The organism is Streptomyces sp. NPDC051740 (assembly GCF_044453165.1).
In the GTDB taxonomy this organism is placed as follows: Bacteria; Actinomycetota; Actinomycetes; order Streptomycetales; family Streptomycetaceae; genus Streptomyces; species Streptomyces atrovirens.
Window position 1 is genome coordinate 59,804 of the sequence record NZ_JBITCL010000021.1, and the last position, 55,204, is coordinate 115,007.

At 73.0% G+C, this 55,204-nt stretch carries 52 protein-coding genes and 2 pseudogenes (1 of these 54 only partly in view); 19 read left to right on the plus strand and 35 right to left on the minus strand.

Going from position 1 to position 55,204, the window contains the following annotated elements; all coding sequences use genetic code 11:
* A protein-coding gene (gene cmdF / locus ACIA6T_RS28455) for a tyrosine 2,3-aminomutase (RefSeq protein ID WP_399449339.1) crosses the window boundary here: on the plus strand, positions 1-276 show its 3' portion. 1,335 nt of this gene lie to the left of the window's left edge; 276 of the gene's 1,611 nt are visible here — the last part of the coding sequence; the start codon falls outside the window, past its left edge; its stop codon occupies positions 274-276.
* A 132-nt stretch (positions 277-408) separates the two neighbouring features.
* Positions 409-1,398, plus strand: coding sequence for a hypothetical protein (locus ACIA6T_RS28460; protein ID WP_399449340.1), 990 nt, complete (start codon positions 409-411; stop codon positions 1,396-1,398).
* Between the two features lie 104 nt (positions 1,399-1,502).
* Here the strand turns inward: ACIA6T_RS28460 and ACIA6T_RS28465 are convergent, their stop codons facing one another.
* Complete coding sequence (locus tag ACIA6T_RS28465) at positions 1,503-1,784, minus strand: hypothetical protein (RefSeq protein WP_399449341.1); 282 nt, start codon at positions 1,782-1,784, stop codon at positions 1,503-1,505.
* 74 nt (positions 1,785-1,858) lie between these two features.
* A complete protein-coding gene (locus tag ACIA6T_RS28470; RefSeq protein WP_399449342.1) occupies positions 1,859-2,260 on the minus strand; it encodes a RidA family protein in 402 nt (133 codons plus the stop codon).
* A gap of 101 nt (positions 2,261-2,361) precedes the next feature.
* Here ACIA6T_RS28470 and ACIA6T_RS28475 point away from each other — a divergent pair, with 101 nt between their 5' ends.
* Positions 2,362-2,745, plus strand: a complete 384-nt coding sequence (locus tag ACIA6T_RS28475; protein ID WP_399449343.1) for a winged helix-turn-helix transcriptional regulator — start codon at positions 2,362-2,364, stop codon at positions 2,743-2,745.
* Positions 2,746-2,877: 132 nt separating this feature from the next.
* Here ACIA6T_RS28475 and ACIA6T_RS28480 read toward each other — a convergent pair whose 3' ends face one another.
* The 3 genes from ACIA6T_RS28480 to ACIA6T_RS28490 form a co-directional block, all read right to left on the minus strand.
* On the minus strand, positions 2,878-4,509 hold the full coding sequence (locus tag ACIA6T_RS28480; protein ID WP_399449344.1) for an MFS transporter: 1,632 nt from the start codon (positions 4,507-4,509) through the stop codon (positions 2,878-2,880).
* A 1,054-nt stretch (positions 4,510-5,563) separates the two neighbouring features.
* Positions 5,564-6,514: an oxidoreductase gene (locus tag ACIA6T_RS28485; RefSeq protein WP_399449345.1), complete on the minus strand. Its 951-nt coding sequence runs from the start codon at positions 6,512-6,514 to the stop codon at positions 5,564-5,566.
* Between the two features lie 37 nt (positions 6,515-6,551).
* Positions 6,552-7,094, minus strand: coding sequence for a carboxymuconolactone decarboxylase family protein (locus ACIA6T_RS28490; protein WP_399449346.1), 543 nt, complete (start codon positions 7,092-7,094; stop codon positions 6,552-6,554).
* A gap of 247 nt (positions 7,095-7,341) precedes the next feature.
* On the opposite strand from ACIA6T_RS28490, the gene ACIA6T_RS28495 reads away from it, so the two are divergent.
* Positions 7,342-8,655 carry an MFS transporter gene (locus ACIA6T_RS28495; protein WP_399449347.1) on the plus strand — a complete coding sequence of 438 codons (1,314 nt, stop codon included), beginning with the start codon at positions 7,342-7,344 and terminating at the stop codon, positions 8,653-8,655.
* A 15-nt stretch (positions 8,656-8,670) separates the two neighbouring features.
* On the opposite strand, the gene ACIA6T_RS28500 is transcribed toward ACIA6T_RS28495, so the two are convergent.
* The 3 genes from ACIA6T_RS28500 to ACIA6T_RS28510 all read right to left on the minus strand — a co-directional run bounded on the left by ACIA6T_RS28500 (position 8,671) and on the right by ACIA6T_RS28510 (position 13,341).
* Complete coding sequence (locus ACIA6T_RS28500; RefSeq protein WP_399449348.1) at positions 8,671-9,597, minus strand: GNAT family N-acetyltransferase; 927 nt, start codon at positions 9,595-9,597, stop codon at positions 8,671-8,673.
* Positions 9,598-10,348: 751 nt separating this feature from the next.
* Complete coding sequence (locus tag ACIA6T_RS28505; protein WP_399449349.1) at positions 10,349-11,749, minus strand: FAD-binding protein; 1,401 nt, start codon at positions 11,747-11,749, stop codon at positions 10,349-10,351.
* A gap of 59 nt (positions 11,750-11,808) precedes the next feature.
* Positions 11,809-13,341 carry a methyltransferase domain-containing protein gene (locus ACIA6T_RS28510; protein WP_399449350.1) on the minus strand — a complete coding sequence of 511 codons (1,533 nt, stop codon included), beginning with the start codon at positions 13,339-13,341 and terminating at the stop codon, positions 11,809-11,811.
* A gap of 548 nt (positions 13,342-13,889) precedes the next feature.
* Between ACIA6T_RS28510 and ACIA6T_RS28515 the strand changes: the two genes are divergently transcribed.
* Complete coding sequence (locus ACIA6T_RS28515; protein ID WP_399449351.1) at positions 13,890-15,071, plus strand: epoxide hydrolase family protein; 1,182 nt, start codon at positions 13,890-13,892, stop codon at positions 15,069-15,071.
* Between the two features lie 34 nt (positions 15,072-15,105).
* The gene (locus ACIA6T_RS28520; RefSeq protein ID WP_399449352.1) at positions 15,106-16,509 is read left to right on the plus strand and encodes an extracellular solute-binding protein; all 1,404 of its coding nucleotides are present in this window, start codon (positions 15,106-15,108) and stop codon (positions 16,507-16,509) included.
* Positions 16,510-16,563: 54 nt separating this feature from the next.
* On the opposite strand, the gene ACIA6T_RS28525 is transcribed toward ACIA6T_RS28520, so the two are convergent.
* From ACIA6T_RS28525 to ACIA6T_RS28565, 9 genes are all read right to left on the minus strand, one after another.
* On the minus strand, positions 16,564-16,773 hold the full coding sequence (locus ACIA6T_RS28525) for a DUF6052 family protein (protein ID WP_399449353.1): 210 nt from the start codon (positions 16,771-16,773) through the stop codon (positions 16,564-16,566).
* Entirely contained in the window at positions 16,742-18,052 is a 1,311-nt protein-coding gene (locus tag ACIA6T_RS28530) for a phenylacetate--CoA ligase family protein (protein ID WP_399449354.1), read from the minus strand. The genes ACIA6T_RS28525 and ACIA6T_RS28530 overlap by 32 nt, the downstream gene beginning before the upstream one ends.
* A 148-nt stretch (positions 18,053-18,200) precedes the next feature.
* On the minus strand, positions 18,201-18,842 hold the full coding sequence (locus ACIA6T_RS28535) for an anthranilate synthase component II (RefSeq protein ID WP_399449409.1): 642 nt from the start codon (positions 18,840-18,842) through the stop codon (positions 18,201-18,203).
* 5 nt (positions 18,843-18,847) lie between these two features.
* Entirely contained in the window at positions 18,848-20,350 is a 1,503-nt protein-coding gene (locus ACIA6T_RS28540; RefSeq protein WP_399449355.1) for an anthranilate synthase component I family protein, read from the minus strand.
* Positions 20,351-20,366: 16 nt separating this feature from the next.
* A complete protein-coding gene (locus tag ACIA6T_RS28545; RefSeq protein WP_399449356.1) occupies positions 20,367-21,776 on the minus strand; it encodes a phenylacetate--CoA ligase family protein in 1,410 nt (469 codons plus the stop codon).
* The gene (locus ACIA6T_RS28550; protein ID WP_399449358.1) at positions 21,773-22,504 is read right to left on the minus strand and encodes a flavodoxin family protein; all 732 of its coding nucleotides are present in this window, start codon (positions 22,502-22,504) and stop codon (positions 21,773-21,775) included. The genes ACIA6T_RS28545 and ACIA6T_RS28550 overlap by 4 nt, the downstream gene beginning before the upstream one ends.
* Positions 22,505-22,728: 224 nt before the next feature.
* Positions 22,729-23,970: a cytochrome P450 gene (locus ACIA6T_RS28555; protein ID WP_399449359.1), complete on the minus strand. Its 1,242-nt coding sequence runs from the start codon at positions 23,968-23,970 to the stop codon at positions 22,729-22,731.
* Positions 23,971-24,174: 204 nt separating this feature from the next.
* On the minus strand, positions 24,175-25,188 hold the full coding sequence (locus ACIA6T_RS28560; RefSeq protein WP_399449360.1) for a methyltransferase: 1,014 nt from the start codon (positions 25,186-25,188) through the stop codon (positions 24,175-24,177).
* 354 nt (positions 25,189-25,542) lie between these two features.
* The gene (locus ACIA6T_RS28565; protein ID WP_399449361.1) at positions 25,543-26,391 is read right to left on the minus strand and encodes a LysR family transcriptional regulator; all 849 of its coding nucleotides are present in this window, start codon (positions 26,389-26,391) and stop codon (positions 25,543-25,545) included.
* A gap of 148 nt (positions 26,392-26,539) precedes the next feature.
* On the opposite strand from ACIA6T_RS28565, the gene ACIA6T_RS28570 reads away from it, so the two are divergent.
* Both ACIA6T_RS28570 and ACIA6T_RS28575 read left to right on the plus strand, forming a co-directional pair.
* Positions 26,540-27,277 (plus strand): NADPH-dependent F420 reductase, encoded by a 738-nt coding sequence (locus ACIA6T_RS28570; RefSeq protein ID WP_399449362.1) that lies wholly within the window; start codon positions 26,540-26,542, stop codon positions 27,275-27,277.
* A 2-nt stretch (positions 27,278-27,279) separates the two neighbouring features.
* Positions 27,280-27,927, plus strand: coding sequence for a DUF1707 domain-containing protein (locus ACIA6T_RS28575; protein WP_399449363.1), 648 nt, complete (start codon positions 27,280-27,282; stop codon positions 27,925-27,927).
* Here ACIA6T_RS28575 and ACIA6T_RS28580 read toward each other — a convergent pair.
* Together ACIA6T_RS28580 and ACIA6T_RS28585 are read right to left on the minus strand one after the other, a co-directional pair.
* A pseudogene (locus ACIA6T_RS28580) lies at positions 27,921-28,159 on the minus strand (IS481 family transposase); the annotation flags it as partial. The gene ACIA6T_RS28575 and the pseudogene ACIA6T_RS28580 sit on opposite strands and share 7 nt — an antisense overlap.
* A gap of 102 nt (positions 28,160-28,261) precedes the next feature.
* Complete coding sequence (locus tag ACIA6T_RS28585) at positions 28,262-29,155, minus strand: SDR family NAD(P)-dependent oxidoreductase (RefSeq protein ID WP_399449364.1); 894 nt, start codon at positions 29,153-29,155, stop codon at positions 28,262-28,264.
* Positions 29,156-29,260: 105 nt separating this feature from the next.
* On the opposite strand from ACIA6T_RS28585, the gene ACIA6T_RS28590 reads away from it, so the two are divergent.
* Positions 29,261-29,881: a TetR/AcrR family transcriptional regulator gene (locus ACIA6T_RS28590; RefSeq protein ID WP_399449365.1), complete on the plus strand. Its 621-nt coding sequence runs from the start codon at positions 29,261-29,263 to the stop codon at positions 29,879-29,881.
* Positions 29,882-30,060: 179 nt separating this feature from the next.
* Positions 30,061-30,402, plus strand: a pseudogene (locus ACIA6T_RS28595) (GNAT family N-acetyltransferase); the annotation flags it as partial.
* Between the two features lie 703 nt (positions 30,403-31,105).
* Here the strand turns inward: ACIA6T_RS28595 and ACIA6T_RS28600 are convergent.
* On the minus strand, positions 31,106-31,234 hold the full coding sequence (locus ACIA6T_RS28600; RefSeq protein WP_399449366.1) for a hypothetical protein: 129 nt from the start codon (positions 31,232-31,234) through the stop codon (positions 31,106-31,108).
* Positions 31,235-31,303: 69 nt separating this feature from the next.
* Here ACIA6T_RS28600 and ACIA6T_RS28605 point away from each other — a divergent pair, with 69 nt between their 5' ends.
* Both ACIA6T_RS28605 and ACIA6T_RS28610 read left to right on the plus strand, forming a co-directional pair.
* Positions 31,304-31,852, plus strand: coding sequence for a hypothetical protein (locus ACIA6T_RS28605; protein WP_399449367.1), 549 nt, complete (start codon positions 31,304-31,306; stop codon positions 31,850-31,852).
* 582 nt (positions 31,853-32,434) lie between these two features.
* Positions 32,435-32,872 (plus strand): enediyne antibiotic chromoprotein, encoded by a 438-nt coding sequence (locus ACIA6T_RS28610; protein ID WP_399449369.1) that lies wholly within the window; start codon positions 32,435-32,437, stop codon positions 32,870-32,872.
* Positions 32,873-32,994: 122 nt separating this feature from the next.
* On the opposite strand, the gene ACIA6T_RS28615 is transcribed toward ACIA6T_RS28610, so the two are convergent.
* Positions 32,995-33,141 carry a DUF6052 family protein gene (locus ACIA6T_RS28615; RefSeq protein ID WP_399449410.1) on the minus strand — a complete coding sequence of 49 codons (147 nt, stop codon included), beginning with the start codon at positions 33,139-33,141 and terminating at the stop codon, positions 32,995-32,997.
* A gap of 101 nt (positions 33,142-33,242) precedes the next feature.
* Between ACIA6T_RS28615 and ACIA6T_RS28620 the strand changes: the two genes are divergently transcribed.
* On the plus strand, positions 33,243-33,995 hold the full coding sequence (locus ACIA6T_RS28620) for a Tn3 family transposase (protein WP_399449371.1): 753 nt from the start codon (positions 33,243-33,245) through the stop codon (positions 33,993-33,995).
* Positions 33,996-34,130: 135 nt separating this feature from the next.
* Here the strand turns inward: ACIA6T_RS28620 and ACIA6T_RS28625 are convergent, their stop codons facing one another.
* Complete coding sequence (locus tag ACIA6T_RS28625; protein WP_399449372.1) at positions 34,131-34,343, minus strand: DUF4287 domain-containing protein; 213 nt, start codon at positions 34,341-34,343, stop codon at positions 34,131-34,133.
* A gap of 54 nt (positions 34,344-34,397) precedes the next feature.
* Entirely contained in the window at positions 34,398-35,069 is a 672-nt protein-coding gene (locus ACIA6T_RS28630) for a DUF998 domain-containing protein (RefSeq protein ID WP_399449373.1), read from the minus strand.
* A gap of 121 nt (positions 35,070-35,190) precedes the next feature.
* Here ACIA6T_RS28630 and ACIA6T_RS28635 point away from each other — a divergent pair, with 121 nt between their 5' ends.
* The 3 genes from ACIA6T_RS28635 (at position 35,191) to ACIA6T_RS28645 (ending at position 38,249) form a co-directional block, all read left to right on the plus strand.
* Positions 35,191-35,859 (plus strand): TetR/AcrR family transcriptional regulator, encoded by a 669-nt coding sequence (locus ACIA6T_RS28635; protein ID WP_399449374.1) that lies wholly within the window; start codon positions 35,191-35,193, stop codon positions 35,857-35,859.
* Between the two features lie 545 nt (positions 35,860-36,404).
* Complete coding sequence (locus ACIA6T_RS28640; protein ID WP_399449375.1) at positions 36,405-36,827, plus strand: SRPBCC domain-containing protein; 423 nt, start codon at positions 36,405-36,407, stop codon at positions 36,825-36,827.
* 111 nt (positions 36,828-36,938) lie between these two features.
* The gene (locus tag ACIA6T_RS28645; RefSeq protein ID WP_399449376.1) at positions 36,939-38,249 is read left to right on the plus strand and encodes an acyltransferase family protein; all 1,311 of its coding nucleotides are present in this window, start codon (positions 36,939-36,941) and stop codon (positions 38,247-38,249) included.
* Between the two features lie 338 nt (positions 38,250-38,587).
* Here ACIA6T_RS28645 and ACIA6T_RS28650 read toward each other — a convergent pair whose 3' ends face one another.
* The 3 genes from ACIA6T_RS28650 to ACIA6T_RS28660 all read right to left on the minus strand — a co-directional run bounded on the left by ACIA6T_RS28650 (position 38,588) and on the right by ACIA6T_RS28660 (position 41,525).
* Positions 38,588-39,187 carry a dihydrofolate reductase family protein gene (locus ACIA6T_RS28650; RefSeq protein ID WP_399449377.1) on the minus strand — a complete coding sequence of 200 codons (600 nt, stop codon included), beginning with the start codon at positions 39,185-39,187 and terminating at the stop codon, positions 38,588-38,590.
* A complete protein-coding gene (locus ACIA6T_RS28655) occupies positions 39,184-40,038 on the minus strand; it encodes a metalloregulator ArsR/SmtB family transcription factor (RefSeq protein ID WP_399449378.1) in 855 nt (284 codons plus the stop codon). Before ACIA6T_RS28655 ends, ACIA6T_RS28650 begins: the two co-directional genes overlap by 4 nt.
* A gap of 644 nt (positions 40,039-40,682) precedes the next feature.
* Entirely contained in the window at positions 40,683-41,525 is an 843-nt protein-coding gene (locus ACIA6T_RS28660) for an alpha/beta fold hydrolase (protein ID WP_399449379.1), read from the minus strand.
* A gap of 185 nt (positions 41,526-41,710) precedes the next feature.
* On the opposite strand from ACIA6T_RS28660, the gene ACIA6T_RS28665 reads away from it, so the two are divergent.
* Complete coding sequence (locus ACIA6T_RS28665; protein WP_399449380.1) at positions 41,711-42,055, plus strand: ArsR/SmtB family transcription factor; 345 nt, start codon at positions 41,711-41,713, stop codon at positions 42,053-42,055.
* Entirely contained in the window at positions 42,052-42,504 is a 453-nt protein-coding gene (locus tag ACIA6T_RS28670) for an SRPBCC domain-containing protein (protein WP_399449381.1), read from the plus strand. Before ACIA6T_RS28665 ends, ACIA6T_RS28670 begins: the two co-directional genes overlap by 4 nt.
* Before the next feature lie 226 nt (positions 42,505-42,730).
* Here the strand turns inward: ACIA6T_RS28670 and ACIA6T_RS28675 are convergent, their stop codons facing one another.
* The 9 genes from ACIA6T_RS28675 to ACIA6T_RS28715 form a co-directional block, all read right to left on the minus strand.
* On the minus strand, positions 42,731-43,078 hold the full coding sequence (locus ACIA6T_RS28675; protein ID WP_399449382.1) for a hypothetical protein: 348 nt from the start codon (positions 43,076-43,078) through the stop codon (positions 42,731-42,733).
* Between the two features lie 428 nt (positions 43,079-43,506).
* Positions 43,507-45,318 carry an NAD(P)H-dependent oxidoreductase gene (locus tag ACIA6T_RS28680; protein WP_399449383.1) on the minus strand — a complete coding sequence of 604 codons (1,812 nt, stop codon included), beginning with the start codon at positions 45,316-45,318 and terminating at the stop codon, positions 43,507-43,509.
* Complete coding sequence (locus ACIA6T_RS28685) at positions 45,315-46,736, minus strand: dihydroorotase family protein (RefSeq protein ID WP_399449384.1); 1,422 nt, start codon at positions 46,734-46,736, stop codon at positions 45,315-45,317. The genes ACIA6T_RS28680 and ACIA6T_RS28685 overlap by 4 nt, the downstream gene beginning before the upstream one ends.
* Positions 46,724-47,827 carry an acyl-CoA dehydrogenase family protein gene (locus tag ACIA6T_RS28690; RefSeq protein WP_399449385.1) on the minus strand — a complete coding sequence of 368 codons (1,104 nt, stop codon included), beginning with the start codon at positions 47,825-47,827 and terminating at the stop codon, positions 46,724-46,726. The genes ACIA6T_RS28685 and ACIA6T_RS28690 overlap by 13 nt, the downstream gene beginning before the upstream one ends.
* On the minus strand, positions 47,824-48,882 hold the full coding sequence (locus ACIA6T_RS28695) for a PrpF domain-containing protein (RefSeq protein WP_399449387.1): 1,059 nt from the start codon (positions 48,880-48,882) through the stop codon (positions 47,824-47,826). Before ACIA6T_RS28695 ends, ACIA6T_RS28690 begins: the two co-directional genes overlap by 4 nt.
* On the minus strand, positions 48,879-50,690 hold the full coding sequence (gene asnB / locus ACIA6T_RS28700; RefSeq protein ID WP_399449388.1) for an asparagine synthase (glutamine-hydrolyzing): 1,812 nt from the start codon (positions 50,688-50,690) through the stop codon (positions 48,879-48,881). The genes ACIA6T_RS28695 and asnB overlap by 4 nt, the downstream gene beginning before the upstream one ends.
* Before the next feature lie 32 nt (positions 50,691-50,722).
* Positions 50,723-51,676 carry a PLP-dependent cysteine synthase family protein gene (locus tag ACIA6T_RS28705; RefSeq protein ID WP_399449389.1) on the minus strand — a complete coding sequence of 318 codons (954 nt, stop codon included), beginning with the start codon at positions 51,674-51,676 and terminating at the stop codon, positions 50,723-50,725.
* A 33-nt stretch (positions 51,677-51,709) separates the two neighbouring features.
* Positions 51,710-52,504, minus strand: a complete 795-nt coding sequence (locus ACIA6T_RS28710) for an HpcH/HpaI aldolase/citrate lyase family protein (protein ID WP_399449390.1) — start codon at positions 52,502-52,504, stop codon at positions 51,710-51,712.
* Positions 52,501-53,361 (minus strand): TauD/TfdA dioxygenase family protein, encoded by an 861-nt coding sequence (locus tag ACIA6T_RS28715; RefSeq protein ID WP_399449391.1) that lies wholly within the window; start codon positions 53,359-53,361, stop codon positions 52,501-52,503. Before ACIA6T_RS28715 ends, ACIA6T_RS28710 begins: the two co-directional genes overlap by 4 nt.
* Before the next feature lie 392 nt (positions 53,362-53,753).
* Here ACIA6T_RS28715 and ACIA6T_RS28720 point away from each other — a divergent pair, with 392 nt between their 5' ends.
* Complete coding sequence (locus ACIA6T_RS28720; RefSeq protein ID WP_399449392.1) at positions 53,754-55,025, plus strand: MFS transporter; 1,272 nt, start codon at positions 53,754-53,756, stop codon at positions 55,023-55,025.
* Positions 55,026-55,204 lie beyond the last annotated feature (179 nt).

A 55,204-nucleotide genomic window follows, 5' to 3' on the forward strand; every position in this document is an offset into this window, starting at 1 on the left:
GGCCTGATCGCGGCCCGCAACGCCCGGCGGGTGCTGCAGAACAACAACCGCATCCTCGCGGTGGAGTTCCTCGCCGCCGCCCAGGCCGTGGATGTCTCCCGGCGGTACGACGACCTGAGTCCGGCGAGCCGGGTCACGTACGACGCGGTGCGGTCCCTGGTGCCCACCCTGGGCGTGGACCGCTACATGGCCGACGACATCGAGCTGATCGCCGCGGCGCTGTCGCGGGGCGAGTTCCTGCGGTCCCTGAGCCGGGAGGGAATCGCGCTGCGCTGATCCGGCGTACGGCGGTGTGGGGGACGGTGCACGACCGGTGCGCCGTCCCCCACACCGCGTTCGGGGGCCCTTCCCGGGGCCCGGAAACACCGCACGTCCCCTGTTCCGTCCTCTTCGGTGAAAGGCGTTTCCATGACCCAAGTGACACAGCGTCCCACCCTGGACGCCCCGGCCCCGCCGCGGGCCGGCACCTCGCGGACGCCCTCGTTCTTCTTCAACGGCCACGCGCCGCGACGGCGGCTGCTGGTCGCCGTGGTCAGCGCGCTGTTCGGCTTCGCCCTGACGGTGGTGTGGTCGGCGGAGTTCGTCGACAGCACCATCGGCGACAACGTCGCCGACACCCTGCTCGGACACCACGCCAAGGACAGCCCCATCGCCGGCGCCCTGGCCGGTCTGGCCTTCGCCGTGGCGACCGGGGTGGCGGGCACGTTCACCGCGTGCAACGTCGCCGTGTTCAGCGCGCTGGCCCCGCTGGCCGGCGGCCCCTCCTCACCGCGCCGGCGGCTGACCGCCGCGCTGCAGCCGCTGAGCAGACTCGCCCTGGGCGCGATCGTCGTGTCGGCGCTGTACGGGGTGCTCGTCGCGCTGGTCGGCACCGGGATGCCGCAGTTCGACGAGACCCCGTCGGGCGGCGGGCTGTCCGGCCGTCTGATCCAGGCGATGGTGGTGTACGGGCTCATCGGCCTGTGCATGCTGGTGCTCGGGCTCTCCGCGCTGGGGGTGGTGCGGGACCCGCTCGCGCGGCTGTCGCACCGCTTCCCCGGTGCGCCGATGCTGTTCATGGGCGCCCTGATCGGGGCGTTCCTCATCGGGCGTCCGTTCCCGCTGTTCCGGCAGTTGTTCCGGGACGCGGCCGAGAGCGGCAACCCGCTCTACGGGGCGGCGGTGTTCGTGCTCCAGACGCTCGGCAACCTCGCCGTCGTGGCGGTGCTGTTCCTCCTGGTCACCGTCGCCTTCGGGGACCGGTTGAGCCGCTGGCTGACGGCCCGGCCGAGCCGCGCCTCGGCGCTGATGGCGGCGGCGTTCATCGCCGCCGGCGTCTTCATGCTCCTGTACTGGGACCTGCGGATCCTGGCCCGTCGCGACCTGATCTGGTACCCGATGGCCCCCTGGGCGCACTGAGGTCCCGGCGGCACGCGCATGGGCCGGGTGCGCTGGGTGCGCGCCCGGCCCATGCGCACACCCACGACGTCGTCCGGCTCCTGCCGCTGACCGGCGGGCCGGGCTCAGGATGCGGCGACGGCGTCGCCGGAGCCGGCCGTCTCCTCCCGCGCCATGCCGAGGAAACGCCGGATCGCCTCGACCGGCATGTCGAGCCCCTCGGACGCGGACTGCTCGTCGCCGAACACCTGCACGGCCTCGGCGACGGCGCCGGCCAGTTCCACCTCCGCCTTGCGGACCTTCGCCTCGGCCTTGTCCACGGTGTCGACCACCGCCAACTGGCGGCGCTGCTTCTCCTGGAGCCGCTGCTTACGGGAAAGGGTCTTGTCAAAGCTCTGCACGGACATGACCAAGATCATAATCAGTTCACGTGCGCACCCGGCGCCCCCTCGCCCCCGCCCCCGGTTCCGCCGGCGGCTCCTCAGGCGGGCAGCCTCGTGTCGATGACGAAGCCGATCTCGACGACCTGGCCGGGCAGGGTCAGTTCGGTGACGCCCACGACGGTACTGGCCGGGCGGTGGCCGCCGAAGTACGCCAGGTTGCCCTCCGCCGCCGCCGTGGCGTTCCGCCGCAGGTCCACCACGTACAGGGTCTGCGAGACGATCTGGTCGCGGGTGGCGCCGTAGTGGGCCAGGACCTTGTCCATGTTGGCGTGGGTCCGCTCGAGCTGGGCGGCGAAGTCGCCCGCGTGGAGGAACTCGCCCGCGTCGTCGAACGCGAGCTGTCCGGAGACGTGGACCAGCTCGCCGGACCTGATCGCCTGCGCGTAGCCGAAGTCGCTCTCGGCCGGCACGCCGTAGCTGAAGACATCAAGGGTGGTCATGAAGCTCGCCCTTCCCAAACGCTCTCTTGTGGTTACTCGGGAACTGTAGGAGAGTGAGGGCTGACCTGGAAGAACGCACTTTTAAGTGACTGAGGAACCTCATGGTGACCAAGCATCTGCTCGAAGGCCTGCCCGAGGACTCCGACCTGCGGCGCGCGGACTCCCTGGCGCGGGAGATCTTCTCGGACGTCGCCAACAAGTGGGCGCTCCTGATCATCGAGGCGCTCGGCGAGCGCACCCTGCGCTTCAGCGAGCTGCGGGACGAGGTCGAGGGCGTCAGCCACAAGATGCTCACCCAGAACCTGCGCATGCTGGAGCGCAACGGCCTGGTCGACCGGAAGGTGCACCCCACCGTGCCGCCGCGGGTCGAGTACACCCTCACCGAGCCGGGCCGGGCCCTGCGCATCGCGGTCGACGTCATATGCGGCTGGACCCAACAGCACCTCGGTCACATCGAGAGCGCGCGCGGCCGTTTCGACGCCTGACGAGCACTCGGCGGCACCCTCGACGGAGCCGGCCGGGCCTCCTGGGCCCGGTCAACGGCGTCTGCCCCACCCCGGGACGTCCGGGGTGGGGCAGACGCGTGTGCGAGCCCGGTGCTTCGGCGCCGGGAAGGTTCAGACCGCCGCCACCTTCGGCGCCGGCTCCTCCGCGGCCTCGGTCTTGTTCGCGGTCTCGCTCTCGCTCTCGGTCTCGGTCCCGGCTTCGGGCTCCGGCGGGGCCTCCTCCTGGCCGACCGGCGGGATGTGCCGCATCAGGACGACGAAGAAGGCGCCGGCGACGGCGATGAGGGCCGCGCTGACCCCGGCCACCGTGTGCAGGCCGCTGGTGAAGGCCACGCGCACGGGCTCCATCAGGGTCTCGGCGAGCGGTCCGGACAGCCCGTCACTGGCGGCCGCGGCACCGGCGACGCTGTCGCGGGCGGCGTCGGCGGCGCCCGCGGGCACGCCCGCCGGGACGGTGTCGGCGATCTCGTTCCGGTAGACGGCCAGGCCCGCGGTGCCCAGGGTCGCCACCCCGAGGGCGGCTCCGAACTCGTTGCTCATCTGGGACAGGGCCCCGGCCGAACCGGCCTTCTCCACGGGGACGGTGCCCACGACCATGCTCGTGCCCAGCGCCACGATCGGGGCGCCGCAGAAGGAGAACACGGCGAACCCGGCGATCAGCACGGCCGTGCCGGAACCGGCGTCGAGCTGGGTGAAGGTGAGCAGGACGGCGGTCACGCCCGTGATGCCCGCGCCGATGACGTACGCGGGACGGACCTTGCGGGCGATGATCGGGCACACCGCGAAGGAGACGGTGGCCGCGGCCATGCCGGGCAGCATGCCCAAGCCCGCCTCGAACGGGGACATGCCCTGGGCTGCCTGGAAGTACTGGGTCATGAAGAGCATGACCGTACCGCCGATGAGGCTGTAGGCGAGCAGGCTGAGCAGCGCGGCGGTGAACCGGCCGTGGGCGAACAGGGTGACGTCGAGGAGCGGGCTGCTCAGCCGGCGCTGGCGCTGGACGAACAGCACGCCGATGACGAGCCCGGCGGCCAGCACGGCGACGGGCAGGGCCTCCCAGCCGTCGCGGGCGAGTTCCTTGACGCCGTAGATGACCGGAACGGTGCCGCCCAGGCTCAGCAGGACGCTCGCCGGGTCCAGACGGCCGGCCTCGGGGTTCTTGAACTCGGGCAGGACGCGCGGGCCGACGACCAGGGTGAGCACCATCACCGGGACGCCGATCAGGAACAGCGAACCCCACCAGAAGTACTCCAGCATCACGCCGCCGAGCAGCGGGCCGACGATCGCGCCGATGGTGAAGCAGCTCGCCCACAGGCTGATGGCGACCGTGCGCTGTTTGGCGTCCTGGAACATGGTGGTGATGAGGGCCAGGGTGGACGGCGTCAGGCTGGCGCCGGCGATGCCCAGGAGCACGCGCGCGGCGATGAGCATGCCCGGACTGGTGGCGAAGGCCGCCATCAGGGACGCGGCACCGAACGCGGCCGAGCCGATCAGCAGCAGCTTGCGGCGGCCGATGCGGTCACCGAGGGTGCCCATGGTGACCAGGAAACCGGCGACCATGAAGCCGTAGATGTCCATGATCCACAGCTGCTGGTTGGAGTCGGCGCCGAGATCCGCGCTCAGATGCGGCAGCGCCAGGAGCAGTACGAAGACGTCGAGGGCCACGAGGAGGGTCGGCAGAGCGAGGATGCCCAGCCCGATCCACTCCTTCCGCCCGGCTTTGGGAGCACCGCCTGCAGTCATGTGCCTGTTACTTCCCCTCGTCATGGGCCGTGCGCGTGTGGGTGTGGGTATGGATGCGGTGGCGCCCGTGTGCCGCGTGTACCGCGTGCCGTCGGGCCCACCCGCCACCGTCCTCCGGGGCCTGCCACGCCCGCATCTCCCTGTGTGCTGAATCCGGATGCGGAATCCGCGGGTCGCGTGAGGCGACTTGGAAGACGCCCAGGCCGAAGCGGGCCCCGTGACTTCATGGACACAGCAGCCGGAACGCCCGGCTCGCCACGATCCGCAGGGAGTCGAGGTCACCGCCTGCCAGGTGGGCCCGGGCCGCGGCAAGGGGGAGGGCGGTGGCCGGCTGATCTCCTTCTCCTGGCACCGGGACCCGCGTCGACCGCCTTCCGAGGCGCGGTCGGCCCACCCACGTCGGCCCGCTCCCGGTCCCCGATCCGCCACGGCCCTCCCCGTCCGGGCCGCGGTGGCGGGGGCGGGGAGCCGCTTCAGCTCCGCGGGTCGGTACCGAGACGGTGGCCGTGCCGGCGCCGGGCGGGACGGGGTCTGCGCCGTACGGGGCAGGGCTGGACCTCCGGCGCGGGCGCGGCTGCGACAGGAGGTACGGAGGTGGGGGCGGGGGCGGGGGCGGGAGACGCGGGGGTGTCCGGGGAAGCGGGCCGCGGGGCGGCAGACGCCTCCGGCGGACTCCCGGTCCCCGGCAACCCCCCGCTCCCCGGCAGCCCTTCGGCCCCCGGCAGCCCTTCGGCCCCCGGCGGGCCTTTCACACCCGGCAGGCCTTCACCCCCCGGCAACCCCCCGCTCCCCGGCAGCCCTTCGGTCCCCGGCAGACCTTTCACACCCGGTAGCCCCTCGGCCCCCGGCAACCCCCCGCTCCCCGGCAGCCCTTCGGCCCCCGGCGGGCCTTTCACACCCGGCAGGCCTTCACCCCCCGGCAACCCCCCGCTCCCCGGCGGGTCTTCGGCGTCCGGCAGGCCGATGTCGAAGTCGCGCCAGGCCCAGGCCCAGGCGGCGGCCCGCCGGAAGGGCCCGTCGGGGCCGTCGTCGAGGCGGGCGCCGGCCGGGGTGCTCATCGTCCGGCCGTCGTCGGGGAGCCGCCCGCCGCGGTGCGCGTCGGCGCGAGGCCGTAGCGGACGCCGGTCAGCGCCTCCGACAGCTCCCACAGGCGGAGCCGCGCCGAGGCGTCACGTGACGCGCGGCTGGAGGACGCGGGAGCCGGCGCGCCCCGGCTCTCGAACCGTTCGCCGGGGCCGAGGTAGGCCCCTCCCGGCAGGTGGGGGTCGGTGGCGGCGCGCAGCACCGGCAGCATCGCCCGCTCGGGCGGCTGTGCCAGCAGCCGCAGCGCGACCCCGCTCACCGGACGCAGCCACGCGGGCGCCTCCCCCTGCCACAGGGCGGTCGCCGACAGGCCCGGATGCGCGGCGACGGAGAGGGTCTCGGCTCCGCCGCCGGCCAGCCGGTGCTGCAGTTCCCGGGCGAACAGCAGATTCGCCAGCTTCGACCGGCCGTAGGCGCTCAGTGAGCGGTGGCCGGCGCCGTCACGGGCCCCCGGCCCGTCCAGGGCGCCCCGGCCGGCCCGGTGGGCGAGGCTGGCCACCGTCACCACGCGGGAGCCGGGAACCGGGCGCATCAGGTCCAGCAGCAGTCCGGTCAGGGCGAAGTGCCCCAGGTGGTTGACGCCGAAGTGGGGCTCGAAGCCGTCCTCGGTGCGCGGGCGGGCGGGGAACATCACCCCCGCGTTGTTCACCAGCAGGTCGAGCCGCCGGTGCCGGTGCCGCACCTCGTCCGCGGCCCGGCGTACCGAGTCCAGGGAGGCGAGGTCGAGACGGACGACCTCGGTGCTCCCTCCGATGCGGGCCGCGGCCGCCCGGCCGCGTGCGGTGCTGCGGCAGGCCAGGACGACGTGCGCACCGCGTTCGGCGAGTGCCCGGGCCACCTCGAGTCCGAGGCCACCGCTGCCGCCGGTGACCAGTGCCGTTCTGCCGTACTGGCCGGGGACACCGGCCGGGGACCAGTCCATGGGAGCCTCCTCGGGTGGCGGCGCGCGCCGCGGAAGGTCAGGCCGCGGCTCCGTAGCCGTGCCGGACGATGAAGTCCGCCGTGACGTCGTAGTAGGCCGGGTCGGAGGGCGCGTCGGTGGCCAGGCCGCTGACGTAGCGGTTGTACATGCAGAAGGCCGCCGCGATCAGCACCGTGTCGTGCAGGTGGGCGTCGGTGGCGCCCTCGGCGCGGGCGGCGCGGACCGCCTCGTCGGAGACGGGACGGGCGTGTGCCCGCACCTCGGCGGCGACGCGCAGCAGGCTCTTCAGCAGTGCGGAGACCGGGGCGTCCTCCGGGTCGGCGAGGACCGCCCGGACCAGGTCGGCGCCGCCGTCCAGCTGGGCGGCGGCGAACGCGCTGTGGGAACCGGCGCAGAACGGCGTGCTGTTGAGGTGCGAGACGTAGGCGGCGATCAGTTCGCGTTCGCCGCGGGTCAGGGGCGAGTCGCCGCTGCGCAGCAGCGTCTCCGCGAGCTGGTTCAGCGGGGCACCGGTGTCGGGACGCTGGGCCATCAGGCCGCTGATGCCGGGCAGGTCGTTGTCGAGCGTGATGTGCGCCATCGGGACACCCTTCGCTGGGGCGGGCTCGGTCGGTGCCATCGTCGTCAGCGGCCGGGAGGGCGGCCAACTCCGAGGATGCGCAGCCCCGGGGCCCGCGGCGGACGGCCGTCGAAGGTGCGCACGCTCGGAGTTGGCCGGAACCCGTCCCGCTTTCCACGATGGGCACCGGCCGGCCGCCCCGGACAGCGGCGGCCGGACGCCCCTCCCGCAGCGCCCTCCCGGGCCGCCCGACAACTTACGGAGCACCATGCCCGCTTCCACGCCCGCCTCCGTGCCCGCGCACGGGAAGGCCCACCGGCGCTCGGTCGCCGCGACGGTCGTCGGCAATTTCATCGAGTCCTTCGACTGGCTGGCGTACGGGCTGTTCGCGCCGCTGTTCGCCGCCCGGTTCTTCCCCTCCGACAACACCCTGACCTCCGTACTGGGGGTGTTCGCGGTCCTCGGCGCCGGTGTCCTGATGCGGCCGCTCGGCGGTCTGCTGCTGGGCCGGTTCGCCGACCGGCGCGGCAGGAGGCCGGCGCTGATGCTGGCCATCTCCCTCATGGCGGGCGGCTCGTTCCTCATCGGGATCACCCCGACGTACGAGCGGATCGGACTGCTCGCGCCGCTCGTGCTGCTCCTGGCGCGGGCCGCCCAGGGCATCTCGCACGGCGGCGAGTGGCCGGCCGCGGCCACCTACCTGATGGAGGTCGCTCCGGAGCGGCGCAAGTGCACGTACGGCAGCCTGTTCTCGCTGACCACCTGCGCCGGCGCGTTCACCGCCTCCCTGCTGGGCGGCGTGCTGACCGCCGCGATCGGTTCCGAGGCCATGGCGGCGTGGGGGTGGCGGGTGCCGTTCCTGGTCGGCGGCGTCCTCGGCCTGGTGCTGCTGGTGCTGCGCGCCCGGCTGGCCGAGACCGACGTGTTCCGCCGCGAGGTGAGCAGCCGGGCGGGCCGCGGCTCGGTGCGCCGGGTCCTGGGCGCCCACCGGCGCCAGGTCCTGCTCGCCGTGCTGTTCGTGGCCGGTACGGGCACCGTCGGCGGTACCTGGACCGCGGTCGTCCCCGCGCTGGGCGGGCGGATGGCCGAGCCCGGCACGATGATGTGGGTCGCCGTGACCGTCACCGCGTTCCTCATGGTGGTCAACGTCCCGCTCGGTCTGCTCGCGGACCGGATCGGGGCCGCCCGCTTCCTCGCCGCGGCGAGCGTGGTGTTCGCGGTGGCGGGTTCCTGGTCGTACCTGACCATGCGGGGCACCTTCACCAGTCTGCTGCTCGCCTACGGCTCCGGCGTGCTCTACCTGACGTGCGCGACCACGGTGCTGCCCAAGCTCCTGACGGAGATCTTCCCGCCGCAGGTGCGCGCCCTGGGGATCGGGCTGCCCAACGCCGTGACCAGTGCGGTGCTCGGTGCCGTCATGCCGGTGTCGGCCACGTTCGCAGCCGAGCGGGACGCCTCCGGCTGGTTCATCGCCGCGGTGATGGCGGCCGTGCTGCTGTCGCTGCCGGCGGCGGTGCTCTCCCGCCGCCCGGACGCCGCCCGCCCCGTGCTGGACCGGGCCGGGCTCACGCTCACCAGGTGAAGTGAAGAGAGGGGATCAGAGCTCGGGTTCGCGGTGGAAGTAGGTCACCGCCCGTTCACCGCGGACCCCGAGGTCCCGGCGCAGGGCGTCGGGGTCGAGGAGCTGGGCCGTGTCGACGGCGACGAGGGCCTGTGCGCACCCGCGCCGGCGCAGTTCCGTGAGGGCCGCCGCCACCAGGGCGAGACCCACGCCGATCCCGCGCAGGGCGGGGGCGACGGTGGCCTCCAGGACGCGGCCCCGGTCGCTCCCCGCGTGCGCCAGGACGTGCCCGGCGGGGTGGCCGCCCACCTCCAGGAGCAGCGCGAACCCGGAGAACTCGCCCAGCCGCCGGATCCGGGCCCGGAAGAGGGCGGGGTCGTACGTCTTGGGGACCCGGGAACGGCTGCGCAGGTGCAGGCCGTGCAGCACCTCGGCGTCCTGGTCCGGCACGGCCGGCCGGATGTGCCCGGCCGGGGGCAGGTCCGCCGACGGCGCCCCGTGCGACAGGTCGACGTCGTACTGGGTGAGCGTGGCACCGCGTACGAAGCCGGTCTCCTCCAGGACGCGGGGCAGCACCGGGTCGCCTTCGAGGATCCCGCCGACGTCCAGGCCCAGCGGGGTGCCCCCGGCCAGTCCGAGCGCGTCCGTGCGGTCCAGCAGGTGCAGGATCAGGAAGCGGGCCGCCGGGGCGCTGCGCGGGCCGGGCGGGACCGTGAGGGCCGCCTCGGCGGCGGTGCCGCCGCCGAGAGCCAGTGACGCCCAGGCCAGCAGTTCGTCGCCGGGGCCGGTCAGGCACCAGCTGTTGTCCGCGTAGTGGGGGTGCGAGAGCGCCAGCCGGATGTCCTCGTGGGTGCACGCGGCCGTGCCCGTACTTCCTTCCTCGTACGCCCTGACCAGTCGCACCAGCGTGTCCACGGAGACGTCCGCGGAGCGCCTGAGGACGAATTCTCCCGGCACGGTCATGGAAATTCGTGCCCCTTCCTGGGGGGTCGGTCGTGGGTCGGCGAGTCATCGCCCGGGGCGGTCGGCGACGGGTGGGCGGCGCGGACGGGAGGGCCGGGGGCGCGGCGGCGCCCCTTCCCGGTCGCGGAGCCGGCGGAAACGGGGTCGCCGGACACACCGGGGGCCATGCGGAGTCGTCAGCGTCTGCGTCGTCCGGTCCGGGCGGGCAGCGATCCGATGGAGAGCCGGACCGTGCCGGGCGCTCGGCCGGGTAAGAAGCCGGGGCGGCGGCGCGGACGCCGCGCGGCGCGGGGCCGCGCGGAGGCCGTCACGGGACGGGGCCGCGCGGAAGCCGTCACGGGACAGGACCGCGCGGAAGCCGTCACGGGACAGGACCGCGCGGAAGCCCTCACGGGACAGGACCGCGCGGAAGCCCTCACGGGACAGGACCGCGCGGAAGCCCTCACGGGACAGGACCGCGCGGGGGTCGCCGCGGGGCGGCGCGGGGCGCCGGCACGGCGTCCGTCGAACGCCATGGCACCTCACCGCCCTTCGCTCCGGCCAACTCCCTTCGGCGTAGTCGGATGCTACTTGGCGAAGTGGTTCCGGATGTTCTTCCAGATTGCTCTCTGCCTCCGTGACGTGCGGGAATTCTCCCCGTCTGCCGGGCGGACGCCGTTCGGGGGCACCGTGTCCGCCGTGGCGGGGGCGCCCGCCGGGTGAAGAAACGATTTGCTCGGACACCCCCACGGGCACCGGGCCGCCGGCCCGCCTACCGCGGTTCACGCCGGACCGGACCGGCCGCGCCGGGGGCGACGTCCCCGGCGAACACACCGTGCGGGTCGACGCGGGCCCGCACCCGGCCGACGGCGGCCGCGCGGTCCCGGTCGAGGTGGCGCTGCGGACGCCCGTACCCCTCGACCAGGGACGGCACGGTGCTCCCCGTGTCCCAGGGTGCGAGCGCCTCCCGCACGGTGGCGCAGTGGTCGTGCAGGGCCTGGACGGTGACCGGCCCGAAGGGCGGGCCGGACCCCATGTACGCGTAGGCCGCGTCCACCCCGGACAGCGCGCCGCCCTCCGGGTGGGCCTCGGCGAACGCCCCGCCGAGCTGGCGCAGCGTGGCCACGGCCAGCGGGGAGCCCGACCCTTCGCCGACGGCGTCCAGGAAGGCCGCGGCGCCGGCGTCGTCCAGCTCGCGCAGCAGCAGGTGGTCGCCGATGAAGGGGACCGGTTCCGCGGGGTCCATGTGGGCGTCCAGCACCCCGGCGGGTCCGGTCGGCGCCCAGGTGTCCAGCAGCGGCTCGGCGATGTCGCGCAGCGGGCCGAGGAGCCCCGCCGCCGTCTCGTGGGCCGTCGCGGTGTCCTCCGCGCGGCGCGCGAGGACGGCGCCGTCGACGCAGAGCACCGGGCCGGCGGCGAGCTGCGGCGGGACGCCGGGGACCGGGGGCAGGTTCATGATGCGCAGGGAGGTGGTGGCCTCGCGCGGCGCGTGGCGTGACCAGGTGCGCCAGCGGTCCAGCAGCGGGCGGGCGTGGGCGGCGGACCAGTAGCTCGCGCCGGTGACCACCCCGGCGAGGGGGAACAGCTCGATCTCGACGCCGGTGACGACGCCGAACCCGCCGCCTCCGCCGCGCAGCGCCCAGAACAGCTCGGGTTCGTTCCCGGCGTCGGCGCGCACCGACTCCCCGTCGGCGGTGACCAGTTCGACGGCGCGGACGGTGTTGACGGCGAGTCCTGTACTGCGGCCGTAGAAGCTGACGCCGCCGCCGAGCAGGTAGCCGACGACGCCGACGCCCTCGGCCGAGCCGTGCGCGGCGGCGAGCCCGTACGGGGCCGCCGCGCGGACGACCTCGCCCCAGGTGGTGCCGGCCGGGACGCGGGCGGTGCGGCGGACGGGGTCGATCTCGACGCCGCCCTCGAGTTCGGTGCGGATGAGCAGGGCGCCGTCGGCGGGCCGTACGGCGCCGGAGGCGTGCCCGGTGCTGTGCACGCGCACCGGCAGGGCGGCCCGGACCGCGGTGCGCACGGCGGCCCGTACCTGGCCGGGGGTGCGCGCGGTGACGGCGGCGGCCGGGCGGGGCGGGGCGGCGAGGTTGAACGCGGCGGTGGCCCGCTCGTACTCCGGGCTCCCGGGCCGGGCGAGGGCCGCCTCCCGGACGTCGGAGAGGGACATGGACGGATTCCTTCCGTAGCGGGCTTCCGTATCGGCGGCCGGGCGGGGCCGACCGGTCGTCAGGCCTCTTTGACGGCGGTGAGGAACACGAAGGTGCCCGGCCCGCTCTCCTCGCGGACCGTCAGGCCCGCCTCGGCCAGCCAGCGCCTGAGGTCCTCCGGGTCGAACAGCCGCAGTCCGCCCTCGTGCTGCGGGAAGCGGTGGGCCGACTGGAAGTAGCGGTAGACGGGGTCCTCGGAACGGCGGAACGTCATCGCGGTGAAGGTGCCGCCGGGCCGCAGGATCCGGCCGGCCTCGGCGATGGCGGCCGGCGCCTCGTCGTAGAAGGCCTGCAGGGCGTTCCAGCACACGACCGCGCCGACGGAGGCGTCGGCGAAGGGCAGGTCGGCGGCGCCGGCCAGCACGGCGGGCACGTCGGGCAGCCGGCCGCGCAGCACGTTGAGCATGGGCAGCGAGCTGTCGACCGCGACGAGGCGGTCGGCGCCGACGGCCTCGGCGATCACGGTGGTCCACCGGCCGGCGCCGGCGGCGAGGTCGACGACGGGACCGTCGACGGGGATCACGTGCTCGGCGATGTAGCGGTCCTCGTCGGCGGGGGTGACGGCACCGCCCCAGTTGGAGCCGGCGACCCGGAGGAACGAGGGGCGGGCCACGGCCTCGTAGAACAGGCCCATGCTGGGCACCTGGGACAGCTTCTCCAGGAAGTCGTCCACGCCCGCCTCCTCGCCGACGGGGGCGGTCAGGTCGAGGATGCCGCCCGCGGCCGGATAGTCCGCGGCGCAGCCGGTGCAGGTGAAGCGCCCGTCGCCCGGCTCGAGTTCCTTGTGGCAGGCGGGGCAGCGCAGCACGGCGGTGTGCGCGGCGATCAGTTCGGGTCCCGCGGCGGGGGCGGTGGCACGGGCCCGGTCGGGGACGGCGGCGGCCGGGGCGTCGGCCGGGTCGCCGTGACACACCGCCCAGTAGGCGCGGGCCCCGGTGCAGCCGAGGACCGTGCGGGTGTCGTTGTCCCAGGCGGCCAGGAGCTGCTGCGGGCTCAGGGCCTTCACCCAGCTCTGGTCGAAGGCGACCTCGTCCTCGTTGAGGGTCCACACGGACGGGGAGGGCCACACCCGGCCCAGTCCGGGCCGGCCGGGGTCGAGTTCGCTCAGGGCGCGGTCGAGGCGGGAGAGGTCGGCAGGGTCCAGTTCCAGGCCGGAGACGGCGGCGAGGATCTCGTCCCGGTCGGCCGGGAAGTGCGACAGCAGGTAGAGCAGGGCGAGGGTCGGCGGGGTGCCGAGGCCCTCGGTGCGCAGCAGCTCCAGGTACGTGTCCAGGTGGACGCGGACCGCGCGGGCCACCGGCCCGGCGACGGTGGGGTGTTCGGACTCGGCGAGCAGACCGAGCAGGATCGCCAGGTGCCCGAGGCGCCCGTCGTCGGCCCGCTCGAGCGCGGCGGCCAGGGCGGGTACGGCGTCGAGGGCCGACGCGGTGGGTTCGCCGTCGTCCCACACCGCCTCGACCAGCGTGCGGTAGCGGTGCTCCGCCTGTTCCGGCGCGGCGTTCACGAAGGCGTCGATCAGGGCGTCGGTGGCGTGGGTGGTGGCTGCGTTCACGGGGCGTCCTTCCTGCATCGGTGCGGCGTCACCGGCATCACCCGGCTCCCTGCGTGACCGGCGCGCTGACCTGCGGCGAAAGGGGCCGGTCGTGGGGATGCTGCCAGCGCCGCCCGCGCCGCCGCATCTTCTGGACTGCCCTCCTTCCGACACCCACGGGCCCCCCGGACCGCACCCACGGAACGAACGCCGCCGACGCATCCCCCGAGGAACAGCCAGGGCACTCCGCGATGGCAGCGACGGAGAGCGAGAGGAGAGCGAGAGAAGAACGATGGGAGCGAATCTCCAGGCAGAACAGCCACAAGTGGCGTTGTCGCCTGGAGATTCGCTCCCATCAACACCCTGTGACGGGATGGCGGGGTACGCCGACAGGGCCCGCGGGGCGTCGGGGGTCACGGAGCAATCGACAAGATGCGGGGCCGTTCCGGGGCGGCGCACGATACGGCTGGACGCACGTGTTTCGGGATCCGTCCCGCCGGGCGAGCCCTGTGACCTCCTTCAGCGAGCCGCGGCCTTCACGCGCGGACCGACTCTCCTCGGAGCGCTTCATGCATCCCTTCCGTATCGACATCCCGCAGGACCAGCTCGACGACCTGCGCCGACGGCTGGAGGCGACCCGCTGGCCCGACGAACTGCCCGAGGTCGGCTGGAGCCGCGGGGTGCCGCTCGGTTATCTGAAGGAGCTCGCCGAGTACTGGCGCACGTCGTTCGACTGGCGTGCGGCCGAGGCCCGCCTGAACGCGCACCCGCAGTTCGTCACCGAGATCGACGGCGCCCCCGTGCACTTCCTGCACATCACCTCGCCCGAGCCGGACGCGACGCCGCTGCTGCTCACGCACGGCTGGCCGGGTTCCGTCGCCGAGTTCCTCGACGTGATCGGCCCGCTGTCCGACCCGAGGTCCCACGGCGGCGATCCGGCGCAGGCGTTCCACCTGGTCATCCCGTCGATCCCGGGCTACGGGTTCTCCCGTCCGCTGCCGGAGAAGGGCTGGGACACGGGCCGTATCGCCCGCGCCTGGGCCACGCTGATGGAGCGCCTGGGATACGACCGGTACCTGGCGCAGGGCGGTGACGCCGGCGCGGTGATCTCCCTGGAGCTCGGGCGGATCGACCCCGAGCACGTCATCGGCGTTCACGTGAACATGCTGATGACCTTCCCCTCGGGCGATCCGGCCGAGCTCGCCGGGCTCGGCCCGGCCGACCAGGCCCGCCTGGGCAAGCTGGCCCGCTTCGACGCGGAGCTGTCGGGCTACATGAAGGTCCAGCAGACCCGCCCGCAGACGCTGGCCTACGCGCTGACCGACTCGCCGGTGGGCCAGCTGGCCTGGATCGTGGAGAGGTTCCTGGACTGGACCTCGGCCGAGCAGCGGCCCGAGGAGGCGGTCGACCGCGACCTGCTGCTGACCGTCGTCTCCATCTACTGGCTGACGGCCACGGCCGGTTCGTCGGCCCAGTTCTACTTCGAGGGCGCCGAGGGGGTGCGGGCCGCCGCCTCCGGCGCGGTCCCGCCGCCGCTGACGGTGCCGGTGGGCGTCGCCGTCTTCCCCGACGACATCTTCGTGCCCATCCGGAGCCTCGCCGAGCGCGATCTGCCCCACCTCACGCACTGGACCGAGTTCGAACACGGCGGGCACTTCGCCGCGATGGAACAGCCGGCCGCCCTGACCGGCGACATCCGCGCCTTCGCCCGTTCCCTCACCTCCGCCACCACCACTGCCACCGCCGCCTGAGCCGACACCCGTTCAGACAGAGAAGAGGCCGTACATGACCACCCCGACCGTGATCGACGTCTGGCTGGGCGACCTGACCTTCCCCGGCTACATGGACCGGCTGCACCGGCTGGGCGCCGAGTTCGAGAAGGCCCACCCCGAGTACCGGATCAACATCGAGGGCCGGGACTTCCGCAACCTGTCGAAGGAGATCGCCGAGGCCGCCGACGCGGGCCGCCCGCCGGCGATCGGCGAGTTCTACTTCGCCGTCACCCAGGCCGCGTACGACATGCGGACGAAGGACGGCGAGCCGCTGTTCACCTCGGTGCAGCGGGCGATCGCCGGCCGCACCGAGATCCTCGGCGAGCCGGTCGTCGTCGACGACCTCCTGCCGGCCGTGCGCGAGCACTACTCCCGCGACGGCGACCTGGTCTCGATGCCCGCCGTGGTGACGGCGATGCTGATCTACGGCAACCAGGACCTGCTGCGCGCCGCCGGCGTCGAGCGGCTGCCCACCACCTGGGAGGAGCTGGAGGCGGCCTGCGAGGCGGTCGCGGCGCTCCCGGACGGCCCGAGCCACGCGGTGACCTGGGCCAACCACGGCCTGTTCTTCCAGCAGGCGCTCGCCGTCCAGGGCGGCCACCTGGCCGACCACGACAACGGCCGCTCGGGCCGGGCCTCCCGCCTGGACCTGTCGTCCAAGGAGATGCTCACCTTCGTCGAGTACTGGCAGCGGCTGCACCAGGAGGGCCACTACCTGTACACCGGCAAGATCCCGGACTGGGAGGGCAACCTCAAGGCCTTCGCCGACCAGGACGTGGCGCTGCGCATCACCTCGTCCAACGACCTCAACTACATGGCCCAGGCGGCCGAGCACGCCGGGTTCGGCATGACGGTCGGCCGCTTCCCCGGCCGGGCGGGCGAGCCGTACGGCGGGAACATCATCGCCGGCACCTCGCTGTGGCTGACCGCCGGTCTCGACGAGGTGACGCAGGACGGCGCGCTGGCGTTCATGCAGTTCCTGAACAACCCGCGCAACGCGGCGGACCGCCACATCGCGAGCAGCTTCGTGCCGGTGACCCGCTCCTCGTACCGGCTGCTGGAGGACGAGGGCTGGTTCGAGGCGAACCCCTTCCACCGGCTGGCCAGCGCCCAGCTCGGCAGCTACACCGAGGGCGAGGGCGTGCCGCCGTGCCGGGGCGCGCTGTTCGGTGACTTCGCCGGCGCGCAGGACGTGATGACCCGCGCGATGGGCGACGTCCTGCTGCAGGGCGCGGACCCGGCGTCCCGGTTCGCCGAGGCGACCGCGGAGGCGCAGGAGCTGCTCGACGCCTACGAGCGTGACCGCGCCGACAACGGCGTGCGCAGCCCCGAGAGCCTCCGCGTGGAGTACTTCACCGGCGCCGAGGCCTATACGGGCGCCCAGCTGGAGAACGCGGTGCGCGGCAGCAACGGCTGACGCCGGACACGTCGAAGGGGCGCCCCCACTCGGGGGCGCCCCTTCGGTGTGCCGTCAGGCCACCAGGGTGCGGGCGGGCTCGCGGTAGTAGTCGAAGTCGACGGCCTGGCCGTCGAGGGCCAGGCGCAGTTCGGCCAGGCAGGCCCGTACCGAGGCGAGGACCGCGGGCACCTGGACGGTGTCCGCGAGGTGGGTCAGGGTGCGGTAGCTCTCGATGAGGTGGAGCTCCTGCTCAGCCGTGAGGGGTGAGGACGCGTTCGTCATGGAGTCGTGCCGCCTTCCATTGTGATCGGGGCAGGCTGCCTGCGGGGGCGAGCTCCACCACGGGTCGGATGCCGATCTCGCGCTTGAACTCCTCCGCGATACGGCCGCACAGCGCGTCGGCGGCCGGGCCGGCGAGTTCGCCCGCGTCCACCTTGACGTGGACGGTGTCGAGCCCGCGTACGGTGCGGAGGGACGACTGGAACTCGTTGACCTCGTCGAAGGAGCGGACGACGTCCTCGATCATCACCGGGGTGACGGACACCCCGCGGATCTTGCGCATGTCGTCGACGCGCCGCAGGATGCCGCCGTCGTAGAAGTCCCAGGTGCGGCCGCAGCCGCACTCGGTGTGCGGGCGCCTGACGACGATGTCCTCGGTCCAGTGGCGGAAGAGCTGGACGCCCTCGCGGGAGAGACCCGTGGTGACGCGGACGCCCTCCTCGCCGTAGCCGACGGGCTGCTTCGTCTCGGGGTGGAGCACCTCGTCGTAGCAGGACTGTTCGTTGATGTGGCAGGCGTTGCGCCGTGAGGGGCACTCGAACATGAAGACGCCGCCGAACTCGGTGGTGCCGGCCGCGTTGAAGACGCGGGCGCCGAAGGCCTCCTCGATGGTGCGGGTGGTGAAGTCGGAGCGCGGCTCGGCCCCGGCGAGGATGATCCGTACGTTCGCCTCGCGGGCGAGGTCGACGCCCATCTCGCGGGCCGTCTCGATCAGCCGCATGGCGTAGCTGGGGGTCAGGCCGAGGACCTCGATCCGCTGCTCCACCAGCAGGCGGACGCGGGTGCGGGAGTCGAGGCCGCCGGAGGGGAAGACCGTGCAGCCCATGCGCTCCAGCGCGTAGTGCATGCCCCAGAAGCCGGCGAGCAGGCCGTAGCCGAAGCACACCATGCCCTTGTGGTGCGGGCGCACCCCGTTGGCGTACAGGGCGGTGCAGAAGGTGTCCACGCACCACGCCCAGTCCCGCTCGGTGTCGAAGGTGCGCACCGGCGGGTTGCCGCTGGTGCCGCTCGTCTGGTGGTGGCGCACGCCCAGCGACGGGTCGAGCGAGGGCCAGGTGCCGTACGGCGGTGCCTGTTCCTCGGCGGCGAGCAGGTCCGCCTTGTACAGCAGCGGCATCCGGGCGGTGTAGTCGGCGAGCGAGGTGATGTCCTCGGGTATGCGGGCGTTCCAGAACGGTGAGGAACGCCGGGCGTGGTCGAGGGCGCGGCTGAGGCGCCGCCACCGCCAGGACTCCAGCTGTTCGCGCGGCATGGTCTCCGCTGTGCTGTTCCAGTAGTCCACGTATGTCTCCCCATATACGCCCGGCGGTCGGTGACACCGGGAATCCTGACGCCCGCCGGCCCGGCGGCGCATCTTTGCGCGTGCGGTCCGTGGGCTCACGCCGGGCGGCGGTTATCACGGCGTGATGATCCGGTGAGGGCCGGCCGCCTCAGGCAGCCGTGACGGTGACTGCCCGGGTGGTGAACTCCCGTACGGAGCTCAGGTAGTTGGTGATGATGTCCATGCCGTGGTCGGTGCGGAAGCTCTCGGGGTGGAACTGGACCGACTCCACGGGCAGGGTGCGGTGGCGCAGCCCCATCACATAGCCGTCGTCCGCCGAGCGGGCGGTGACCTCCAGGCAGTCCGGGACGCTCTCCTCGGGCACGACGAGGGAGTGGTAGCGGGTCGCCTCGAACCGGTCGGGCAGGCCGGTGAACAGGCCGCGTCCGTCGTGGCGGATCCGGCTGGTCTTGCCGTGCACGAGGTGCTCGGCGGGCACCACGCTCGCGCCGTGGGCGCGGCCGATGGCCTGGTGGCCCAGGCACACCCCGAGCAGCGGCAGCCGCCCGGCGAAGGCCCGTACGAGTTCCACGTGCCCCGACTCGTCCGGGTGCCCGGGGCCGGGGCCGAGGAGGATGCCGTCCAGCCCCATGGCGGGCACGTCGGCCGGGGTGAGCGCGTTGGAGCGGACCATGAGGGGGACGGCGCCCGCCGACATCAGGTACTGGCGCAGGATGTCGACGAAGCTGTCGAACGCGTCGACCACCAGGATCCGCGGGGGCGGACCGGAGGCGGGCCGGACGGTGAACATCCGGGTCACAGCAGTTCCTTTCCGGTGACCGCCCAGTGTGCGGCGCTCATCTTGGCCAGCGTCTCGCGCCATTCGGCACGGGGATCGGAGTCGGCGACGATGCCCGCGGAGGCGCGGGTGCGGTACACGCCGTCGCGGTGGAACAGGGTGCGGATACACAGGGCGAGGTTGGTGTAGCCGCCGACGTCGAGGACGCCGAGGGCGCCCGCGTACAGGCCGCGGCGGCTGCGCTCGACGGACTCGATGATCTCCATGGCCCGGATCCGGGGGGTGCCGGTCATGGTGCCGGCGGGGAAGAGGGCGGCGATCGTGTCGAAGGCGTCCTTGTCCGGTTCGGCCTCCCCCAGCACGGTGGACACCAGGTGCAGTACGTGCGAGTAGCGTTCGACGGTGAGCCGGTCGGGCACCTGGAGGGTGTCGGCGCGGCAGATCCGGCCGATGTCGTTGCGGCACAGGTCGACGAGCATGGTGTGCTCGGCGATCTCCTTGGGGTCGGAGGACAGCCGCCGGGCGCCGGCCTCGTCGTCCCCGGTGCGCGGCAGCGTGCCGGCGATGGGCCGCATGGTGACGGTGCCGTCCTCGATCCGCACGAACAGTTCGGGGCTCGCGCCGATGACGCACTGGCCCGCCAGGCTCGCGAGGTACATGTACGGCGAGGCGTTGCGCCGGCGCAGCCGCTGGTAGACGTCGGCCGGGCGGGCCGGGGAGCGGATGGTCAGCTCGTGCCCGATCTGCACCTGGTAGATGTCGCCGGCCGCGATGTGCTTCAGGCAGCGTTCGACGTCGGCGGCGAACAGGTCGGGCTCGCTGTCGTCGGTGACGACGGATGCGGGGAAGGTGTCGGCGGCCGGCTCGGGATGGGTCTGTTCGGCCCGCGCGAGCAGGCCGAGGACGCCGCCCTGGTCGAGGGGTTCCCAGTGCGCGGACTCGTGCAGCAGCAGCTCGGCACCGCCGCCCTCCAGGTCGGCGACGACGCAGCCCTGGTGCAGGACGAGGTGGACGTCGGGCAGGTCGGGGCGCTCCTCGATGAGGTGCGGGAGGTCCTCGACGTAGCGGACGGCGTCGTAACCGAAGTAGGCGAGGAAGCCGAAGCGGAAGCGGGTGGCCGAGCCCTCGGCGTCGAACATCCGCTGGGCGGTGCGCAGCAGCGCCCACAGGTCCTTGAAGGAGCGCAGCCGCACGGTGGCGTGCCCCGCGCCGTCGGCCTCCTGGGCCCCGTCGTGTGCGAGCAGCGGCCGGGCGCGTTCCAGCAGCAGCCGTACGAGGCCGGGGCGGCCCGCGACGCGCACCGTCCCGTCGGTGACGGACAGCGACAGCAGGGTGCCGAAGCCGGCGAACTGGTAGCGGCGGTCGCGCAGCGGGCCGGCGGCGGACTCCAGGAGGTACACCTGGTCGGGCCCGAAGCGTTCGGCGAGGGCGCGGTAGGCGGGGAGCATCGCCGGCTGGGGCAGGGCCCGCGCGTGTGTCGTCACGCGGACCGGGGCGGGCGCCGGGTGCGGATCGGTCATGGCAGGTCCTTACGGTTCACGTGGTGATCGCGTAGCGGTGCGCGACCTGTCGGGCGGTGCGCGCCGCGCCGTCGGGCCCGGTACGGCGGTCCAGGACCCGGGCCGCCTTCCAGCTGACGAACGAACCGGTGTGGGTCACGGGGTCGATGTCGGTGTCGACCACGACGGTGCTGTGCGCGCCGGTGCGTTCGCGCAGCCGGGCGGTGACGGCCGCGGCGACCCGGTCGGGCCGGGCGGTGCCGGGGAGGAGGTCCATGCGGACGGTGACCCGGTCGCCGCCGTCCGGTGCGCTGTCGACGACGACCTGGTAGCCCAGGCAGCCGCGGACGTCGGTGAGCACCGCCGCCTCCAGTTCGGCCGGCCACAGCAGGCCGTCGCCGAGCGGGATGCGGTCGCCGGCGCGTCCGACGACCTCGACGACCGGGCCGGGCAGGGCGGAGCCGGGCGGTGCGGGGGTGAGCCGGACCAGGTCCCCGGTGCGGTAGCGGATCAGCGGCTTGATGCCGTCGACCAGCATGGTCAGCACCAGTTCGCCGGTGCCGTACGGGCCGAGCGGGGCGCCGGTGTCCGGGTCCACCAGTTCGGCCAGGTAGTTGGGCGAGGACAGGTGCAGGGCGCCGCTGTCGGCGCCGGAGGCGATGCACAGGGCCTCCTGAGAGCCGTACAGGGCGGGCCGTACGACGGCCTGCGGCCAGACGGTGGAGACGTTCGCCGCGAACTGCGGGGTGCAGATCTCGCCGAGGACGAGGAACAGCTTCACCGGCAGCGCGGCCGGGTCGTAGCCGTGGTGCAGGGCGGCCTTGGCCAGGCTCAGGCACAGCGCGGGCGCGCACACGACGACCTCGACGCCGAGTTCCTCGATGAGGCGCAGCGCCTTCTTGAAGCCGACGCGCGGGGACTCGGGCCAGATCTTGACGTGGCAGAGGTCGAGGGTGGCGGCCACGTCGGTGAACACGTCGCCGAACGCGTACAGTTCGGACGGCCCCATGAGGCCGACGACGGGCTTGCGGTCGCCGAAGCGGGTGCGCAGCAGGTGGCGCCAGGACTGCTCCACGGCGGTGTTGGAGGCGGCGATGTCGCGGACGCCGCGCGGGCAGGGGGTGGCGGCCCCGGTGGTGCCGTTGGTCTCGTAGTAGATCCGCGCGTCGGCGAGCGGACCGGACAGGACGTCGTACATCTCGCGGCGCAGGTCGTCCTTGGTGGTGAAGGGCAGCGTCGTGAGCGTGGCGGGGGTGACGGCCTCGATGTCCACGCCGGCCAGGTGGCGGCGGTAGAACGGGGAGCGTGCGGTGACGTGCCGCAGTACGGCGGTCAGCCGCTCGGCGTGCCAGTCGGCCAGCGCCCGCTCGGTGAGGGTGCCGTCGTGGAAGGAGTCGCTGATCCGGCGGTGGGCGGCGAGGAAGGCGTCGGTGCGCTCGGTGGTCACGGCCGGGCCTGCGCGGAGAGGGCGGGCTCGGGGGCGAGTTCGGGAGTGGTTTCGGGGGTGTCCTCGAACTCGGCGGCGTTCAGGGCGAGTCCCACGCGTTCGTTGGCCTCGCCGGTGTGGATCGGGCCGTCCTGCCCGGTGAGCCTGCGGTGCTCGGCCAGCAGCTCCATCATGTCGATCATCCGGTCCACGAGCCGGGAGACGTTGGTCAGTCCCTCGTCGTCCTTCAGCGCGTCGCCGCGGTGCAGGGCGTGCACGGTGGCCGGGAAGCCGCTGCCCACCACGATCATCCGGTTGAGCAGGGCGTTGACGGTGAGCTGCGCCCACACCTCGCCGCCGCTGTAGCGGCGGGCGACGGAGACGACTCCGGCGACCTTGTTGGTCAGCGGCCGGTCGAAGCGCAGGTGGCCGACCCCGGCCCGCTCGATGAAGGTCTGCATGAGGCTGGCGGTGCCGAAGCCGTGGACCGGCGCGGCGAAGACGATGCCGTCCGCCTCGATCATCCTGGCCACCACGTCGGCGACGCCGTCCTCCACCGCGCAGGGGACCGTACGGGTGTTGCAGTCGCCGCACGGACCGCAGCGGTCCATGCGGACGGAGCGCAGATCGACCGTCTCGAACTCGACCCCGCGCCGCGCCGCGACCCCGGCGGCGTACCGCAGGACGTCGGCGGTGTTGCCGTCACGCTCCGATCCGTTGATCGCCAGGATCCTGAGTGGTGCTGTCACGAGATGACTCCTTCGCATGCGAGGATTCGGCGGTTCCGGCGCAGTCGGCGGTGGGCCGCCGGAGAGCAGGGCGCGGATGGCGGAGGGCTCGGCTTCGCCAAGTCGTCGTAGGGAGCCTGCCGACTTACCTGAATCGTCACGTCTGCGGACGTGAGGGCGCATCTCTCTAAATGCTGTGCGAAAATCCCGGCCCCGCGGGCCCGCGGGAGGGGCGACGGCGCAGGTCAGGCGCCGAGCACGAGGGGGTACGTGTCGAGTCCGCGGACGACCCACCGGTCGCGGTAGACGGGGGCGGCGGCGGCCGTCAGGCGCGGGAAGCGGCGCAGCAGCCGGGGCAGGGCGATCCGTGCCTCCAGGCGGGCGAGGGGGGCGCCGAGGCAGTAGTGGGGGCCCGCGCCGAAGCTCAGGGGCCCCGGGGCGCCGCCACGTGCGGGGTCGAAGCGGTCCGGCGCGGTGAAGCGGCGCGGGTCGCGGTTGGCGGCGGCCAGGATCAGGGTGAGCCGGGTGCCGCGCGGGACGGCGGTGCCGAGCAGCTCGGTGTCCTTCGCGGCCCAGCGGCTGGTGACGTGGACGGGCGGCTCGTAGCGCAGGATCTCCTCGACGTAGGCGTCGGCGAAGTCCGCGTCGTCGCACAGCCTCCGCGCGTACGGGGCGTGGTCCAGGGCGATCATCAGGCCGTGGCCGATGAGGAAGCTGGTGGTCTCGAAGCCGGCGGTGAGCAGCACCATGAGGTTGCCCATCAGCTCCTCGTGGCCGAGCCGCTCCGGGTCGTCGTCGTGGGTCGCGACGAGGAGGGTGAGGAGGTCGTCGGCGGGCTTTCGGCGGCGCTCTTCGGCGAGCCGGCCGAAGTAGCCGGCGAGGGCGTCCATCGCGGCGTCGGCCCGGTTCAGGGCCGTGGGGTCGGAGAGGCCGTCGGTGGACACGGCGATGGTGGAGGCCATCTCCCGGAACCAGACCTGGTCCTCCTCGGGGAAGCCGAGCAGGGCGCCGATGACGGCGATGGGCAGCCGGGAGGCGAACTCGGCGATGACGTCGACGGGGCTGCCGCCGGCGCCGAGGCGGGCCATGCGGTCCAGCAGGCGGTCGGCCATCTCCTCGACGACCGAGGCGAGTTCGCGCACCCGGGGCGGGGTGAAGGCGAAGGCGGCCAGGGACCTCAGACGGGTGTGGTCGGACCCGTTGCTGTAGAGCATCGAGCTGGTGAAGGCGCGCAGGGAGGAGTGGGAGCGCCAGGCCGGACCGGCGGCGTCGTAGGCCGTACGGTCCTGGACGTGCAGGCCGCTGTCGCGCAGGGCGCGGGCGCACTCGTCGTAGCCGGTGACGACCAGCCGGCCGGGGCCGCGCCGGGCGAGGTCGCCGTGGGCGCGGATCGCCTCGTACAGCGGGTAGGGGTCCTGCCGCCCCCGCGCGGTGCCCAGGGCGGCGAACGCCTCCGTCAGGGACAACAGGGGGGCGGGCTCGGCCATCCGGGATCTCCTCTGCGGCGGGCCGCTCGGTGCGGCCGGGCGGGCCGGTCACGTGGTGCGGGCGGGTCGGTCACGCCGCGCCGGCGGGTCGGCCCGTGGCGCGGTCGGCGGCGGTTACGCGGCGCGGTCGGCGGCGGTCAGTTCGATTGCGGCGGGCCGGTCACGCGGCGTGGGCGGGTAGGCCGATGGCCTGGTCGGCGGCGGTCACGCGGCGCGGTCGGCGACGGTCAGTTCGATGATCGCCGAGGGGCCGGCGGGGTGGACGGCCGCCACCTTCAGGCCGGCGTCGGCGGCGAGCGCGGCGAACTCGGGCACGCCACGCTCCTGAGCCCCGTAGACGCACAGCATCCGCAGGTCCATGCCGGTGTGCGGGGCGTCACCCCGGGGTCCGACCGACTCGATGACGAAGACGGAGCCGGTGCGGCCGGCGGCCTCGGCGCAACGGCGCAGGATCGCGGTCGCCGCGGCGTCGTCCCAGTCGTGCAGGATCAGCGAGAGCACGTAGCCGCCGGCTCCGGCGGGCAGCGGGTCGAAGAAGCTGCCGGTGACGGCGTCGGCACGGTCGTCCAGGCCGGAGGCGGCGAAGGACCGTTCGGCGTCGAGCGCGGCCTCCTTCAGGTCCACGACCGTGCCGCGCAGACCGGGGTGGGCTTCGAGCAGGGCGGTCAGCAGGGAGCCGTCGCCGCCGCCCACGTCGACGACGTGGCCGAGGCGGCCCCAGTCGTAGCCGGTGACGATGTCCGGGGCGCGGACGGCCACGTCGGCGCCCAGCAGGGAGTTGAAGGCGGTGGCCCGCTCGGGGTCGGCGGTCAGGTCGTCCCAGTAGGGGCGTCCGTAGCGCACCGGGAAGGCGGCCTCGCCCGTGGTGACGCTGTGCAGCAGCTCCACGAAGGAGAGCTCGCCGCGCCCGCCGGTGTGGATGTCGAACCAGGCGCGCAGACCGGCCGGGTGGTCCTCGCGCAGGGGCTGCCCCAGGGCGGTGAGGCCGTACCGGCCGTCCTCGTCACGCTCGAGCACCCCCCGCACGGCCAGGTAGCGCAACAGCCGCTCCAGGGCGCCGGGGTGGGCGCCGACGGCCTCGGCCAGGGCCGGTGCCGTCCGGGTGCCGGCGGCCATGTGGTCGGCGATCCGCAGGGTCGCGGCCACGCGCACGGCCATCGGCGTGCCCAGGTTCGCCATCCGCCACAGCGCGGCGGCACTGCCGTCCTCGTCACCCAACACAGCGATGTCCTCCTTCACCGCGGGCACAGCGGGGCCCGCGGTGCCATCCTCGCGGAGCGGTGGACGGGGGCCATCTCCTGGATTGCGCTCCTGCGGCGGGGGTGTACGGGGGCGTGGCGGGCGGGCAGTCGAAGAAGTCGTCCCGGAAGTGTGACGCCGCGAATGCTTCCCGCCGGACATCGTCATGATCAGCACGAGGGCCGTGCTCACGTCCCCGGAATCCCCTACGAGCGACCACGTCCGGGACATCGTTCGAGGTCGGCCCGAGAACAAGCCCGGCTGTAGTGCCGCTGGTTCGGGGCGGGACGCGGCGTTCCTTCCCGGGAAGACCTACTCGTCCGAGGCGGAGGTTCAATCCGCGAACGCGGCCACGTACGACGCCACGCACGGCTCCGGGGTGGCCAGGGAGGTGACGACGTGGCCGTCGACGGTCACCGGCGGGTCGAGCGGCATCCGGAGCAGCCGCTCGGAGCGGGACCCGTCGAACTGCTCGGCCGGCATCAGCGTCCAGCCCTCGGTGTCCCGGCCCACCTCGAACAGCACGTTGAGCATGTCCCCGGCAGGCGGCCGCAGCGGGGCCACGGGCAGGGCGGCGAGGATCGCGTCATGCATCGGCGGGTCACTGTCGCGGGCGGGAAGCCGCAGACCGTACGGATCGAGGTCGTGCAGGCTGACCGCGGGCCTGCGGGCGGCGGGGTGCTCACGCGCGAGCACTGCGTGCAGCGGCTCGGACCAGGCGCGCACCACCGTCACCGCCGCGGAGGTGAGCGTGCCCCGCACCAGCGCCAGGTCCAGCTCGCCGTCGCGGACGGCGTCGAGTCGCGCGGCCACCGGCAGGTCGACCAGCTTCGGCTCGGCGGGGCGCTCGCCGGCGCTCAGGCGGCCCACCGCCCGGTCGAGCCGTCGGGTGACACAGGACGCGACCCCGATCCGCAGGACGGCCGCCGGTTCTCCGGCGACCACCCGCACCCGGGCCGCCGCAGCGAGGGTCCTACGGGCCGCGGCGAGCACTCGTTCGCCGGTCGGGGTAAGCCGTACCCGGCGTGAGGTGCGGTCGAGCAGGCGCACGCCGAGCTCGCGTTCGAGCCGGGCGATCTGCTGGCTCACCGCCGGCTGCACGATGCCCAGCCGTTGCGCCGCGCGCCCGAAGTGCAGCTCCTCGGCGACGGTCACGAAGTACTGCAGCGCTCTCAGTTCCATCTACCCGATCTATCACATGATGTGATTGCTGCCGAGCGTTTCTGACCATTGTTCGCGCAGGTCACTCCGGCTGTGATGGGTACGAACCCGCCGGAGCGGTCCTATCCACCGGATGCCACGACGCGGGGAAATGCGAACGGAGAGCAGAGTGAGCACAACAACCCTCGGCGTCATCGGCACCGGCATGGTCGGCCTCGGGGCCGCCCGCCGCGCCGTCGACGCCGGCCTGAGCGTCGTCCTGAGCAACTCACGCGGCCCCGAGACGCTGGCCGATCTCGTTGCGGAGCTCGGCGAGCGGGCCCGCGCGGCCACCCCGGCCGAAGCGGCGAGCGCCGGTGATCTGGTCATCGCAGCCGTGCCGCTGGCCGCCCACGAGCGGCTGCCCCGGGCGGAGCTTGCCGGCAAGACCGTGATCGACCCGATGAACTACGCGCCGCATTCCGACTTCGAAGTGCCGGAACTCGACGGCAACGAGCTGACCTCCAGCGAACTGGTGCAGCGCCACCTCGCAGATGCCCAGGTGGTGAAGGCATTGCACAACATCGGCCCCAAGCAGTTGATGGAGCTGTTCCGCCCGGTCGGGGCCCCCGACCGCACCGCGCTGCCGCTTTCCGGCGACGACCCGGACGCCAGGAAGGAGGTGGCCGACCTGCTGGACGTCCTCGGCTTCGATGCGGTGGACCTCGGCACACTGGCCGACAGCTGGCGCAGCGAACCCAACACCCCGTTGTATGCCCTCCCGTACGTGGGACAGCCGCCGTCCGGCCTCACCGCCAAGGAATTCGTGGCCTGGGTCCAGCAGGCGCCCGGTGTGCCCGTATCCGTGGCCCGGATCAGTGAACTCGCCGCCGCCGCAGTGCGCGGGCCCGCGGGTTTCCGGATGTGACAGTGGCCGATCCACCCCGATGGAGCGGCCGAGCGGCCGCTCACCGTCATCCGCGCCCTGCTCCACCGGGAGGGCTCCGCGCCCCTCATGACGACCGGGAAGCGGTGGTGGAGCAGTTGCGTGATGCGGCGGCCGAGGGGCGCATCGATTTCGACGAGCTGGATTCGCGCCTGGAGCAGGCGCTGAACTCCAAGACCCACGCCGAACCGGCCGTCCTGACCGCCGACCTGCCGCAGGTGGACTCCCCCGCGAGCCGGCCGCCGCTGGTGCTCAAGGGCGGCGTGTACGGCGCGTCCCGGGGCCCCGGGCGCTGGGAGGTTCCCGGGCGCGTGGTCGCTCACGGAGGCGTGGGGGGTGTGAAGCTCGACTTCACCCGGGTCGAGTGCCGCCTCACGGAGGTCGCGGTGGAGGCGCACGGGGAGGTGTCCGGTGTCACGATCGTCATCCCCGACGGCTGGGCCGCGGACACCGGCGGCATGGATCCCGGCGTCGGCGGCCTGACGGACAGGACCACTCCCGACCGGCTCCCGGGCACCCCGCTGATCCGGCTCACCGGGACCGGCGACGCGGGAGGGGTGGTCGTCCGCCACCCCAACCGCCGGGAACGGCGCAAGCTGGAGAGCAACCCGACGCGGGGCCAGGTGTACTGACCCGCGGAGTTGTTGACGCGACTGACAGGTGGCCGGCCGTCGAGTGCGGTGTGGCACCGGTGATGGTCGTGGGTGTGCGGGGCGCGTGCGTGTGTGGATGACACCGACGACACCGAGTGTCCGGGCGAACAGCCGTGATCGGCGGCGGGAGCCGTTGCCGGTCGGGACGCGCTCGGCGGTGACGCCGCTCCGCGGTGGAGAAGGCGTTCTCACGCTCCCGGAACGAGGCCGCTCTCGCCGACGACGTGGGTCACGGGTCCGTCGGCGCGGACCCGGTCGACGGGGAGGCGTCCGCCGTGGACGGTCGACCGCGCGTCGGTGCGGGGCACGGGGCTCAGCCCTTGCCCGTCCCGCGCCGGGGAGCAGGCGTGTTCCGCCGGGAACGGTGACTCGCCGAGAGCACCCTGTCCATCAGGCGGTCGGGCAGGTGGCGGGCGAGGGGGACGGTGAAGGCGGCGTCCATGCCGAGCGTGTACCGCGTGCGCGGCCGGGCCTTCGTCACCACTTCGGCGATCCTGGCTCCGGCTTTCTCGGCGGGCATCGCCCGCTTGAGGAAGGCGGTGTTCGAGGCGACGGTCGATCTGACGAGGTCGCCGTAGAGGCGCTGGTGCTCGGGGCTCATCCTGTCGGCGAATCCCAGGGAGGTGTCGCCGCTGTGGGCTGCCATCTCGGTCCTGACTCCGCCCGGTTGGACCACGACCACCTGGATGCCCTGCGCTTTGACCTCGCGGCGCAGGGCGTCGCTGGCCGCTTCGAGCGCGAACTTCGTTCCCGCGTAGGCGCCGAAGATCGGGAGTGCGGCGACCCCGCCCACCGAGCTGATGTTCACGATCCTGCCCCGGCTGCGCCGCAGGAACGGCAGGAGCTGTTTGACGACGGCGATGTGGCCGAACAGGTTGACCTCGAACTGTTCACGCCACAGCTCGAGCGGCAGGACCTCGACGGGCGCGTTGATCTCGATCCCGGCGTTGTTGACGAGGGCGCGCAGCGGGCGCTGTTCGGGGTCGTCGGCGATGCGCCGCGCGAGGGCCTCGATGTGCTGGGGAACGGTGATGTCCAGCGTGACGGGCTCCACGCCGTCGGCGCGGACGGCGTCTGCCTCCTCACCGGTGCGCACACCGGCGAGGACGTGGAATCCCATGGAGGCGAGTGCGTGCGCCGTCGCGGCCCCGATGCCGGTCGCGGCCCCGGAGACGACCATGAGTTCTTTGTCGTGCGACTGCGTCATGGCAGGAGACCTCTTCGGGGAAGGGAGGAAGGAATCGAACACGGTTCAATGTAGGCATTGGCAACAATGTCGTCAATGGAAACATGGGCTCGATATGCTGGCTCCATGCCTGAACCCGCTGGACATCGGCCCTACCATCACGGGAACCTCCGGACCGCACTCCTCGACGCGGCCGAACGCAGCCTGAGAGCACACGGAGCCGACCAGCTCTCGCTCCGGGACCTGGCCAGGGAGGTCGGCGTCAGTCACGCCGCGCCGCGCCGGCACTTCGCGGACCGCCAGGCGGTGCTCGACGCCCTCGCGGAGACCGGGTTCGTCCGCCTGGGCGCTGCTCTGCGCGCCGCGCTGACCACGGGTGAAGGCGAGCACGACTTCCCCACACGTGTACGGAACGCCGTATCGGCCTATGCCCACTTCGCGACCGAGAACGCCGCGCTCTGCGAGCTGATGAACACCAGCAAGCACCATCCGGGAGCGACTCCGGTCACCCGGGCCGCCGCGACCGCGTTCGGGCAGATGATCAACCTGATCGAAGAAGGACAAGAGCGCGGCGAACTCGAACAGGGCGATCCCGAACAGGTCGGGCTCGTCCTCTACGCCACCGTGCAGGGCATCACCGCCATGGTCAACAGCGGCGCGATCGGCAAGGAGCAGCTCGACGGACTCGTCGACACCGCGGTGTCCCAGTTCCTGCGAGGCGCCCGTCCCCTCCCCGACCGCCGGTGAGGTCTGCCGACGCCGACGCTCGCGCGTGACCGTGTCGCCCACCGGGCCGGCGTGCGGACGGGACGCCGGGCGTCCGCCGCAGCAGGGACGGCACGGTCCCCGGGCGCAGGGACGACAGGGCGAGGAGCAGCGGGACATCCGGTGTCCCGCACGCTCCACGGGGACCCAGGATGGAGCGCATGACTTTGGCCACCCCCGTACTGCACACCGCCCGCCTGCGACTGCGGCCCTTCACCGACGCCGACGCGGACCCCCTCTTCGCCCTGCACGGCAACGCCCACGTGCTGCGCTACGCGACGGAGGCCGCGCACTCCCTGCTGCGGTGGGCCTTCGACACACTGGACCTGAACCGGGTCCAGGCCGAGGCGGACACGCGCAACGCGGCGTCCGCCCGGGCCCTGGAGAAGCTCGGGTTCGTGCGTGAAGGGACGCTGCGGGAGGACTGCGTCGTCAACGGCGAGGTGTCCGATTCGTGGGTGTTCGGGTTGATCAGGCGAGAGTGGCGGCCGTCGGTCGTGCCGATTCAGCCCGCTGAGCGGTCACCAAGTCCCTCGGCTGTGGCAGCGAGGGACGTCATGCCGGACATCGTTCGATGGCTCGTGGACTGGCATGCCGCGCGAGAAAACGAACTCCGCTCTCGCGGGATCAGCCCCACGGTGAAGCGGCCGGCTCCCGGAACAGCGACCAGAGGGCGCCCGAAGGCGACAGCCGTGAGCCTCACTCCGGAGTCGGACGAGCGCCTGGGGAAGCTGTTCGTATGGGGATCGGGAAGCACTTCACTGCTCTTCGTCGACTCCCGGACCGAGTACACCTGGCAGGACCAGCAAGCGATCGCCTCGGAGGACGACCTGCCCCGGATCCTGGCTCCGCTCATCAAGCTCGTCGAAGGATCCGCTGACCAGGGTTGAAACAAGCTGATGCGTGCTCAGGCAGCTCGGCACAGGGCGTGGTCGACGAGGTCGTGCAGTGCGTCCTCCTGACGAGCCGTGGTCCGCGGGTCCCCCGGGCGGCTGTGCGCGGAGACGGTGTCGGCGCGTCGGCCGTCCGTGGTGGCCGCCGTACGGACGACGTATCCGAAGCCGCTTCCTCCGTGCCCCAGGTAACCGCCACCGCAGGACAGGGGTGTTCGGTGCGCCGGAAGCACGGGAACGGCCCCGACCGGCAGGGTGAACGCCGGTCGGGGCCGCGGGCTTCAGCCTGAGCGTGGTGCCCGGCTGGGCCGGCTCAGGGCTTGCGGGGGATCACGAACCCTCGCTCGGGCCGCGTTTCCTGCGGGTTGCGGGAGTCCGGTTGTCGCGCGCGCTTCCACGCCGCCACCAGGTCCGCGTACCGCGGGTCGATCCACTCGGACATAGCCACCTCCGCGCTCAGGCTACGCGGTTACGCGACGGGCGGTTCGGGCTTCGGCATCGGGTGGAGTACGTGGCCCACCACCCTGCGTGGGAGGAGGCCGAGGTCCTGGCCCGCGACGCCGGACACTGGCGGGGCCCGGGCCTGTCCTGGTCCGAGCTGACCGCCGCGGCCGACAACGCCCTGCCCGGCGGAACGACCACTGACCGCGACACCCGGCTGCTCCTGCTGTTGCCCGCACTGGGGGATGCCGACCTACCACTGGGAGCGGGGAAACGGCTTGCCGCGTGCCTGCGCGACCGCCTCGGCGCCGCGCAGCCCGGCAGGCTCGCCACCTTCATGCTCCGCCGTCAGGGAATGGCGGGCCCGGCCCGGTGGAGCGGCGATGCGCGCGGGGTCCGGGTCAACGACGGTCGGTATTCCTTCCGCAATCCGGAGAACCGTGACGCGATGCCCGATTGCCGACTGGCCCAGCTGTCGGCCGCCCTGAACCCGGCCCACACCGGCACCCCCCGATGGGTGTGCCCCAATGCCGTTGCTTTTGAGGCTGTCGGGCCGAGCCCCGTTCCACCACGGCCTGTCCCCGCCGGGCCGAGTGCACGAGATGGCTCGCCACTCTGATGTCGGCATCCTCGCCCCCGTTCTGATCGAGGATGCCGTGGGTCGAGTGCAGCTCCGTGCACGAGAGCGGTGAGGTCAGCACGTCTGCCCCGAGTCCGATCGACCGACCCGTCACAGTCACGGCTGCCGTTGCGTCCGCGGTCATTGACGCCGAGGCCGTACGCGGAGGGCGTCGACCCGGTGGTCCGCCGCAGGTACGAGTGCGAGGGGCGGGACGGCATGTGCGGCCGTCCCGTCGACGCCCGGGGCGACCGGTGCCCCGCGTGCGCGCGGATTCCGGAGCCCTTGTGGTGACGGCCCCCCCGCACACGGCACCGCCCGCCGCCGGAGGGTTCCGGGGCGGGTGGCGGTGGGCCTCCCGGGGCGGCGAACCGCTTCCGGGAGCGGGCTGTGTCCTTCGTGGCCCGCACGGGCGCGCGCGGCCGGAGAACTCGGTGCGCGGCAGCCGCCCATCACCGCCGTCACCAGGTGAGTTGCACGGAGCAACTTGGAAGATGCCTCCGCTTTCCAAGGTCACTAACTTCATATGTGGGCGCTACACGAAGCCCTCACCAACCCCCACGATTTCACATGGAGTTGACTGTGACTGCCACGAAGAAGCTCGGTCTCATCACCCGTCTCGGCGCCACCGCCGTCATCGCCACCGGTCTGGCTCTCGCCACCCAGTCCTCGGCCATGGCCGCGCCCACGGTCTCGGTTTCGCCGGCCTCCGGCCTCTCCGACGGCCAGACGGTCGCCGTCTCGGCCAGCGGCCTCACCCCGAACACGGTCTTCCACATCGGCCAGTGCGCGCAGGTGGAGCCGCAGAAGTTCGGGTGCGACAAGTCCACCTCCAAGGACGTCACCACGAACGCCCAGGGCGAGATCAACACCTCCCTGGTCGTCCACAGCTCCTTCGAGGCGGTCGTGAGCGCCGACGGTCCGGTCTGGGGCACCGTGGACGCCAAGACCACGCAGACCCAGGTGGTCGTGCTCAGCGACACCGGTGAGGGCGGTGGCCAGGCGATCACCTTCAAGTGATCGCAACTTCCCCCCACCACCACAAGCGGCGGAACTCCGGCAGGCCGATGGGGCCGGGGTTCCGCCGCTGTGCGGATCCACGCATGCGCCGATCGCCCGACGCGGCGAGTGCGTCCAGCGGCTCAGGACGCGGCTGTGCCAGGACCGACGCGCGCGTCGTGGTCGATGTCGATCGCCCGGCCGTCCAGGGCGGCGCGCGGTTCCACGAGGACACCACGCAGAGCTGCCACGCCCTGCGGGCACCGGCACTCCTGCGCCGGTGCCCGCAGGGCGTGGCAGCTCTGCGTATTCGGCGTTCCTGGTCAGGCGTGAGCCGCGAGCCGTCGTTCGTCGTGACTCCACCCGCGACCGAAGTCGCGGGTGGAGTCACATGAGTGGTGTCCTGGTCGCGCTGCGGGACGCGGTCCGTCGCCGCGGGATCTGCGTCGAGGGCGGGTCGCGCCGGCGCGCCCCGGAAGACGGCCTGCCCGGCGGCTTCGGGGCCACCCGCGTCGTGCACCACGGGGCGGTCCGACAGCCGATGGACCCGCAGGCGTTCATCACGGACCTGGAGCGGCGCAGGTCCGATGGTCCGGCCCGGTTGTCGGCCGCGCTCGCGGACGGCTCGGCGGGCGGCTCGGCGGGCGGCTCGGCGGGCGGGGTGAAGGTCACCGGCCGCGAGGGCGAGCCGTGGATCACCGTGCCCGAGCCGGAGAGGCCGGATGAGCCGACCGGCCTGCAGGCGCTCAAGGACGAGGTCGTACGCCGCTGGGGCGTCCTCGGCCTCCTGGACGTGTTCGAGAACGCCGGCTCCGGCACCGGCTTCACCGACGCGTTCGCCTCGGTGGCCGCGTACGAGCGCATCGGCCGTGACGTCCTCCGGCGCCGTCCGCCACTCGCGTTGTTCGCGTTGGGGACGAACACGGGCATCCGCGCGATCGTGGCGACCGGCGGGACGGAGGCCGCGCTGCGGCACGTGCGCCGGCGCCTCATCACCGTCGACAACCCGCGGGCCGCCGTGACCGGGCTGGTGAACGCCACCTTCGCGGCCCGCGACAGCGCTTGGTGGGGGCAGGGCACCGCGTGCGCGTCGGGCTCGAGGAATCGGCCATCGACCCGTACGGCACCTTCCGCCTCGATATGAGCTAGCGGCCGGCCCTCGGGCTGTCGGTCGCCGTGCCCCGTTCCCGGCCGGCCGGGGACCGGACAAGCACCGTGGCCTCCCGCGATCGAACACGCGGGAGACCACGGTTTGCCCCTGTGCGGGGTCGGGCGCGGTTCACCTTTCGCTGTCCTCGGCGAGGGTGTGCGCGACGAGCGCGTAGGCGTGACCGTGCCCGAAGCCGTGCTCGGTCTTGAGCCAGGAGACCAGCTCCATGTGCTTGGTCAGCGGCGAGGAGCGGATCAGGTCCTTCCACTCGGCGACCGGGCGGCCGTACTTCTCCTCGATCGCGGGGAAGTAGCTTGCGGGGTCCTTCATTGTTCTGGCCATGATGCTGAATCCCGTCCGTTCGGGTTGGGTGAGCTTGGATTGTGGAGGGAGTGGCTACCGCTGCGCCGGGGGCGCCATGGTCACCAGCCGGGCGATGACCGCGGTGAGCCAGAGAAGTCCGAGCCCGGCCCCGGCGGTGAACGCCAGGACGGCGCTGGCCGAGGCGGCGAACCCCGCGAGGACCCCTACCGGCACGATGCGGCAGGCCACGGCCCACCCGCGTCGGTCCTGGGCGGCGAAGTGGCGGGCCAGTACGAAGAACGCGGCGCACAGCGCCAGGTAGCCCACCATGCCGCTGAGCATGTGGACGGCGCCGTGCGCGCTCAGGGAAGCGACGTGGTCCTCGGGGGTGCCGGCGGGGAACCCGGCAGCCGCGTCGGCGGTGAAGGCGCCGGCGAACAGGAACGAGACGCCGAACACGCCGACCAATCGCGGTGCCCAGGTGCCGCCGGGTGCGTCGCGCAGTGCCTGGCGCATCCCGACCGCGCCGGCGATGACCAGAGCGCCCGTGAGCATGAAGGCGGTGATCTGGATCCATCCGAGGTCACCGAGGCTCAGCTGGCTGAGGGCGTTACGGGTGAAGTCGAAGCTGTCCCGGGTGAGGCCCTGTAACAGGCCCGCGCCCAGGAACAGCGGGCCCGCCGCGGTGGCGACGGCCAGCAGGGTCCGCGTTGCCGGCCGGGCCGGGTCGGACACGGTGGTGGGGGGACTGATCGTCTGGGTCATGTGATGTCTCCTCGACGGAGAAGGCCAATTCTGGAACTGGACGGTGTGGTACTGCCTGGAACTGGACGGTACAGTACCCAAGTGGGAACTGGACTGTCCAGTACTTGATTCGGGAGGTGGCATGGAAGCAAGCGAACTCGGCCGGTCGGCACTCAAACGCCAGGCGATCATGGAGGCCGCGACCAGCGCGTTCATGAGCAAGGGCTACTCCGGCACCAGCATGGACGACATCGCGAAGCTGGCCGCGGTGTCCAAACAGACCGTCTACAAGCACTTCTCCGACAAGGAGAAGCTCTTCGCCGAGATCGTCCTGGCCACCACCGACCGGATCGACGGCATGATCGACCTGGTGGCCCACATCCCGGCCGACGCCGACACCCTGGAAGAGAACCTGACCCATCTCGCCCGTCAGTTCCTGGCCGCGCTCACCCAGCCCCAGGTCCTCCAGCTGCGGCGCCTGGTCATCGCGAACGCGGACGCCTTCCCCGAACTGGGCGCCAGCTGGTACGAGCAGGGCTTCGAACGGGTCCTGGCCACCCTGGCGGCCACCTTCCAGCGCCTCGCCGACCACGGACTGCTCCGCTGCGACGAACCGCTCCTGGCCGCCAACCACTTCTCCGGCCTGCTGCTGTGGACCCCCGTGAACAAGGCGATGTTCCACGGCAGCCCCCAGCACACCGAGGCCGAACTCGACCACTACGCCACCGCCGGCGTCCGTACCTTCCTCGCCGCATACCGTCGGCCGCCGCGGACGCGCCGCACCCGAAGCGCCCTCGAGGGAGCCGTATGACCTGGTCCGAACACACCGTTGTGCGCGACGGCGTACACATCCCCTGCCGCGACCGGGGCGGGGGGTGACACCCGTCGTCCCGCCGCACGGGCTCGCCGAGCCGCGGCGCGAGCTGATCGTGGCGAACACCGACGACGGACTCGCTTCGGCCCGCGCCCGCGGCCGCGGGCCGGAACTCACCGTGGACCGGGCCGCGCTCGCCCGACGGCTCCACGACGAACGGGAGAAGACCGTCCGGCGGAGCGCCGACGTGCCCGGTGTGCCCGCTCCACGGTGGACGGGCGTCTCGACAGGACCCGGACGGTGCCTCGTCGGCCCGAGAAGACCGCCACCACGAAACCCTGAGACCCACCAGGCGTCTCCGCCGGGACCCCTGGCCCGTACAGGCCGTTGGTGACGCGGACGCCCTCCGCGTCCTTCAGGGCGTCACCCCGGTGCGGGGCGTCGGCGGTCGGCCGAACTGCGCACGATGGAAGATGCGTACGCGGTCGCGCCTTGGAAGGCTGGGCCGGACGCCCACCCCCACAGAAACTCAGGGAGACTCAGTGGCGCAGTCCGCGACCACCGACACGTTTGCGGCCGCCCTCACCGAGGGCCCGTGCTCACAGGGATTCGGCGAACCCACGCTCACACGCGTCTTCGCCGCCCCGCGGGAACTGGTCTTCAGGGCATTCATCGAACCCGAGCAGTTCGTCAGATTCTGGGCCCCCGCCGGCTCGGCGGTCCCCCTGTCCAGCGTGACCATCGAGCCCTGGGCCGGAGGGCGGCTGGAGTACACCACGGTGACGGACACGGGAGTCAGTCATCCCACGCTGTGCACCTTCCTCGCCGTGGAGGAGCCGGAGACGCTCACCTACGCGGATCACGTCTCGGGAGTCGACGTGAGCATGGTCCTCAGCGATCTGGGTGACGGAAGAACCCGGGCCTCGCTGTTCCACCGGGTGAGCCGGACCGTACCGCGGCTGTAGGACGGCTCTCACCGGAAGGTGACGCTCCGTCAAACACCGCACGCGAGGAGATGCGTCCTGGCGGCCACCGCACCGAAGCTGGGGCGGCCGAACGAACAGGAGGTAGCCGCTATGACGGCACTCGGAACCGGGCACACTCCCGGGACCCGCGACAAGAAACGCATCGCCAACCTCGACGGGGTCCGCGGGCTCTGCGCGTTGGTGGTTGTCATCGTCCACGTCGCATTCAGCACCGGAGTGGTCCTCGGCTCCGAATCCGGACCGCCTCAGAAGGGGATCTGGTCCATCCTCGCGGTGGGTCTGGAAGTGGGCCTGGGGCCCTTCTTCATCCTCTCCGGCATGCTGCTCTACAAACCTTTCGCCCGCATGACCCTCATCGGCACCCCGCGGCCGACCCTGGGGAAGTTCTTCCTGCGGCGCGGACTGCGCCTCCTGCCGGGCTACTGGCTGCTGACGGCCTTCTGTCTGCTCCTCCTCAACTTCAGCAGCATCGACTCGGTCTGGTACGTGCTGCGTCCGATCGTGCTCCTGCAGAACTACGACTACATGTGGTACGCGGGTATGGATCCGACGTGGACCATCCCGACCGAGGCCCAGATGTACCTCGTTCTGCCGCTGCTCGCGCTGCTGATGCACCGGCTGGCCGGCCGGGTCAGCGATCCGGCGCGGAAGGTACGCCGGATGATGATCCCGCTCGGCGTCATGGTGGTGGCCGGCTGGGCCTTCGCCGGGTACATGCACATGGAGCACCTGGGGCCCTGGCCGCCCGAGTACTGGTGGCCGTTCAGCCGTTTCGGCCTGTTCGCCATCGGCATGGGGATGGCGATCCTGTCGGTGCGCGCCGAGAGCGGGCCGGACGCGGTGCCCGCGATCTACCGTGCGGCCAGGAAGCGGCCCAACCTGTTCTGGGTCGGCGCTCTGGTCTCCTACCTCGTGGTCTGCGCGGCGCCTCTGGGCGAGCCGGGCACGTGGGACTACGGAACCCCGCAGTTCGCCATGGTCCAGCACGTCGCCTTCGTCGCCTTCGCGTTCCTGCTCATGGTCCCGCTGGTCGCGCCGAAGGCCAGTTCCCCGCTGATGGACACCGTGCTGAGCAACCGCCCGACACGATTCCTCGGACGCATCTCCTACGGCGTCTACCTCTGGCACTTCGTGGTGATGTACCTGTGGTGGCAGGACGGCAGCGTCTTCGGCGCTCCTCCGCAGTTCGCCAACGCCCTGATCGACAAGGCCGGCTTCTGGGAGTTGCTGGCCGTGGTCGTGGCCGGCTCGATCGCCATCGCGACCTTGAGCTTCTACTTCTTCGAGCGTCCCCTGATGCGTCTGGGCGAGCGCTGGATCCGCCGCAGGGAGCAGGCCGTCGCTCCCGCGGACCGTACGGACGGGACACCGCTGCCCGCGAAGCAGTCGGCGTCGGTCTGACCCGGCCGGGTCAGCCCCTGGTCCGGAACACCGGTTCGTCTCGATCCGTGTTCCGGACCAGGGGTTTTTCCGCCCGTCCGACGAGGCCGCCGCGACGCTTCCGTCATGGCGACGAAGGTTGCAGCCACGGAAGTCGAAGCCCTGCGGGTCCGACCACGAACAATCGGCAGCATCCGCCTGTACCGTCCGGACGACGCCCCGCCCGGCTGGCCGACGCTCACCGCCTCCGGATGAACGAGACGATCGATGGACGGCCGCGCCTGCGCAGCGTCACGGTGCCACTCCCCTCAACCTGCCGGGCCGGCTGCCTCGCGTGCTGAGTGTGCTGATCGGCCGGGTCAGCACACTCTGTCGTAGACCATGGCGATCTCACCCAGATCACCGGTCTCCTGATGGGCGAGCTTCCACTTCGAGCTCGGCAGGCCGTTGTCGAACAGCCGCTGCCCGTCCCCGACGATCTCGGGGAAGATCATGAGATACAGGCGGTCCAACAGGTCTGCCGAAAGAAGTGCCTTGATGACGCTGGCGCTGCTGTTGACGAGGATGTCGCCCTCACCGGTGGTCTTAAGGTGGGCGACGATGTCAGCAGCGGGGGCGTTCACCACGCGGGTGTGTGCCCACGGCGCCTCGGTCAAGGTGGTCGAGAACACCACCTTTTCCGTGTCGACCAGCCACTTCGCATATCCGCGATCACGCGGATCTGCGTTCTCGTCCGCGGCGACCAATGGCCAGTACCCCAGGAATCCCTCAGCGTTGATCCTGCCGAGCAGCGCCGTCGTCGCGCCCTCCCAGATACGGGTGAGGTGGTTTCGCGCGACCTCGGTGGTCACGTACGGGGCGAACGCACTGAAATCGCCGGCCCCACCGGGACCGTTGTAACGCCCATCGAGGCTGAGAGCCAGGTTCGCGGTCACCCTGCGGCCGGTCGAGTTGGTCATTTCGCTCTCCTTGTATCGGCGCTGTCGGTGTCGTTCGGATCTGCGGCGAGGGCCGCCAGGAGTTTGTCGAGGCTCTGGCCGAAGCCGATCTCGATGCCTGCGATGAAGTCAGCGGAGTCGACCGTGCTGTCAGTGATCCGCCAGTGGACGTCGAGGTTCGTGCCGGTATCGGTGGGCTTCAGGCCAAGGTCGACGTGGGCAGTGAACGCGATGCTCCCATCCGGCAGCACTGGAGAGAGTCGGTAGCTGAGGCGCTCACCGGGGCGCACGTCCCTGACGACTCCCTCCGCGCGACCGGCGACCAGGTCAGAGCCATCGGAGTCCTCGGCATCGCGGTACTCCTGGACGACCCGCCCACCCGGGCGCGCCTCGAAGGCGAGCTCGGAGACGCGGAGGTCGTCCGGCGTCCACCAGCGGGCGAGCAGGGACGCCTCGGTGAGGTGGCGCCAGACCAGCTCGGGGCTCCCCGGCAGCGACCGGTGGAACCTGAATGAGCGACCATCGGCCCACCCTGACTCCTCTGCGGCGAGCCGCTCCGCGCGGAGACTGAGTTCATAGCGGTCGTAGGTCGCGCGCGAGCCACCGATCTGGTCCGCAGTGTCGGCGAGCCGGTTCAGCGCGGTTGCCAGGTCCCGCAGGGGGGCGGGCTGGAGCGCGTAGATACGGCGCTGGCCGGTGCGCTGCGAGGTGACGATGCCAGCACGTTCAAGGGTCTGCAGGTGCTTGGTTGTCTGCGGCTGGCGCGCCTCGGCGAGCTGGGCAAGAACGCCGACCGGGCGAGGCCGCTCGGCCAGCAGCCTCACGAGCCTCCAGCGGGCCGGGTCGGCCAGTGCGGTGAGGAGTGCATCCATGAACGCAATCATTCTCCGAAGAGAATATTCTTGTCAAGGAATATTTAGTGGATCACTTCGGGCCACGCCGGCCGCAGGCTGCCTGACAGCTCCCCCCTCTGGAGTGACCGGCGGCGACAGGGGCCCGCGGTGTTTCATGGGTGATGACCAAGTGATCACCCAGTCGCTTTGCGGCTGGTGTCCGAGCCAGGACACCAAGGCCTTTGACGGCAAGGTGCCGCGGTATCCGGTCGAGGGCCTGGGCGTCGGCATCCGCCGGAGTCGGACCGGCTAGTTCCGGGCACTCACCGGACTCCGGGCGAGGTGGTCCGCGACGCGCAGCGTCGCGGACCACGCGTATGGCCATGGGCGTCGCCAGGTGGGCCATCGACCGGGGTCTCGGGGGCGCATCGCCGTTGTCCGCCACCGTGTTTCCCTCGGCCGCCGTGCGCCCGGGACGCACCGGCTCGTCCGGCGCCGGTCGGCGGTCGGCGGTCGGCGGTCGGCGGTCGGATCGTCCCTCCTCGACCGAGGGCGCACCTTCTCCCCGCGTGCTCGCGGCTGCCGGCGGCAGGCAGCACGCTCCCGTCGCCGGTGGCGTGGCGGCGGGCACCTGCCTGTTTCCTCTTTCATCGGGGTGGGTGGGCACAAGACGTGGCCCCCGGTCACTGACCGGCGGCGAGCACCTTGCGCAGCTGCTCGGCGAACGGGGCGCTGTGCGTCAGGAATCCCTGGTGGTCTCCGGGGAAGTCCACGACCTCCGCTCCGACGCTGTCGGCGAGGGCGAGACCCGCCTGCTGGACGGGCTGTCCCTTGGACGCCTCGCCCGCCGCGCAGACGATACGGGTCGGGGCCGACTTCAGCGCCTCGGCGTCCGGAGTGAAGCGGCTGAACGGCAGCATGACGTTGCCGACGAAGAACTCGGCGTTCGCCGCCATCCGGCCCATCATCTCCATCATCTCCGGGCTCGGCGTACCCATCTCCGGCGGGGCCGGCGGCGGGGCGTCCTCCCCCTCCACACCGGCGATGAACTTCTGCATCGCCGGACCGACACCGGCGGCCTGGTAGGTGTCGTGGACGTCCTGGAAGTGCTCGCGCCAGCGGTCGCTGTCCGGCAGCAGCTCCATCACCGGCGGCTCGTGCACCACCAGGGACTTCACCTGCTCGGGGTGGCGGGCGACGAGGTCGAGACCGACCAGGGCGCCACCACTGCTGCCGAAGACGTAGGCGGGCTCGTCCGTCACCGCCGCCAGCAGCCGGTGGGCGTCGTCACTGTGCGCCTCGATCCGCTGCTCCTGCGGCGTCCCGTCAAGGCTGCTGCGCGAGTTGCCCCGCGGGTCGTAGGACACGACGGTGTAGTTCTCGGAGAGCGTGCCGACCAGCCCCGCGTAGATCGCGGCGTCGGTCGGCCCGCCGCAGATGAGCAGCAGCACGGGGCCCTCTCCGGTGACCTCGTAATGCAGCTTCGCACCCGGGACTTCCAGGTCCTTCACGTTCGTCGAATGCATCAACTCGTCCTCTCGGTCTCGGCTGCCTCAGTTGTCCGGAGCCGTTCTGGAAGCGTCAGGCCGGGGGCTCTGCGCGCAATATCGCTGATGGAGCGGCGTTTCCCTGCGGGGGACACCCTTGACGGGTGCCCGACCCTGGAGACACACTAAACCATCTGGTTAATCAAGCACTAGGTTGAATACGGATGTCAAGCGACGAACTCAGCACCACCTTCTCAGCGTTGGCCGACCCGACCCGGCGAGCCATCCTCGCGCGCTTGGCCGTCGGGGAGGCGACAGTGAACGAGCTGGCCGAGCCCTTCTCCATCAGCCTTCAGGCGGTCTCCAGGCACCTGAAGGTGCTCGAGCGAGCCGGTTTGATCTCCCGGGGCCGCGACGCCCAGTGGCGGCCCTGTCGGCTCCAGGTGTCACCGCTGGGCGACGCGGCGGAGTGGATCGAGCGTCAGACGCAGGTCTGGCAGTCGAGGTTCGACCGTCTTGACCAGCACCTGCAGGAAATCCAACGACAGCAGAGAGAGGCACAGACATGAGCGTTCCGAGCACGGCCGACTCCGACCTCGGCGAGGTCACCCTCACCCGCGTGTTCGACGCGCCCCGGGAGCGGGTCTTCAGGGCGTTCGTCGAGCCCGGTCAGCTCTCCCGCTTCTGGAGCCCCGCCGGCACGTCCCTGCCGGTCGAGAAGATCACGATCGATGCCCGTCCCGGCGGGGCCTTCGAGACGGTCATGGTGGCCGACGAGGACGGCACGGAGTACCCGATGAGTGCCACCTACCTCGAGGTGGTCGAGCCGGAGAAGCTCAGTTTCACCGTGGGCGCGGTGGGCCTGATCTCGACGCTGACCTTCGCCGACGTCGACGGCAAGACGGAGCTGACCGTCCACCAGACCAACGTTCCCGCGATGCTCCGCACCCCCGAGGCGGTGGCCGGCCTGCACAGCAGCTTCGACCAGTTGGTCGAACACCTGGCGCGGACCGCCTGAGGGCGGGACGCCCGCGGCACCCGGCCGCGCCGGACGACGTCGGAGGGCGGCACCACGTCCGGCTACGTTCCGCGCCCGTGCCCACCGCGGGCGACGAGCGGATCCCGGTGGTCCGACGACCGGGCCCGCGTCCGCGCCAGGACCTCGCGGGGGCCGGGCACGGACGTCTCGCGTTCGTCCCGCCGAAGGACGTCCGCCCCCGACGAGCCGGCCGGGTGGCAGTACCTCACACCGCCTCCCGGCGGCCGGGGAGAGCCTCCGGCGAGTGCGGCCGTACCAGCGGGGCGGCGTCGCCGAGCACGGACCTCAGGTGGGCGGGGTCGAAGTTGACCGCGCTGCACCAGCGGCCGTCGGTGAACTTGAACCAGACGGAGCTGACGATCTCGCCGACCGGGTTCTCCCCCTCGACGACCTCGTCGCCGAGGGTCCAGCCCTCGGCGGTGTGGGCGGTGACGCCGTCGGGCAGCAGCAGGTCGACGACCGGGCTGTCCAGCGAGGGCCCGCTGCGGACGTTGGCGTCGCGCCAGATCGGGCCGGGGGTGCTGGGGGCCGGGCGGTAGGAGGTGTCGGTCATGGCGTGCCTTTCTTCGGTGGGGCGGGAGGGGTGGAGGGCCTCTGTGGGCTCGGTGGGGACCGGCGGGTCTCACCGGAGCCCGGTGGGACCCAGCGGATCAGCAGCCTGCTGGGGCCCGGCGAACCGGCGGCCCGGTGGGAGCCGGCGGCCCGGTGGGAACCGGCAGAGCCCGGTGGGAACCGGCAGAGCCCGGTGGGAACCGGCGGAGCCCACCGGGCCCCGACCGGGCCCGGTGGAGCTTGATGGGACCCAGTGGGGCGAGCGTGGTCGATGAGGTAGGCCGCCGATGGAGCACGGGACGTACCGGGCGGGCAGGGCACGGGACGTACCCGGCCGGCGGGGCGCACGGCGGACTTCGGGTGGCGTCGGGTGGTCTTCGGGCCGCGGCGGTGACGCTCCCCTTCGGACCGCGGCGGTGACGCTTCTCTTCAGGCCGCGGCGGAGACGCTCCCCGTGCCGTCGGCCGCCGCCGCGCGGACGCCGGCCAGCCACAGCACCTGGCCGACCATCTCCTCCAGGCGTGCCTCGTCCGGTGCCTGCTGCCGGCCCACCGCCGCCGGTGCGGGTGCCCGGGTGACGGCCACGCCCAGCGGGGCGGGCCAGCCGCGCAGCGCGTGGGCGATGGTGCGCAGGGTGGTGAGGGTGGTGGCGGCGCCCTGGGGGCCCGCGCCGACGGCGACCGTGCCGATGGCCCGCCCGTCGAGGAGGGGCTGCGGCCCGTCGATGTCGTTGACCGCGTCGAGGGCGTTCTTCAGCAGTCCGGAGATGCTGGCGTGGTAGGTCGGGGAGACGAGCACCACGCCGTCGGCGCGGCGCAGCTCGTCGAGGAACCCGGCGACGCCCGCGTGGCAGGCCGCCAGTCCGGGCCGGTAGGCGGGGAAGTCCAGTTCCGCGCCGGTGAAGACCCGGGCGGTGGCGCCCTGGGCCGTGACGCGCTGGGCGCACCACTGCGCCACCCGGTCCGAGGTCGAGCCGGCCCGCAGGGAGCCGCTGAGCAGGACGACGTGGGGGGTGTGCACGATGTCGTCACCCTTCCGTGGGACGGAGGCGTGCGCCGGGTCGGCGGCCACGGGTGCCGGCCGCCACGCGGCGATGTCGAGCGCGTCCTGGTCCTTGCGGCCGGCCGCCCGCATACGGGCGTTGCGTCGCTGTTCGCCGTCCCGGTCGGCGCCCTGGTCGAGGGCGCCCTGGCGGCGTGAGGACAGGACGACGGCGGCGGTGCGGTCCATGCGTTCGCGGGCGTAGGCGGCGAGCGCGGTGGGGACGTGGGCGCAGGCACCGAGGCGGTCGGCGAGCACGGCGGCGTCCTCGAGCGCCATGTTGGCGCCCTGTCCGAGGGCCGGGACCATGGGGTGGGCGGCGTCGCCGAGCAGCGCGACCCGGTGGTCGGTCCAGCGCGCGGCGGGTTCGCGGTCGTGGATGTCGGTGACGACGACGTCGCCGGGGTCGGCGGCGCGCACCAGGTCGACCACGGGCGGGTACCAGCCCTCCAGCGCGGCGAGCAGGGCGCGCCGGGCCTCCTCGGGCCCCTTGGCCGGCCACTCCCCCTCGGGGGCGGTGATCTTGGCGGTCCAGTAGAGGGTGTCGTCGCCGACGGGGGCGACGAACAGCTGGATGCCGCGGCCGTTGACGACGTGGCCGCGCTGTCCCAGCACGGAGCCGCGGGTGCGTCCGCGCACCGAGGTGTAGCCGCGGTAGACGGGGGGCCCGTCGCCGAGCATGCGGCGCCGTACCGCGGAGTGGATGCCGTCGGCGCCGATCAGGGCCCGGCAGGTGGCGGCGGTGCCGTCGGAGAACCGGACGGTGACGTGGTCGTCGTGGCCGGTGTAGTCCTCGACGGTGGTGGCCATCCGCAGGGCGGCGCCCGCGGTGACGGCCTCGTCGAGCAGGGCCCGGTGCAGCGCCGAACGCAGGACGGGCATCGGCGGGCCGCCCGCCGGCCCGCCGGCGGCTCCGACGGGCTCCTCGGCGAGCACCGTCCCCCGGGCGTCCATCAGGACGCGCACCTCGTCGGGGGCTGTGGCGTGCCCGGTGGCCCGGACGCGGGCGCCGACGGCCGCGCCGAGCGCGTCGGCGGCGCGCAGGCCGTTGGGCTGGATCATGAGTCCCGAGCCGCCCTCCCGGAGGGTGGCGGCCCGCTCGATCACCGTGACGTCGAAGCCGCGCGCGGCGAGGCCGGCGGCGGCGGCGAGGCCTCCGACGCCGCCCCCGGCGATGAATACGGTCTGGCGTTGCGTCATGGCGTCGGGGCCTCCGTTCCGGCCGTGCCGGCCGAGGGGGTGGGGGCGGCGGGCACCGCGCCCAGCAGACGGCCGTCGGGGGCGCCGTAGGAGCCCGTGGACGCGTCCCACACGGTGCGGCCCGCGCGCAGGGTCCGTTCGATGCGGCCGGTGAAGGTCCATCCCTCGTACGCCGACCAACCGCACTTGCTCTCCACGTCGCCCGCGGACAGCATCCAGGGCACGTCGGGGGCGAGGAACGCCAGGTCGGCGTCGGCGCCCGCCTCCAGCCGGCCCTTGCCGGGCAGCCGGAACAGCTCGGCCGGCCGGGCGGACAGGTGGCGGGCCAGGCGTACGGCGGCCGTGTCGGGGTGTTCCTCGGGCCAGCGTCTGCGCATGCCCGTCCAGACGGCGACCGCCAGTTCCTGGACGCCGGGCAGTCCGGGCGGCGACTGGGCGACGCCGCGGGTCTTCTCCTCGACGGTGTGCGGGGCGTGGTCGCTGCCCAGGGTCGCCACCTGGCCGTCGCGCAGCGCCCGCCACAGCCGGTCCTGGTCGTCCGTGCCCCGGATGGACGGGGAGAGGCGGGTGCGGGCGCCCAGGCGGCGGGTGTCCTTGTCGGTGAACGACAGGTGGTGGCCGGTGACCTCGAAGGTGACGGGGAGCCCCGCCGCCCGCGCCGCGCACACCAGGTCGGCCTCCTCGGCGCTGGACAGGTGCAGGATGTGGGCGCGGGTGCCGTGGCGGCGCACCAGTTCCAGGACCTTGGCGACGGCGACGATGCCGCCGGTGCGCGGGCGGCGCGCCTCGTACTCCAGGTAGCTGCCGGGCTCGCCCCACCAGGAGTCCAGCAGGGCGAACAGCCCGTCGTCCTCGGCGTGCAGGACCAGTTGGACGCCGCCCTGGGCGGCCGCGGCGAACGCCTTCTCCAGCTGGTCCGGGTCGCGCACCACGGTGGGTGCCGTGTGGTGCCCGGCCATGAAGATCTTCACGCTGGTGGCGACCCGCGCGTCCAGGTCGGCCAGCAGTTCGGGGCGGTCGGGGTCGAGCCCCAGGTGGAACCGGTAGTCGACCAGGGAGTGCCCGTTTATGAGGGCCGCCTTGGCGGACGCCGTCTCGGGGGTGAGCGTGGGCGGCACCGTGTTCGGCATGTCCATCACGGTGGTGACCCCGCCGCGCACGGCGGCTCTGCTGCCGTGTTCCCAGTCCTCCTTGTGGGTCAGGCCCGGGGTGCGGAAGTGGACGTGGGAGTCGACGAGTCCGGGCAGCACGTACTGCTCGCCCGCGTCGAGGCGGGCGGCTGCGGGTCCGGGGTCGGTGTCCGTGACGGCGGTGATGCGTCCGCCGGTGACGCAGACGTGGCCGGGGCGCACGCCCTGCGGGGTGACCAGCCGGCGTCCGCTGACGACGAGTTCGGGGGTGGGTGTCAGCCGGTCCACGACACCGCCACCAGTTCCCGGCACAGGTCGTTGGTCGGGCCCATGAGGGAGACGCCGCGCGCGTCCGCGAGCAGCCGGCCGATCCGCGCGCCGTCCCGGTAGCCGGCCGAGCCGAGCATGCGGGCGACGTCGAGACAGATCTCCTCGGCGGCCTCGGTCGCGTGCAGCTTGCTGTGCAGGGTGGTCAGGCCCGGGTCGGCGGAGGTGCGCGCCCCCGCCCGCTCCACCACCGCGCGGGCCGCCTCCAGCCGGGTGGCCAGGCCCACCAGCCGGTGCCGTACGGCGGGCAGGTCCATCAGCCCGCGGTCGTGGGCGTGTGCGACGGCCAGGTCGAGGGCGGCCTGCGCGGTGCCGACGGAGACCGCGCCGAGGCTGGCCCCGCTCTCGCGGACCGAGGCGATGATGCCGGCGGCCTGCCCCTCCGGGCCGAGCCGGTCGTCGTCCGCGACGACGGCCCCGTCGAGGGAGACCAGCCCGGTGGCGGAGCCCCGCATGCCGGCCAGGTCCAGGCCGAGTTCGGGGACCAGTCCGGGGTTGTCGGCGCCGACGAGGAAGAAGGTCTGCCCCGGTGCTCCGTAGCCGGCCGCCGGTGCGGCGTCGGGCCGGGCGGTGCGGACCAGGACCAGGTAGAGGTCGGCGACGCCCGCGCCGGTGGTGAAGGCCTTGGATCCGTTCAGCACCCAGGTGCCGTCCGTACGGCGTTCGGCGGTGGTGGACAGGTTCTGCTTGGCGGCGCCCGCGCCGCTCTCGCTCCACGCGGAGGCGGCCAGCCAGGTCCCGTCGGCCAGTCGCGGCAGCCAGCGGGCCCGCTGCCGCGCGGTGCCCCAGTCGGCGATGCGGGCGCTGACGGCGAAGTGCTGGAACGCGATGATCGCCATGGAGGGGCTGACGGCGGCGATCTGTTCGACCAGCGCGTTCACCGCGGCGGCGTCCCGGCCCGCGCCGCCGTGTTCGGTGGGGACGGCGGTGGCGAGCAGGCCGCTGGTGCGCAGCGCCGTCAGCGCCTCGCGGTCCACCTCGCCGGCCGCTTCGGCCCGTTCGGCGCCCTCGCGCAGCAGTGCGCGCAGCGCGGGTGCGAGCCGTGGGCTCATCCGGCTCCCGACAACGCCAGACATTGGGCGACCTCCTCGAATTGAAGGTGACTCAGGGGTGCCAGGGCGAACGAGCCCTGGAAGGTGACGTGCTTGCCGGCGACGGAGGACCACAGCAGGGATCCGTCGCCGTCGGTGCCGGGCAGGGAGACGACCGCGGTGACGGCCGTCCGGCCGCCGGGGGTGGTGATGGCCAGGGGCCCGTCGCCGGCGTCCGCCTCACGGGTGATCCGCCAGGGCACGGTGCCGGGGACGCGCGCGGCCGTGCCCAGGCACACGGCCCCGGTGAGGGCGAGGGCGGGGTGCCAGCCGGGCACGGTCAGGGCGCGGGCCGCGATGCCGCCGCCGGCGCCGGGCAGTACGGCCGCGATCTTGGGGAAGGCGCCGCCGGGCGGCCAGCCGAGCAGTCCGGCCGCGGCGGCGCGCAGCGACTCCAGGCGCCGGAGCAGGTCGCCGCCGGCGGTGAACAGGGCGGCCTCGTCGGGCACCTGGAGCGAGCGCGCGTCGACGAAGACGTAGGTGTTGGCGCTCGCCACCATCGACACCTCCACGCGCCGCCCGTCGGCCCGGAGCACCGTCCGGGTGCTCCCGGTGGGCAGCAGTTCGGTGAAGGGCACCGGGCGCGGCTGGACGAAGGTGACGGTGAAGCCGGCCTCGTCGCGTTCGGCCCGGTCGACCTCGCACACCACGCTGTCGCCGTTGTTGCGCACCCGCACCCGCACCCGGGCGCCGGGCACGAGCCGCGGCAGCATCCCGGAGCGGGCGGCGGCGACCACCGACGCGAGCGCCGAATGGCCGCAGGAGCCGCGCAGGTCGAACCGGTCGGGCGCGCCGGGCAGGGCCTGCACGAACCGGTAGTCGAGGTCGAACATCGGGTGCGCGGACGGCTCCACCAGGGCGATCTTCAGTACGTGGGCGCCGCCCGCGGAGGTCAGGTAGCGGCGGGCCTCGGTCAGGTGGCCCAGCAGTGCCGTCTCCTCGCGCGGCAGCCGGGCGGCGTCCAGCACGAACGTCGGGCAGGGGGCGCCGGCGGCGTGGGCGAGGTGGCCGATCATGCCGCCACCGCCATGGCGGGTGGCGCGAAGTCGCCCGCGGCGCCCTGGAACCGCTCCCGCCACACCTCGTGCACGAGCAGCGCCCACAGCGTCGACGACGTGGTGTCGTCCGGGCGGTGGGCCTGTGCGTCGAACAGGGCGTCGACGGCGGCGCCGTCGAGCCGTCCGTCGGCGGCCAGCCGGGCGGGCGTGAGCAGGTCCCGCGCGTGCTCCCACAGGGCCGTGCCGGGGGTGAGCATCGCGGTCACCGGCAGGGTGAAGGGCTGCTTGGGCCGGTCGAGCACGCTGTCGGGCAGCAGCCCCCGGGCGGCCGCGTACAGGGTGCGCTTGACCTGGTCGCCGTCGATGCGCAGCGCGTCGGGCAGCGCCCGGCCCAGGGCCACCACGGACCGCTGACAGAACGGCAGCCTCACCTCGATGGAGCCGGCCATGCTCAGGTGGTCGACGCGGCGCAGGTGGTAGGCGGGCAGGCGGTGGCCGAGTTCGAAGCGGGTGATGCGTTCCAGGACGCTGCCGGGCCCGTGCAGCAGGTCCTCGCGGGCCGCCTCGGGCAGCGGGGGCACGTCCCGCAGGTGGTCGCGGTAGGCGTCGGTGTAGAGCCCGGCGCGCGTGGCGGCCGGGGCGGCGGAGAGCGCGTCGAGGTAGGCGGTGCTCCAGTCGCCGCCGGCCGCGGCCGCCCGGGCGGCGGCGCGCATCCGCGCGTAGCCGCCGAACACCTCGTCGGCCGCGTCCCCGGTCAGCGCGACGGTGAACCCGGCCTGCCGTACGGCCCGGAACAGGGCGTACGTGCTCAGGGTGATCGGGTCGGCGTTGGGCTGGCCGAGGTGGCGGACGGTCTCCTCCAGCAGGGCGGGGAAGCCGGCCGGGTCGATCTCGACCTGGTGGTGCTCCGTGCCGGCGTGCTCGGCGACGGCGCGGGCGAAGTGCCGCTCGTCGAACGGCCAGTCGCCCCGGTAGGCGATGTTGAAGGAGTGCACGGGGCCGTACTCGGCGGCCAGGGCGGTGACCAGGCTGGAGTCCAGGCCCCCGGAGGTGATCAGGGCGACGGGCACGTCGGCGACGAGCAGCCGGCCGACCTCCTCCCGCAGCCGTTCGCGCACCCGCTCGGGGGCCCGGCCGGGCTCGGGCAGTTCGGCGGCGGCCGGCACCCGCCGCCCGCGGCGGGGCGTGCCGCCCAGGTCGCACACGAGCGTGGTGCCCGGCGCCAGTGCCTCGACGTCCTCGAACATGGTCCGCTCGCCGAAGGGCGTACGGGTGGCCAGGTAGGCGTCCAGCGCGGTGTCCCGCATCCGGGCGCCGACCGGGCCGAAGCCCAGCAGGGCGGGGATCTCGGAGGCGAAGTGCAGGGAGCGGGCGGCCTCGTCCCACCGGAGGTAGAGCGGCTTCATGCCGATCTCGTCGGTGGCCAGCAGCAGCCGGGGCACCTCGCCGCGCCGGTCGACCAGCGCGACGGCGTACATGCCGTCGAGGTGTTCGGTGAAGTCCTCGCCGTACTCCAGGTACAGGGCGGGGATGACGTTGCCGTCGCAGCGGTCGGCGAAGACGTGCCCGCGGGCGCGCAGGCGGCGGCGCAGCTCGTCGTGGTTGTAGATCTCCCCGTTGAACACGGCCTGGACGGGGCCCCCGAGCCCGTACGGCTGCTGTCCGCCGTGCGGGTCGACGACGGCGAGCCGGTCGTAGCCCAGGCCCCAGCCGGGGGCCCGGGTCATGCCGGTCGCGTCCGGGCCGCCGTGCCGCTGGAGGGCGGCGACGGTGCACATCTCGTGCGGTGTGGCCACCGCGTTGAAGTAGCCGTGGATCCGGCACATGTCTGCCTGTCTTTCCGTGCGGGGACGACGGGTCAGCGGGGCGTCGTCGACAGATAGCGCTCCCCGCTGTCGGGGAAGACGGTGACGACCGTGGCGCCCGCCCAGCGGGGGTGCGCGGCCACGGTCCGGGAGGCCCACGCGGCGGCCCCGGAGGACACCCCGACGGGCAGTCCGGTGGCGCGCACCACGTCGCGTACGGTGGCGGCCGCCGCCTCGTCGGGCACGGCGAGGACCTCGTCGACGAGGGTGAGGTCCGTGATCTCGGAGACGTAGCCGGCGCCGATGCCGGGGATGCCGTGCGGGCCCGGCTCGCCGCCCGACAGCACCGCGGAGCGGGCCGGCTCCACGGCGACGACGTGCACGTCGGTGCGTTCCTTGAGGTAGCGGGCGGTTCCGGTGAGGGTGCCGCCGGTGCCCACCCCGCACACCAGGACGTCGACGCGGCCTCCGGTGGCCTCCCAGATCTCCGGTCCTGTGGTGTCGTAGTGGGCGCGGACGTTGGCCGGGTTGGTGTCCTGGTGCGGCACCCACGAGCCGGGCAGGGAGCGCTGGAGCTCCTCGGCGTGCGCCCAGGCGGCCATGAGACCGTCCCCGTGCGGGACCAGGACCACCTCGGCGCCCAGTTCGCGCAGGATCAGGCGGCGCTCCTCGGTGGCGTTGTCGGGCATGACGACGACGCAGCGGTGGCCGCGCCGGGCGCACAGGGCGGCCAGCGAGATGCCGGTGCTGCCCGAGGAGCACTCGATGACGGTGCCGCCGGTGGCGGGCAGCCGCCCGGACTCCTCGGCGGCGCGCATCATGGCGAGCGCGGCCCGGTCCTTGACGCTGGAGAGCGGGTTGAACATCTCCAGTTTGGCGAGCAGGGTCACGCCGTCGGTGAGGCCCGGCAGGTCGACCCGCAGCAGCGGGGTGCCGCCGACCAGGTCCTCCAGCGACCGGGCGATGGAGGCGGCCCGGCCGGGCCGCAGGTCCGTGTCTGTCGTCACTTTTCCCCCAAGTCATCGGGTACGGCGGCCGGTTCAGGCGGCGAGGTGTCCTCCGGCGGCCGTCAGGTGACGGACCGCGGCCTGCTGCAGATGGGTGATGTCGCTGGAGACGGTGGCGAAGGTGAACCCCTCGGCGAGCCGTTTGGCGGCGCTCTCGCCGTCCAGGACGTGGATGCCGCAGGCGATGCCGGCCCGGCCGGCGGCGTCGGTGACGCGGACCAGCGCGGCCTCGAGCGCGTCGGCGGTCGCGGGATCGCCGAACCAGCGGGCGCCCAGGGCCGCGGAGAGGTCCGCGGGGCCCACGTAGACGGCGTCGAGTCCCTCGGTGGCGCAGATGGCGTCCAGGTTCTCCAGCGCGGCCGCGGTCTCGATCATGACGATGCAGGCGACCTGGTCGTCGATCTCGGCGGGCACGTCGCCCAGGCGCAGCCCCGCGCGCACCGGCCCGGCCAGACTGCGGGTCCCCGCCGGGTGGTGGCGGCAGGCGCGTACGACGGTGAGCGCCTGCTCGGGCGTCTCGACCATGGGCACGACCACGCCGCGCGCACCGGTGTCGAGGGCGACACCGATGGCCACCGGGTCCGGCGAGGGGACCCGGATGACCCCGGCGGAGCGGCCCCGGGCGTCGACGGCGAGCATCGCGGCCTGCCAGCCCGGCTGGTGCATGACGCCGTGCTGGCCGTCGACGCCGAGGTAGTCGTAGCCCAGGCCGGCGATGCGCTCGGTGGCGGCCGGGTCGTTCAGGGCGATCCAGTAGCCGACGAGCCGTTCACGCTCGCGCAGGCGCCGGGCGAAGGACCCCGGCTCCTGGGCTCGGGGGCCGCTCATGCGCCCTCCTCGATGGCGTAGCTCCGCTTCCCGTCCAGGCCCACCGGCACGTCGCCGTTGATGGAGACCCGGTGCAGCACGCGCCGGTGGCGGTCGTAGTCGTTGACGGCGTAGTGCTGGGTGGCGCGGTTGTCGAAGATGAGGACGTCGCCGGGGCGCCAGGTCCAGCGCGCGGTGTTCTCCGGGCGCCGTACGTAGGACTGCAGCACGTCGAGGAGGGGGCGCGACTCGCGCGGCGTCAGGCCGACCAGCCACTGGGCGAAACCGCCGAGGAAGAGGACCGGCTCGCCGGACTCGGGATGGACCCGGACCACGGGGTGGGCGGTCTCGAACCGGCGGGCCAGGAAGGCCTTGCGGACCTCCTCGCCGCGCTCGGTGCCCAGGCGCGGCTGCTCGGCGTGGTTGGTGTGCACGGCCCACAGCCGGTCGGCGATCTCCCGCAGCTCGGCGGGCAGGTCCCTGTACCCCGCGACCGCGTTGGCCACGAGGGTGTCGCCCCCGTACGGCGGGAGGACCACGCTGCGCAGCGTGGTGCCCAGGGAGGGGGCGGTGGTGAAGCTGATGTCGGTGTGCCAGTGGTCGGCGCGCTGGTCCTCGCCGTCGACCGGGATCACCTGCGCGGCGGCGTCGACGGTCCGCATCATGGGGTGCTTCCGCGTCAGCGGCCCGAACCGGCCGGCGAAGGCCAGCTGCTGCGCGTCGGTGATCTCCTGGTCGCGGAAGAAGAGCACCTTGTGCTCCAGGAACGCCTCGTGGATCTGGCCGAAGACCGGATCCGGCAGTTCCGTGGAGAGGTCGACGCCCGTCACCTCCGCGCCGATACGGCCGCCGATTCTGCGTATGTCAAAAGGGGACACCGGTTTTCCTTCCGAACTCGTTCAGAAGTCCGCGTCTCCCGGGATGGGTCTCACGGTCCGCCGCCCGGAAAAGAAATAAGGGGGCGCGGATCGGCCACGGGAGCGGTTGCCGGCAGCACAGGGCAGGGGCGGCCGGACTGGACGGCACCGAGCCAACCACGGAGCGCTCGCTTCCGGCCATGGCTTCCCGCACGAGTGCGACGACTTGGCCAACTCGCCCGCCGGACCGCCCGGAGGGGCCGGCGGACCCGACCTGTTCAAGTCGTCGGCAGCCCGGCCCTCCTCCTTGCCGCCGCGCCGACCGGCGTGGTGGGCTCGGAGAATCCCGAACCACCTTGCGCCGCTGCCGAATTCCCCTCAGCAGGCGGATTCACCCGCGCGAAAGGGCCCCCATGAAACTCGGCGAGCTGCACCCCAACATCCGGCTGCGCATAGGCGTCGGATTCGTCCAGCGCCTGCTGGCCGTCATGCTGATGCCGCTGCTGGTGATCCGGCTCTCGGAGCTGTACGGGGCCGCCGCGGCCGGTGCGCTGACCCTGGCGGTCGCCGGGGCGGGCATCGCCGCGAACTTCCTCGGCGGGCACCTCGCCGACGTGTACGGGCGTCGCCCGGTGCTGGTGGCCGGCGAACTCGGCGCGACCCTGAGCTTCGCCCTGCTGGCGCTGGCCAACTCGCCCTGGTGGTCCTCCGGCTGGGCGACGTTCGCGCTGTTCCTGCTCAACACCTGCTGCGCCCAGCTGGCCACGCCCGCCGCCGAGGCGATGATGGTCGACGTCTCCACGCCCGAGAGCCGGCCGCTCGTCTACACGATCAACTACTGGTCGGTGAACCTCGCCTTCACCGTCGGCGCGCTCATCGGCGGTTTCTTCTACGAGGGCCACTTCGCCCGGCTGCTGACGGGCGCGGCCGTGCTGAGCGCGCTGACCACGGCCGTGATCGGACGCTGGCTCAGCGAGACCGCGCCGCGCACCGGCAAGGACGTCGCCCGCGGCGTCGGTGCCATGCTGCGCGGCTACCTGGCCGTCGCCCGCGACACGGTGTTCCTGCGGGTGCTGGTCGCGGCGGCGCTGATCTCGTCCGTCGAGATGCAGATCGGCTACTACATCGCCGTCCGGCTCTCCGACGAGTTCCCCACCCAGGTCCTCGCCCGGTTCGGCTCCTGGGCACCCGCCGTGGACGGCACGGCGATGCTCGGCATCCTGCGGGCGGTCAACGCCGCCCTGGTGGTGGTGCTGGTGCTGTTCGCCAAGAGCCTGCTGACCCGGCTGAGCGACCGGGCGCGGCTGTACGCCGGCATCACCGTCTTCGCCGTCGGCTACATGGTCTGGGCGGTCAGCAACACCGGCTGGGTGCTCATCGCCGCGGCCGTGGTGCTCACCGTGGGCGAGATCGCCGCGGTCCCGGTGCGCCAGGCGCTGCTGGCCGACCTCGTCGACCCCGAGGCCCGCACCAAGTACATGGCCGCCTACGCCCTCAACGCCCGGGTGGGCCTGCTCGTGGCCTCCCTGTGCGTCACCCTGGGCGCCTTCGTCCCGTCCCTGGCCATGAGCCTCCTCTACGGCACGGCCGGCGCAGCCGCGATCCTCCTGTACCGCTCCCTCCTCCGCGTACGCGAGGACCGCCGCTCCCGCGAACAGGAACAGACACCCGTACAGACCGCCTGAGAACGCTCCCGCCGCTCTCCGCGCTCTCCGCGCTCTCCGCGCTCTCCGCGCTCTCCGCGCTCTCCGCGGGCAATCGTGCCGCAGGGCGGCACGGGTGGGCGCGACGGCACCCCGCAAGCGCCGGGCTGCGCAGCCCACCCCCGGCCCACACCGACGCGGAGCACCCGCAAGGCACCGGT

What these genes read in the sequence shown, in the direction of transcription:
- ACIA6T_RS28460 (WP_399449340.1), top strand. Translation starts at nt 409, where the DNA reads ATGACCCAAGTGACACAGCGTCCCACCCTGGACGCCCCGGCCCCGCCG.
- ACIA6T_RS28465 (WP_399449341.1), bottom strand. Translation starts at nt 1,784, where the DNA reads ATGTCCGTGCAGAGCTTTGACAAGACCCTTTCCCGTAAGCAGCGGCTC.
- ACIA6T_RS28470 (WP_399449342.1), bottom strand. Translation starts at nt 2,260, where the DNA reads ATGACCACCCTTGATGTCTTCAGCTACGGCGTGCCGGCCGAGAGCGAC.
- ACIA6T_RS28475 (WP_399449343.1), top strand. Translation starts at nt 2,362, where the DNA reads ATGGTGACCAAGCATCTGCTCGAAGGCCTGCCCGAGGACTCCGACCTG.
- ACIA6T_RS28480 (WP_399449344.1), bottom strand. Translation starts at nt 4,509, where the DNA reads ATGACTGCAGGCGGTGCTCCCAAAGCCGGGCGGAAGGAGTGGATCGGG.
- ACIA6T_RS28485 (WP_399449345.1), bottom strand. Translation starts at nt 6,514, where the DNA reads ATGGACTGGTCCCCGGCCGGTGTCCCCGGCCAGTACGGCAGAACGGCA.
- ACIA6T_RS28490 (WP_399449346.1), bottom strand. Translation starts at nt 7,094, where the DNA reads ATGGCGCACATCACGCTCGACAACGACCTGCCCGGCATCAGCGGCCTG.
- ACIA6T_RS28495 (WP_399449347.1), top strand. Translation starts at nt 7,342, where the DNA reads ATGCCCGCTTCCACGCCCGCCTCCGTGCCCGCGCACGGGAAGGCCCAC.
- ACIA6T_RS28500 (WP_399449348.1), bottom strand. Translation starts at nt 9,597, where the DNA reads ATGACCGTGCCGGGAGAATTCGTCCTCAGGCGCTCCGCGGACGTCTCC.
- ACIA6T_RS28505 (WP_399449349.1), bottom strand. Translation starts at nt 11,749, where the DNA reads ATGTCCCTCTCCGACGTCCGGGAGGCGGCCCTCGCCCGGCCCGGGAGC.
- ACIA6T_RS28515 (WP_399449351.1), top strand. Translation starts at nt 13,890, where the DNA reads ATGCATCCCTTCCGTATCGACATCCCGCAGGACCAGCTCGACGACCTG.
- ACIA6T_RS28520 (WP_399449352.1), top strand. Translation starts at nt 15,106, where the DNA reads ATGACCACCCCGACCGTGATCGACGTCTGGCTGGGCGACCTGACCTTC.
- ACIA6T_RS28525 (WP_399449353.1), bottom strand. Translation starts at nt 16,773, where the DNA reads ATGACGAACGCGTCCTCACCCCTCACGGCTGAGCAGGAGCTCCACCTC.
- ACIA6T_RS28535 (WP_399449409.1), bottom strand. Translation starts at nt 18,842, where the DNA reads ATGTTCACCGTCCGGCCCGCCTCCGGTCCGCCCCCGCGGATCCTGGTG.
- ACIA6T_RS28540 (WP_399449355.1), bottom strand. Translation starts at nt 20,350, where the DNA reads ATGACCGATCCGCACCCGGCGCCCGCCCCGGTCCGCGTGACGACACAC.
- ACIA6T_RS28555 (WP_399449359.1), bottom strand. Translation starts at nt 23,970, where the DNA reads ATGGCCGAGCCCGCCCCCCTGTTGTCCCTGACGGAGGCGTTCGCCGCC.
- ACIA6T_RS28565 (WP_399449361.1), bottom strand. Translation starts at nt 26,391, where the DNA reads ATGGAACTGAGAGCGCTGCAGTACTTCGTGACCGTCGCCGAGGAGCTG.
- ACIA6T_RS28585 (WP_399449364.1), bottom strand. Translation starts at nt 29,155, where the DNA reads ATGACGCAGTCGCACGACAAAGAACTCATGGTCGTCTCCGGGGCCGCG.
- ACIA6T_RS28590 (WP_399449365.1), top strand. Translation starts at nt 29,261, where the DNA reads ATGCCTGAACCCGCTGGACATCGGCCCTACCATCACGGGAACCTCCGG.
- ACIA6T_RS28600 (WP_399449366.1), bottom strand. Translation starts at nt 31,234, where the DNA reads ATGTCCGAGTGGATCGACCCGCGGTACGCGGACCTGGTGGCGGCGTGG.
- ACIA6T_RS28620 (WP_399449371.1), top strand. Translation starts at nt 33,243, where the DNA reads ATGAGTGGTGTCCTGGTCGCGCTGCGGGACGCGGTCCGTCGCCGCGGG.
- ACIA6T_RS28625 (WP_399449372.1), bottom strand. Translation starts at nt 34,343, where the DNA reads ATGGCCAGAACAATGAAGGACCCCGCAAGCTACTTCCCCGCGATCGAG.
- ACIA6T_RS28630 (WP_399449373.1), bottom strand. Translation starts at nt 35,069, where the DNA reads ATGACCCAGACGATCAGTCCCCCCACCACCGTGTCCGACCCGGCCCGG.
- ACIA6T_RS28635 (WP_399449374.1), top strand. Translation starts at nt 35,191, where the DNA reads ATGGAAGCAAGCGAACTCGGCCGGTCGGCACTCAAACGCCAGGCGATC.
- ACIA6T_RS28645 (WP_399449376.1), top strand. Translation starts at nt 36,939, where the DNA reads ATGACGGCACTCGGAACCGGGCACACTCCCGGGACCCGCGACAAGAAA.
- ACIA6T_RS28650 (WP_399449377.1), bottom strand. Translation starts at nt 39,187, where the DNA reads ATGACCAACTCGACCGGCCGCAGGGTGACCGCGAACCTGGCTCTCAGC.
- ACIA6T_RS28655 (WP_399449378.1), bottom strand. Translation starts at nt 40,038, where the DNA reads ATGGATGCACTCCTCACCGCACTGGCCGACCCGGCCCGCTGGAGGCTC.
- ACIA6T_RS28660 (WP_399449379.1), bottom strand. Translation starts at nt 41,525, where the DNA reads ATGCATTCGACGAACGTGAAGGACCTGGAAGTCCCGGGTGCGAAGCTG.
- ACIA6T_RS28665 (WP_399449380.1), top strand. Translation starts at nt 41,711, where the DNA reads ATGTCAAGCGACGAACTCAGCACCACCTTCTCAGCGTTGGCCGACCCG.
- ACIA6T_RS28670 (WP_399449381.1), top strand. Translation starts at nt 42,052, where the DNA reads ATGAGCGTTCCGAGCACGGCCGACTCCGACCTCGGCGAGGTCACCCTC.
- ACIA6T_RS28675 (WP_399449382.1), bottom strand. Translation starts at nt 43,078, where the DNA reads ATGACCGACACCTCCTACCGCCCGGCCCCCAGCACCCCCGGCCCGATC.
- ACIA6T_RS28680 (WP_399449383.1), bottom strand. Translation starts at nt 45,318, where the DNA reads ATGACGCAACGCCAGACCGTATTCATCGCCGGGGGCGGCGTCGGAGGC.
- ACIA6T_RS28690 (WP_399449385.1), bottom strand. Translation starts at nt 47,827, where the DNA reads ATGAGCCCACGGCTCGCACCCGCGCTGCGCGCACTGCTGCGCGAGGGC.
- ACIA6T_RS28695 (WP_399449387.1), bottom strand. Translation starts at nt 48,882, where the DNA reads ATGATCGGCCACCTCGCCCACGCCGCCGGCGCCCCCTGCCCGACGTTC.
- asnB (WP_399449388.1), bottom strand. Translation starts at nt 50,690, where the DNA reads ATGTGCCGGATCCACGGCTACTTCAACGCGGTGGCCACACCGCACGAG.
- ACIA6T_RS28710 (WP_399449390.1), bottom strand. Translation starts at nt 52,504, where the DNA reads ATGAGCGGCCCCCGAGCCCAGGAGCCGGGGTCCTTCGCCCGGCGCCTG.
- ACIA6T_RS28720 (WP_399449392.1), top strand. Translation starts at nt 53,754, where the DNA reads ATGAAACTCGGCGAGCTGCACCCCAACATCCGGCTGCGCATAGGCGTC.